The organism is Streptomyces sp. NPDC055287, from assembly GCF_053646035.1.
In genome coordinates this window covers 101,555-159,225 of record NZ_JBSHNE010000003.1, presented here as the reverse complement: position 1 = coordinate 159,225, position 57,671 = coordinate 101,555, and the positions used below count along the sequence as shown (strand labels likewise).

Genomic DNA, 57,671 nt, shown 5'->3' with positions numbered 1-57,671 from the left:
CATGTAGAGGGCCAACTGGAGATCGTCCCCGAACGGGTCCGCGCAAGCGGCCTCGTCGAGCAGCGGGCCGGCGGGCGGAGGAGTCCCGAGCAGTATCTCCCGCACGGCGCGCGACAGGGGACCGCGAGAGGGGGGCAGCTCGGCGGCAGCCGTCATGTGTCCTCGTCCTCGAAATCATGGACCCGTTCCAGCGGGTGTACGGCGGGCCCCTGGAGCACCTCGCCGCCGATCCCGAACCGGGAGCCGTGGCACGGGCACTCCCAGGTGCGTTCGCCGTCGTTGAACCGCACCAGACAGCCCAGGTGTGTACACCGGGCCGACAGCGCGTGCAGCTCACCCGCGTCGTCACGGTGCACCGCCACGTGACGGGCGCCGCTGCGCACCACCGCACCCGAGCCGGGCGCGATGGCAGAGGCGGGCCCGCTACCCGTGACGAAGGGCAGCCGGTCGCCCACGAAGTGCCCGGCCGCCGCGGCCTGGAACCGCATCAGCGCCGGGGCCTCCTTCAGCGGCTGGAGGCGTACCGGGTCGTACAGGTCGGTCCAGGGGAGTTTCTGCCCGGTGATCCGCGCGGCGAGCAGTTTGCCGGCCATCACACCGCTCGCCATGCCCCAGCCGTTGAAGCCGGCCGCCACGAAGGCGTGGTGCGCGCGCGGATGCAGCGCGCCCACGAAGGGCACGCCGTCCGTCGGTTCGTTGTCCTGGGCGGCCCACCGGTGCGTGAGCCGTACGTCCGGGAAGCGCTGCGTGGTCCACTGTTCCAGCCGTTCGTACCGTTCCTCGACACGGCCCGCTCCAGGGGTGAACTTCTCACCCGTCACGATGAGCAGCCGCTCGCCCTCGCCGTGCGGAGCGGTCCGCACCGAACGCGTCGATCCCGCGGGCGTCAGATACATCCCCCCGGGGTCCTGCGCGGCCGGGATCACCCCGGCCACCACCAGCTCGCGGTGCGGCTTCAGGCGGGGGAAGAGCAGTGACCTGTCGAAGACCGGGTAGTGCGTGGCGACCACGACATCGCGGGCCGAGACGGTGCGGCCGTCCTCGGTCGTGAGCCGGCACGGTTCGCCCTCGCGCAGCCCGACGACCCTGGTGCCCTCGAAGATCTGCCCGCCGCGCCGCTCCAGATCGGCGGCCAGCGCGTACAGGTACTTGCGCGGATGGAACTGCGCCTGTTCCTCCACGCGCACCGCGCCCGCGACGGGGAACGGCAGACCGGTCTCCTTCACGAACGACGCGGGCAGGCCGGCGGCGCGCGCGGCCTCCGCCTCCGTCTCGACCGTGAGGGCCTGCGCGTGCGTCTCGGCGTAGGTGAAGGCCGGGGTGCGCTCCAGATCGCAATCGATCCCGAGTTCCTCGCAGACGGCCACCACATGTCCGATGGCGTCCTGCTGTGAACGCGCGTACAGCGCGGCGCCCTGTTTGCCGCGCGTGCCGCGGAGCCGCTGGTAGATGATCCCGTGCAGCGCCGAAAGCTTGGCCGTCGTGTTGCCGGTGACCCCAGCGGCGATACGGTCCGCCTCCAGCAGAGCCACACTCTTTCCGGCCCGGGCCAGCTCCCAGGCGGTGCAGATCCCCGCGATGCCTCCGCCGATCACCGCCACGTCCACGTCGAGGCCGTCGGGCGGCGGGGGGTGGGCCGCTGCGTCGCCGTACTCCATCCAGTACGAATGGGGGCGGGCGGGGTCATCCCTCATTTGTAGCTCCTTACGGCAGGGGCCGTTATGACCAGGGCTCTTCGAGGTACCCCCGTCCCATGCGCCTACTCAGACCACCTGGTGTCTACGCCCCACTGGAAGACACCGAACTCCTCGCACGGGTGACCCGGGAGGAGCCGCGGATGCCCGGTGCCGACGTACTCGACGTCGGCACCGGTACGGGTGCGCTCGCCCTGGTGGCCGCCCAGTGCGGCGCGGCCAGTGTCACCGCGACCGACCTGTCGCGCAGAGCCGTCCTCGCGGCCCGGCTCAATGCCCGGCTGCGAGGACATCCGATCCGGGTTCACCGCGGCGACCTGCTGAGCTCGTTCGCGGGGCGGAGCTTCGACCTGATCCTCTCCAACCCACCGTACGTCGCTTCGCCCGGCGGCGTACCGTCGAAGGGAGCCGACCTGGCCTGGTGGGCTGGCGCGGACGGCCGGGCGGTGCTGGACCGGCTGTGTGTACAGGCGCCGCCCCTGCTGAGGAGCGGCGGCGTACTCCTGCTCGTGCAGTCGGCGCTGTCCGGTGTGGACGCGACCGTGGAGGCCCTGACCGCCCAGGGGCTGCGCGCCGGGCCCGTGGCCCGCGAGGCGGTGCCGTACGGGCCGGTGATGCGGCGGCACGCCGCGTGGCTGCAGGCGCGGGGTCTGGTGGACCCGGGCGAGGAGAAGGAGGAACTGGTGGTGATCCGTGCCTGGCGCAGCTGAGAGTTCCCGTGGACAAGGCGGCCGTACGGCACGGCGGGTCGTCGTGGACCCGCACGGCCCGGTGCTCGTGGAGGGGCCGGTCGAGATCACGCTGGCGGACGGCACGACCGCCCGCTCCGACCGGTTCATGGTGGCCGTCTGCACCTGCCGGCGCAGCCGTCGCTACCCGTGGTGCGACACGAGCCACCGCCGCAGAACGGCTGCCGGGTCCTCGTCCGGGCCCCCGGCGGATTCCAGCGAACGGGCCGTCAATTCCGCGGCGGGAGGGACGATGACGACCGCACGCCAGATCATGTCCAAGGGCACGGAGTGCGTGGGTGATCAGGAAACCCTGGCGGACGCCGCGAGGACGATGACGCGGCTCGGTGTCGGCGCCCTGCCCGTCTGCGGTACGGACGACAAGCTCATGGGCATGCTGACCTACCGCGACATCGTGGTGCGTGCAATCGGCGCGGGCAAGGACCCGAACGTGACGAAGGCGGCCGAACTCGCCCAGGGCGAGCCGGTGTTCGTGCAGGCTGACGACAGTGTCGAGCAGGTGCTCCGCACAATGACGCGGCACCAGGTGCGCAGGCTCCCCGTGCTCGACGGCCACCGGCTGGTCGGCATGGTCGCCCAGGCCGATGTCGCCAAGGCACTTCCCTCACCACAGGTCGGTGAGCTCCTGGAGGCGCTGTCCACCGACTGACCATGGGCGACATTCTGATGGGCACCTGTTCCGGGTGGGCGCGCTTCCCGCAGCCCTGCGGCCGACGGGCGCCCCTGTCGCCCGGGTCTTCCACACCTGCTGTGCGGAGGCAGCCGGGACGATGTCCGAACTGCCGGCGGACCAGCGGAACGACAGCGATCGGGTGCGGGAAGCCCTTCCAGATTTTTGAAACGCGTTCTAGTGTGTGCGCCGCCGTAGGGAACGCGAGACTCTGGAGGGGCCGTGCACCTCGAATACACGCCTGAGCAGACGCGGTTGCGCGCCGACCTGCGTGCGTACTTCGCCGAGCTCGTACCCGACAACGCCTACGCCCGGTACGCCGAACCGGCGGCGCAGAAGCGTTTCTACCGCGCCACCGTCCGCCGCCTCGGCGCGGACGGCTGGCTGGGTGTCGGATGGCCCGCGGAGTACGGCGGGCGAGGGCTCTCGCCGATGGAGCAGTTCATCTTCTTCGACGAGGCCGCACAGGCCGGCGTGCCGTTGCCGCTGATGGCCCTGAACACCGTGGGCCCGACCATCATGCAATTCGGTACGGACGAACAGAAGGCGTACTTCCTCCCCGGGATCCTCTCCGGCGAGACCGACTTCGCGATCGGGTACAGCGAGCCCGACGCGGGCACCGACCTCGCCGCGCTGAAGACCCGCGCCGTGCGCGAGGGCGACGAGTATGTCGTCAACGGGCAGAAGATCTGGACCACCAACGGCGACACCGCGGACTGGGTCTGGCTCGCCGTCCGCACCGACCCGGACGCGTCGCCCCACAAGGGCATCACCATGCTGCTCGTGCCGACGAGCGATCCCGGTTACTCCTGCACCCTCATCAACACTCTCGCCTCGCACGACACCACCGCCAGCTACTACGAGAACATCCGCGTCCCCCTCTCCCGCCGCGTCGGCGAAGAGAACAAGGGCTGGCGGCTCATCACCAACCAGCTCAACCACGAACGGGTCACCCTCGCCGCCCACGGGACCATGGCCATCCGCGCGCTGCACAACGTCCAGCGCTGGGCAGCCGGTACCAAGCTCGCCGACGGGCGCCGCGTCATCGACCTAGGCTGGGTCCGCGGACGCCTCGCGAAGACCCACACCAGGCTCGACGCGATGAAGCTCCTCAACTGGCAGATGGTGTCCGCTCTCCAGAACGCCACGCTCACCCCCCACGACGCCTCCGCGGTGAAGGTCTACGGCTCCGAGGCACGCCGCGACGCCTACGCCTGGCTGATGGAGGTCGTCGGCGCGGCAGGCCCGCTGAAGGAGGGATCGGCGGGCGCCGTCCTGCACGGAGAACTGGAACGCGGGTACCGCAGCGCCGTCATCTTCACCTTCGGCGGCGGGAACAACGAGATCCAGCGCGAGATCATCTCCTGGATCGGCCTCGGGATGCCGCGCGTACGCCGTTGAGGCCGACCGTCGCAGGAGTTGCCCGCGTGCGGTGACGCCGGCGTCGGCGCGTGCGCCGGGCTCAGTCGGTCAGGGACGCGAGGGTGGCCTGCAGATCTGTGGCGCGAGGCTGGTTGTGGGGGAGCTTGGCCAGGACGCGGGCCATGCCGCAGGTGTCGGTGAGGGCGGAGAAAACCAGCCCCCCGGCGACGCCCGCGGACAGCCAGCGTGCGGCCGGCCGGCGCTGTCCGGTGAGCAGTCCGGCCAGCACCAGGGCTCCCGCGGCGAAGCGGACCTGACGTTCCATGGCCCAGGTCGCGCCGGCGTCGTCGGGTCGGTGGATGTCGTGGCCGAGCTGCCTCCAGGCGGTGGTACCGCCGGTGAGGGTGGCCGCCGCGATGCTGTGCTCGGCGAGTGCCGCACAGGCCTGTGCGGAGCGGGCGCCGGAGGCGCACACCACGAGGAGATCGCCGCGGGCGGCCGCCTTCTTCAGCGCGGGCAGGGCGGCGGCGAGGTGGTCGAGGGGGATGTTGTGGGCGCCGGGCAGGTGGCCGGAGGCGTACTCGCCGGGCGTGCGCACGTCGATGACGGTCAGCTCGTGCAGCCTGGCGCGGGCCCGGTCGGGGGCGATGGCAGTGGTGCTCACTGGATATTCCTCTTCATTTCGGGATGCGTCCCTCGGGGTAGGATACCCACAGGGGTATATCGAAGGAGTGGCTGTGGAACTGGCGATGGCGGCCGAGGAACTGAAGACAGTGGTCAACCGGCTGCGCCGGGCGCAGGGCCAGATCGCCGGAGTGATCAAGATGATCGAGGAGGGCCGGGACTGCGAGGACGTGGTCACGCAGCTCGCCGCGGCCTCCCGCGCACTGGACAAGGCGGGTTTCGCGATCATCGCCACCGGTCTCCAGCACTGTCTGACCGATGCGGACATGGCCGCCAGTGGCGATCGTGAGCAGATGCGGGCTCGCCTGGAGAAACTCTTCCTGTCGCTGGCTTAGACCGGAACCCGCCAGGTTGGGGGCGGGGTCACGTCATCGTATCGATGAGCATGAACGCGGCCACGCCCAGCAGCATCGCCGCGAAGGCGCGTTGCAGGAGGGCCCCTGAGACGTTGGCGGCCAGGCGCTTTCCGTCCCAGGCGCCCAGGATCGCGGCCCCTGTGAAAGGTGCGATCACCGCCCAGTCCAGGCCCCCGGCGGTGGCGCCGCGCGTGGCCAGGGAGGCGAGCGAGTTGGCCGAGATGACCAGAAGGCTGGTACCGACCGCGGCCTGCATCTCGAAGGCCAGAACGGTGACCAGGGCCGGTACGGCGAGAAAGCCACCGCCCACACCCAGCAGCCCGGTCAGTGCGCCCAGCCCCGCACCGGTCCCGGCCGCTTTGGCCGACCGCAGGGCAGCAGCGCCTCCGCCGACCGCCTCGCGGGCGGGGCGCAGCATCCTGACGGCGGCCAGCCCGGCGACGGCGGCGAACGCGATGGTCAGCACCGGCTGGGGCAGCCGGGAGGCCGCGGCCCCGGCCGCAGCCGCGGGCAGGAGCCCGGCGGCCGCGAGCAGAGCGCCCGCTTTCCAGCGCACATGGCCGCTGCGGGCGTGACCGTACAGGGCGGTGAGCGAGGTGGCGGTGATGATCAGGAGGCTTGCGGTGGTGGCGGCCGCCGGTGTGAAGCCGAGCAGGTAGATCAGGGCAGGGACCGCCAGGACGCTGCCGCCACCGCCCAGCGCGCCCAGTGCCAGACCGACCACGGCCCCCGCTGCGAGGGCGAGGATCAACAGGCTCACGCTATGACACCGGTGGCCCCCGCCATGAGGCTGATCGGCTGCCGGTGGAGTGCGCCCGGCGCGTGCCCAGCCCTGCATTCGGGGCCTTCGCGGACGTCGAGCATGACGGGCCGGCCGTCGGCGGTGCTCTGGTGGGCCTGGTACTGGGCCTGGGCAGGGGTGCGGCGGCCGGCGCGGCGGCGTCGGAAGAACATGGGTGATCACTCCGTGTCAGGGCGGGTGCGGTCGGGCGTCAGTCCGTGTCGGGCAGGGCGAGGGGCAGCCCGGCTTCGGTCGCGGCGTCGAAGCCGTCGTCGACGGCGACCACGGCGCGGTCGGCCGCGTCGAGGAGCGAGGCGGCGATCGCCGCGCGCATGCCGCCCGCGCAGTGCACCCAGACCTCGCCTGGCGGTACCTCGTCGAGACGGCCGTGCAGCTCGTGGATGGGGACGTGCACCGAGCCGTCGATGTATCCGCCGGAGCGCTCGGAGTCACGGCGCACGTCAAGTACCACGATGTCCCGACCGTCTTGGCGGACGGTGCTCAGCTCGGCGAACGTGGCGCGCCGGAAGGACCGCAGTTCCTGCTCGCGGGCCACCCAGTCGAGCGGGTCTCCGGTGGCCGCGGCGGCCGGGCGGTCGATGCCGACCCGGACCAGTTCCCGCTGCGCGTCGGCGATCTGCTCAGGCGTGTCGCCCAGGAGGGTGACGGGCTTGCCCCACGGGATCAGCCACGCCAGGTAGGTGGCCGGTTTCCCCCCACCCTCGAAGTTGAACGACCCTGCGACGTGCCCCTGGGCGAACGCGACGCGGTTGCGCAGGTCCACGACCCATTCCCCGGCCGCCAGGCGCTGAGCGATCTGAGCGGCGTCTGCCTGACGCGGCGGGGTGAGATCCACGGGGGCGGGCCCGGCGGCATTGGCCGGGCCCATGTGCGCGTAGTAGGCCGGTACGTCGTCCAGACCGGCCAGCATCTCGGCGACGAACGTGTCCACGTCGCGGGTCAGCGCCTCGTTGTTCTCCCGTTCGGCGCCGATCGTGGTGGCCTCCCCTTCGGCCTGGGACGAGGAGCAGAAGCTGCCGAAGCCGTGCGTGGGCAGCACGGCCACGTCGTCGTCGAGCTCGGTGGCCAGGCGGTGGGCGGAGGCGTGCTGGGCGCGGGCCAGTTGCCCGGTCAGCCGCGGTTCCACCAGGTCGGGCCGTCCCACCGTGCCGATCAGCAATGACCCGCCGGTGAAGGCCACCACTCCGCGGCCGTCCTCCTCCAGGACGTAGGAGGTGTGGTGAGGCGTGTGACCGGGAGTGGCCAGCGCGTGCAGTGTCAGGCTCTCGTCGACCGCGACGCTGTCCCCGTCCGCGACCGGCGTGCGGGCGAAGGACACGGAAGCGCCGGCCGGGACCAGGTAGCGGGCCCCGCTGACACGGGCCAGTTCCAGCCCGCCGGTGATGTAGTCGTTGTGGAGGTGGGTCTCCACCACGTACGCGATCCGCACCCCCCGCCGGGCCGCGGCCGCGACCACCTGATCGATGTCCCGCGGCGGATCGACCGCGACTGCGGTACTCGGCCCGCCGGCCAGGTAGCTGCGGTTGCCCAGGCCTTCGAATTTCAAGGTGTCGACGAAGAACACGGCTACGGCTCCTTCCAGAAAATGTACCCCCGGGGGTATCTGTCCCTCACTCTAACAGGAATACCCTGGGGGGTATTCGGAGCTGGTTCGGGCCGGTCACGGAGACTGCCGCCACGGCTGCGGGTACCCGGCCGTCCACGAATCGACCGTCAACGGGGACCCATGGGGCTGCGTGTCCTCCACCGGGCGCACCAGGGGGCTCGGCAGGATGTGCGGAGGCATGCCCGTGTGCGGGAGAACCGACGGCTTCTCCGACACCGCTTCTCCCGGCGTCGCTCGGACACTGGCCCGGCCGGGGGACACCAGTTGCGTACCGAACAGGAGACCCGAGATGACGTTATGTCCGAACGCCGTCGGGTTCGGTTCCGTCCACCGGGCATGGTGGCCGTGAGCAGCGGCCGGACCGCAGCCTGGCGCGGGGTGCGCGGGGTCGTCCTCGACACCGACGGTGTGATCACCGACTCGGCGCGGGTTCATGCAGCGGCTTGGAAGGTGGCCTTCCAAGCCTGTCTGCGGGACCACGTTTCCGCGGAACCCCGGCTCGGACGGCCGTTCGACATCCGCGACGACTACCTTCGTTACGTGGACGGCAAGTCGCGCCTGGACGGCGCTGCCTCGTTCCTCGCGTCCCGCGGTCTGACGCTGCCACCCGGCCGGCCCGACGACCCGGCCGGTACCGGCACGGTCGCAGCCGTGGCCGCGTACAAGGAGCGGATCTTCACGGAGCGGCTGCGCACGGGCGGCATCGATGCCTATCCCGGAACCGTGCGTTTCCTGCGGGCGCTGCGTGAGCGGGGTGTGCCCCTCGCCGCCGCTTCGGCGTCCCGGCACGCGTCAGAGCTGCTCGCTCGCGCGGGAGTCCTGCCGCTCTTCGACGCTCTGGTGGACGGCTCCGAGGCCGCCCGGCTCCACCTCCCGGGCAAGCCCGACCCGGCGCTCTTCCTGGAGGCGGCCCGTCGGCTCGGCGTACCCGCCGGGCAGGCCGCGGTCGTCGAGGACGCCCTGGCCGGGGTGGAAGCGGGCAGGCGCGGCGGATTCCGCCTGGTGGTGGGAGTGGACCGTACGGCGGGCCCGGACACCGGTGCCGCGCTGCTGCGGCACGGCGCGGACATCGTGGTCCGGGACCTGTCCGAACTGGTCACCGAGGACGTCAAGGAGTGACGATGCCCGAGTGGAACTGGGAGTACGCGGGGTACGAACCGGCCAAGGAGCGGCTGCGGGAAGCGCTGTGCACGCTCGGCAACGGCTATTTCGCGACCCGCGGGGCGGCCCCCGAGTGCGCGGCCGACCCCCTGCACCACCCGGGCACGTACGCGGCCGGTTGCTACAACCGCCTCGTCTCCACCGTGGCCGGGCGGCCGGTCGAGAACGAGGACATGGTCAACCTGCCCAACTGGCTGCCACTTCGGTTCCGCACGGCAGCCGGCCGGGGAGAGGAGGCCGCTCAGTGGTTCACGCCGGACAGTGGGGCACTCGTCGAGCACGGCCAGACTCTGGACCTGCGTACGGGCACGCTGGAGCGCAGGATGCGGTACGTGGCTCAGGACGGCCGCGCGCTGGACGTACGGCAACTGCGTCTCGTCTCCATGGCCGACCCGCATCTTGCCGCGCTGCGCACCGAGTTCACCGCCGACGGCTGGTCCGGTGACATCGAGGTGGAAGCCTGCCTGGACGGATCGGTGACCAACAACGGTGTGGCGCGCTACCGGCAGCTGAACGGAAGCCATCTCGTCCACGTCGACGTCGGGGACGCCGCCCCGGGCACGGTATGGCTGCGCTGCCGGACCAGCACGTCGGACATCCGCATCGGGCTGGCAGCCCGTACGACCGCGGAAGAGGCCACGGAACGCGTACACACCGCTCACGAGCCGCTGCGCGCCGTCCAGACCTTCCGCCTGAGCCTGTCGACGGGGCGTACCGCCGTCGTCGACAAGACCGTGGCCCTGCACACTTCCCGTGATCCGGCCATCAGCGATCCACTGCACGCCGCTGTCGACCGGGTCGGCCGGGCGCCGGGCTTCGAGGCGCTTCTCACCTCACACGCCGCCGCCTGGCGGCAATTGTGGCGCAGAGCCGACCTGGACGTGCCCGGAGAGGCGGGACGCATCCTGCGGCTGCACCTCTTCCATGTACTGCAGACCCTGTCACCCCACACCGCGGATCTCGACGTGGGCGTTCCGGCCCGTGGTCTGCACGGAGAGGCCTACCGCGGACACGTCTTCTGGGACGAGCTGTTCGTCCTGCCCTATCTGAACCTGCACTTTCCCGAAGTCTCCCGTGCCCTGCTCCTCTACCGCTACCGGAGGCTGGAACCGGCCCGCAATGCCGCCCGCGACGCCGGACGGTCCGGGGCCTGTTATCCCTGGCAAAGCGGCAGCGACGGCCGGGAGGAGACCCAGCTGCTGCACCTCAACCCGCGTTCCGGGCGCTGGATTCCCGACCATTCCCGGCTTCAGCACCACGTGGGCTCCGCCGTCGCCTACAACATCTGGCAGTACTGCGAGGCGAGCGGTGACGCCGAGTTCCTGGAGACCAAGGGCGCCGAGATGCTGACGCAGATCGCCCGCTTCTGGGCGGACTCGGCCACGTACGACGAAGCGTTGGGACGCTACCGGATCCGCGGTGTGGTCGGGCCTGACGAGTACCACGAGGCGTACCCGGGATCGGCTGTGCCGGGCCTGAACGACAACGCGTACACGAATGTCACCGCGGCCTGGGTCGTCGCCCGCGCAGCCGACGTGGTCCGGGCGCTTCCCGCACCGCGCCGACTGGAACTGTGTGAACGGACCGGTATCGGCGACGGTGAAATCGCCCGCTGGGAGGATGTCTCCCGCAGGATGTACGTGCCTTTCCACGGCGGCGTTGTCAGCCAGTTCGACGGATACGGCGACCTCGCGGAGCTCGACTGGGAGGCCTACCGCGCCCGTTACGGCGACATCCGCCGCCTCGACCGCATCCTGGAGGCCGAAGGAGACTCGGTCAACGGATACCAGGCGTCAAAGCAGGCCGACGTCCTGATGCTCGGCTACCTCTTCTCACCCGCCGAACTGAGCGATCTGTTCCGAAGACTCGGTTACGAACTGGACGACGCGACGTGGAGCCGAACAGTCGACTACTACTTGCGGCGCACCAGCCACGGCTCGACGCTGAGCGGGCTCGTCCACGCGTGGGTGCTGTCGCGCGTACGGCGCGAGGACGCGTGGACGTACTTCCGGGAAGCGCTGGAGGGTGACATCGCCGACCTGCAGGGCGGTACCACCGAAGAAGGTGTGCACCTCGGCGCGATGGCCGGCACGCTCGACCTGGTCCAGCGCGGGCTGACCGGCCTGGAAACCCGGGACGGAGCCCTGTGGCTCGACCCGGTGCCCTCGCCGAAGCTGTCCGAGTACGGGTTCTCCATCCGCTACCACGGACACTGGGGTGTACGCCTTCGCACGCGGACCACGAAGCTCGAGATCGGTGTGCCCGCCTCTGACCGGACACCCATCGACGTCCGACTCCGGGACCTGGAGATGTCCGTGCAACCCGGCGCATCCGTCGAGCTGACCCTGCCGGACCAGTGAGAGAACCCGTGTGGCCGTGCGAGGGCCACTCCCTCGTGGCACGGCGTGTGGCCCCGGAACGGCCTGCCCTCGCTTCACAGCCCTTCCATGGCAGCGCACAGCCGTTTCATGGCACCGCACCGGTCCCGCGACGGACCGATACGCTGGTCTCGGGCCGCTAGCCGACCTGAGGAGGGAGCCGGTGGGCGTGGACGAGCCGTTGTCGCGGATGCCGCAGCTGCGTCTGGATGAGCTGCTGGAGGAACTGCAGGCGCGGATCAACGCGGCCAGAGGCACCCGGGACCGCGTGCACAGCCTGCTGGAGGCCGTCGTCTCCGTGGGCCGGGAACTGGACCTCGCACAGGTGCTGCGCCGGATCGTGGAAGCGGCCGCCCTGCTGGTGGACGCGCAGTACGGGGCGCTGGGCGTGATCGGTCCCGACGGACGCAGCCTCTCCCAGTTCCTGACCGTGGGCATGACGCAGGAGCAGATCGCCAGGATCGGTCATCTTCCCGCCGGGCACGGACTGCTCGGTGAACTCATCCGCAACCCCGAGCCGCTGCTGCTCACCAATCTCGGCGCGCATGCCGCTTCGTACGGATTTCCCGCTCACCATCCTCCGATGCGTACCTTCCTCGGGGTGCCGATCCGTGTGCGTGACGAGGTTTTCGGCAACCTCTACCTGACCGACAAGCAGGGCGGGCAGGACTTCGACGCCGAGGACGAAGCCGTGATCTCCACCCTGTCGGTGGCCGCAGGCGTTGCCATCGACAATGCTCGGCTGTACGAGGACTCCCAGCGCCAGCAACGATGGCTCGGGGCCAATGCGGAGATCACCAAAAGCCTGCTGTCCGGCAGCCCCCGGGTGGCCGTGCTGGCACTGATCGCGCGGCGGGCCCGGGAGATCACCGGGGCCCGGCTCGCGGAAGTGTCCGTACCCGTCACGGACACGGACGACCTGGTCGTGGAGCTGGCCGTCGGAGCTGACAGTGATGTGCGCCGGGGCCTGGTCGTGCCGGTCGAAGGGACGCTTTCGGGAGCGGCGTACCGGGCCGGCACACCCGTGACGACCGGAGCACTGGAGAAGGACCCCCGGTACACAGCCGGGCCGAGGAGATACGAAGGGCTGGGGCCGGCCGTGGCGGTTCCGCTCGGTACGGCGGCTGGGGAGGCCCGCGGTGTGCTGCTTCTCGCACGCTCTGCGGAAGAGCCCGTTTTCACGGACGCCGAACTCCAGCCGCTGCTCGGCTTCGCGGGGCAGGCCGCTCTCGCGCTGGAGCTGGCCGAACGACGGCGCGACGCCGAACAGCTGACCCTGCTGGCGGACCGGGACCGTATCGCCCGTGACCTGCACGACCTGGCCATCCAGCGGCTGTTCGCCACGGGAATGACGCTGCAGAGCGCGGCTCGTTTCATCGAGCACCCGGGAGCGGCCGAGCGCGTCACGCGGGCTGTCGGCGACCTGGACGAAACCATCAAGATCATCAGGTCGACGATCTTCGGCCTGCGCACGCACGGCGACGAGACGGGCCCCAGTCTGCGGGCACGCGCGGCCCGGGCCGTCGGCGAAGCCGCGATCCCCTTGGGGCACCCGCCGCGCCTGAGCATGGAGGGACTGCTGGACACGGACGTGCCACCACATGTGGCGGACCATGTCATGGCGGCGCTCCAGGAGGCTCTCAGCAACGCGGCCCGGCACGCGCACGCGACCCGCGTGGAGGTGACGCTGCAGGCAGCCGGGAAAGAGGTGGTCCTCACGGTGGCGGACAACGGTGTCGGCATTCCACGCGACGGTCGGCGCAGCGGGCTGAAGAATCTGGCCGAGCGCGCGCAGAGCTTGGACGGGACGTTGGAGATCCAGACACGGCCGGAGGGCGGCAGCCGGCTCGTCTGGCGAGCTCCTCTCGCTCATCAGACGTAGCGACGAGCACCTGGTGGGCCCGGCGCGCGCACCACGCCTCAGCCCCGGGGTCGGGATCGGGAGGCTGACGGGGCCGACCGTCCCTCGTTCGGGTACCGACCGGCCCAGGCGCCCGAGCTCCCGCCGCGCCACGCTTGTGTGTGAGGCAGCGCATCGGAAGAAGGACGACGCCATGAAGGCTCTTGTATTCCAAGGCCCAGGAAAGACGTCCTGGCAGGAGGTTCCGGACCCAGACATCAAGGACGCCGCCGACGCGGTCGTCCGCGTCGACGCCGTAACCATTTGCGGCACCGACCTGCACATCATCAAAGGCGATGTGCCGGAGGTCGAGCCGGGCACGGTGCTGGGGCACGAGGCTGTGGGCGAGGTCGTGGAGACCGGCAGTGAGGTCCGCACAGTACGCCCGGGCGACCGGGTCCTCGTCTCCTGCATCGCGGCGTGCGGACGCTGCCGCTTCTGCCGCGAGAACCGCTACGGGCAGTGCCGCGGAGGCGGCGGGTGGGTTTTGGGCCACCTCATCGACGGTACGCAAGCCGAATTCGTACGCGTGCCTTTCGCGGACCTCTCAGTGCACCCACTGCCCGGCTCCGTCGACAGTGACGACGCGGTCCTGCTGGCCGACATCTTCCCCACCGCCTACGAGGTGGGCGTCCTCAACGGACGGGTGGGCCCCGGTGACACGGTCGTGGTGGTCGGCGCCGGGCCGATTGGTCTGGCCACCGTCGTGGCAGCCCAGCTGTACACGCCCGGGAAGATCGTCGCTGTCGATCTCTCCGAGTCCCGGCTGGCTGCCGCACGCGCCGTCGGTGCCGACGCCACTGTCGGAGCGGGCGAAGAACCGGAAGAGCTGGTCAAGGACCTCACCGACGGACTCGGCGCCGATGTCGTGGTCGAAGCGGTCGGCTTGCCCGAGGCATTCGAGGTGTGCACCCGCATGGTGCGCCCCGGGGGCCACGTCGCCAACATCGGCGTCCACGGCAAACCCGCCTCCCTCCACCTCGAGGACCTGTGGATCAAGGACGTGACCATCACGACCGGGCTTGTCGACACGCACTCGACGCCGCTGCTGCTGCGCATGATGGCGGCGGGGCGGCTGCCCTCCTCCGAGTTGGTCACGCACCACTTCGAGATGGGGCAGATGCAAGAGGCATACGAGGTGTTCTCCCGAGCCGCGGAGACCGGCGCGCTCAAGGTGGCGCTGGGTGCTCCCCGGCACGACGCGGTCACACTGCCCGCGTAGGGGGCGCCCCGATTCGCTCACCGAGGTGGCCGTGGGAACCGGGCTCGAGCCTCGTCATCGTCGGACACCGCGACGCCGCCGGCACGCGTCTGGGTCCGGTGACGCGTTCCCCGATTCACCATGCGGCGTGCCCCGTGGCAGTCGTGCCCCACACCCCGTAGTGCGTGCAGCGCTCCCAGGTCCCCGACCCGCCGCAGGTTTCCCGTCCGACAGGGGATGTGGTGCTCGGGCTGGATCTTGCCCACCCGAACGGCGACCTGCTGGAGTTCGCGTTCGTATGCGCCGATCGGTACGGCTCTGATCTGCGGGTACTCCACACCTGGCCGCTGCCACCTGCCTTCGGACCGGACCTCGCCGGTGTGCTGACGGAGCAGCTGACGGACTTCGAGAACGAGCGGAGCAACGCGCTGGACACTCTGCTCGCGCCGTGGACCCAGAAATACCCGGCTGTGCCGGTGAGCCAACAGGTCCGCCAGGGGCGTCCGGCAGTGGACCTGGCGGAGTCTTCGCGCGACGCCGGACTGATGTTCGTGGGACGCAGGAGCCGCTCGGCGCGGCTCGGGGCGCACATCGGTGCCGTGACGCACGCCGTGGTGCACCACTCGCTGGCGCCCGTTGCGTCGTGCCGCACGACTGACTGCCGGATTGACGGATTGCCGGCGAACGCGGTCGAGGACGAGGTCGTCGCCAGGGCGCGAGCAGTCACGGATCACGCGAGTACTCACGGATCATGAGAATGCGTCAGAACGGGTTCGCGCCGCGGCGACCTCGGACAACGCGGATCTCAGACCACGTCGAGTACATCGCTCACCGGCCTGCGGGGGGTCGCCGGAGCAGCGGGGCCGTACCCGAGGCGCAGCAGCATCTGGGCGTGCCCCATGGCGGAGAGCGGGTCGCGCACAGCCCACCGCAGCTCGGGCCATTCCAGTGCGTGGGAGCTGAGGGACGTGGCGATTCCGTCCAGGGTCGCTCGAAGAAGGACACGCTCCAGTGCCTGGCCGGCGTGCAGCCAGTCCGCCCGGCCGTCCCGCTGGGTGCCCAGGGCGGCCAGGCAGGGCGCCTTCTCGAACGTCGCCGTCTCGCGGCCGTCGATGGGCTCCCCGCCCGCGAAGTCGCGGACGACGGCCCGGCCTTCGTGCGGGCGGGGCCCCAAGGCGTAGTTCGGGATTCCGTCAGCCGATGTGTCCCCGGCATCGGTCCGGGTCCAGCGGGCGATCTCCTCCTGCACGTCCGGGGCCGCCGCCTCCTCGGTCTCGGCGTCCTGAAGCAGGTCGAGGACGGCCTCCACCTGCCACGGGCTCAAGTAGGCCAGGCGGGCGCCCTCGGCCACAGCGGCGCCCTTGAGCCCGTCGAGCAGCGCCTGGGGGACGGCCTCGTCGGTGAACGGATTCCTGTTCGTGCGCCGCCTGGGAATCGCCGTGTACATTCCGGCCAGGTCTTCTTCTCCGTCGGGCAGGCGGGTGAAGACGACGTCGGCGAGCAACTCGGGATCGGCCGCGTCGGGCAGCAGGGAGACACGTGCATGCCGGCCGTCGTGGGCGGCGGCAACGCGAAGATTGAACAAGGCGGCGCCACAGCCGAGGTGCAGCCCACGCTTGTGCGGGTCTGCCGCAGGCAGGACACGAGCGGGGTTCATGCGCAGGCGCAGGACGCCTGTGCTCCGTACATAGTGGAACCGCCACGGCTGGGCATTGTGCATGGACGGGGCGGCAGTGGCATCCGTGACGAACTTTGCCACGGCGGCCGCATCCGGCGTCTGAGCGGGCACGGGAACCTCCCTACAGGTGCGGGTGCCAGGCGGCAGTCGGTCATGTCGCGAACGCCCGAGAGCTGACCGGTGCGCGAGGAGTGCCTCCAGCTTCCCCGGACGGTCGGATACGGGGGAGGGGCCGAGGGACCCCGATCGGGCCCGAACGGCCCTGGTACGCGGTGAGGCGCCGACGTCACGCGCCAGGCGGGTGGTTCGGCTCGGTCGCGCCCATGTCCAGACGGAACGGTGGGTAGTCGTCCGTCATGAGGCTCGCGTACGCGGACACTCGCAGTACCCAGCGGTTGAGCCCCATGATCAGGTCGTACAGGTCTCGCGGGTACTTCTCGGTGAACGTGAGGATCACGGCGGCGATGACAGTCAGCACGAAGATCAGCCCGCCTGACCACCATCCGCTGTGGAAGCCCCCCATGAAGAAGCCGATCACGATGTAGTGCGGGATGGCGAAGAGCCACCACTTGACCAGGACAAGTCCTCGCGACAGCCGCTGGGGGTAGACGATGTCCAGCCGGGCGGGGTATTCGGACACCTCGCCCAGGCTGAAGGGCGGGTAGCGGTCCGTGCCCAGGGCGGCGTAGGAGTAGTACGACACTCGCCATGTCCGGCGCAGCACACCAAGATTGAAGTCGAACAGCGCCCGGGGGTAGCGCTCGGTGAACAGGATGGCGAAGAAGGCGACCACGCTCACCAGGAAGAACGCTATCCACAGGAAGAACAGCAGGATGTAGTGAGGGATCACGAGGATCCACTTCACGAGCCACAGCCACGGCGACAGGGGCGAATCCAGCGTCGCCTCGACTCGGACGGGACGATAGACGGCGGGAGGCGTCGTCATAAGAGTCAGCTCCTTCGCGCAAGCAGGGAATGCACCCTGCGGTCGAGCGTGCCTTGTGTCACTCGCTGCCTCAGACATGGCTGGACGCAGCGAGCAAGCGGCGCGACGCCTCGGAGACAGTTGCTGTCTGGTGGCGCCCATCGTCGAGCGGGTGATGTCGGAGGCATGGCGCTCGCCGCTGTCTCACCGGCTGTCCGCAGTGGCCGCTTCCCGTGATTCCAGGATGGGACCCGGCCCACGAGATCCGACAGGGCCGAGTGGCCCGGCACAGGGACCTTCGCCCCCTGCCACGCGTCGGTCAGATCGAGACGAATGTCCACGACTCCCTCCACCGCGCGGACGGCCCGGGCCAGCAGCGGCACCAGCGCCCGGTCGTCCAGGTGGCCGCCCAGGACGACCACTCCGTCCGTGACCGAGACCTCGACCTGTGCTGTGGTCGGCACATCGGGGAGAACGGTGTGGCGAATCTCGGCTGCGATGCCCTCGCCCGACCGAAGGAACACTTTCAGTAGGTCGCTGCGGCTGACGACGCTCTTCAGCAGGCCGACACCGTCCACCACGGGCAGCCGCTTGACGCGCCGCCGTGCCATGGTCCTTGCCGCTTCGGCGATGGTGGCGTCAGCGTGCACGGTGACCGCAGGGCTCGACATGAGCTCTTCCGCGAAGACCGCACCCGCTTTGGCCTCGTCGCTGGGTGGCCGCTCGGCGGCGGTCGGGCTGTCGAGCCGGTACTCCTGCCTTGGGCAGCAGGTCGGCCTCCGAGACCACACCGATGACCCGGCCGTCGCCCTCGAGTACAGGCAGGGGGCACGACCTGCCACCGCTCCATCAGCTCAACGAGGTCCTTGTACGACGCGCGGCGGCCTACGGCCACCGCAGTGTGTGTCATGACGTCACTGACGGTGTGACGCGAGGCAGACATGTGCGGAGTCCCTTCGTCGTCAGCGGATGGGCCCTGTCATGTCAGGCGTCGCGATGGCTCCGTCCCGGGCCGACGTGCTGCCACTCACGCTGCCACTCACGCTCCCACTCGGCCAGCTCGCCCGAGCCCTTCACCGGAACAGCCGATCAGGGCCATCCGGCCCTGGCCGTATGACCTGCGCGAGGGCACCATGCGTAGGGTGCGCCCCAGTGGACGATCCCGCGACCACGGAGATTGCGATGACGGACAGCAGCAACGGACCCCTCGATAAAGCGCAGGTCAGGGTCTTTCTGCTCGACGACCACGAAGTAGTGCGACGAGGCGTGCACGACCTGCTGGACTCCGAACCGGACCTGACCGTGGTCGGCGAAGCAGCCACCGCCGAGCAGGCGCTGGCGCGCGTGCCGGCACTACGCCCCCACGTCGCGGTGCTGGACGTGCGGCTCCCGGACGGGGACGGCGTGAGCGTGTGCCGAGAGTTGCGGTCGCGTATGCCCGGTCTCGCCTGCCTCATGCTCACCTCCTTCGACGACGAAGAAGCGCTGCTCGACGCGATCCTGGCCGGAGCGTCCGGCTACGTCCTCAAGCAGATCAGCGGCACCGACCTGGTCCACGCCGTACGCACGGTGGCCTCGGGCCAGTCCCTGCTGGATCCCGGTGCCACGGCTCGTGTGATGGCCCGGCTCCGGGGAGACAACGCTCCCAAGGACGACCGACCGCAGGAACTGCCGGGGCTGACGGAACGTGAGCGGGAGATCCTGGCCCTGGTGGGAGAGGGCTTGACCAACCGCGAGATCGGCAAGCAGCTGTTCCTCGCGGAGAAGACCGTCAAGAACAACATCTCGCGGCTGCTCGCCAAGCTGGGTGTGGAGCGCCGGGTACAGGCCGCGGTCATCGCCACCCAGGCGCTGTCGGCGCAGGGACACCAGAACGCGACGTCCTCCGCGTCGAATCAGGGCCGCTCCACGAACTGAGCGTCCGCAGCCGGTGGGTCCTCAGGAGAGCGGCACAGCCGCGACGGGGCAGGAATCCGACGAGCGCACCATGACCGCGCGAACCAAGCACCTGAACCGGGGCGCTAGCCTGGCCGTACCGGCCCGGCGGGAGGTGGGGACATGCGGGACGCCGACCCCGGGCTGTTCGGGCCCGAATCGGTCACCTGGCAGATGCACGGCGACCCGATGATGTGGATCGCGGGGGTACGCGCGCTCTACCTCCAGGCACTGCACCCGCGCGCGGTTCGCGGCGTTCTGCAGAACAGCGATTTTCGACGCGACGCGTGGGGGCGGCTGCTGCGTACCGCCTCGTTCGTCGGAACGATCACCTACGGCACCACGGATGCCGCCGAACGGGCCGGCGCCCGGGTCCGCAGGATTCACAGCCTGCTGGGAGCCACCGACCCGGCCACCGGCGAGCGCTACGGCGTCGGCGAGCCGGAACTGCTGCTGTGGGTGCACTGCGCCGAGGTCGGCTCGTACCTGGACGTCGCGCGCCGCTCCGGCTTCTGCCTCAGCGACGCCCAGGCCGACCAGTACCTCGTCGAACAGCGCGAAGCCGCCCGTCTGGTCGGCCTCGACCCGGCCAGGGTCCCCGGGACCATGGCTGAACTCGCCGGCTACTTCCGGCAGGTCTCGCCGGAACTCGCCGCCGGGCCCGAAGCCCGCGAAGTCGACGATTTCCTCCGCGAACCCCCGGTGCATCCGCTCCTCGTACCGGCGCGCGCACTGCTGTGGCGGCGCGTGGCCTCCCTCGCGTACGCCTCACTGCCTCCCTACGCCCATGAGCTGTACGGCCGCCCCGCCCCCGCCCCGGAAACGATCACCCGCAGGCTCGCCGCAACCGGAACGGCCCTGCGCTGCATCCCCTCCCGTGTGCGATGGCAACTGCCGCCCGGTCACATTCTGAACGCGATGGCGCGGCTCGGCGCCGATGCGCGCCCCGCACCGTACAAACTCCGCAGCCAGGCGGCCATACTGGACGGGCCGGGGAGGGCGCAGCGGAGTGACGGGGGCGACAGCACGAGATGGCGGACACCAGGCTGATCCAAGGCCGGTACCGGCTGCTCGATCAGATCGGGCGCGGGGGCATGGGCGAGGTGTGGCGTGCCCACGATGAGTCGCTGGGGCGCAAGGTCGCCGTCAAATGCCTCAAGCCGGTGGGGCCCCAGCACGACCCGAACTTCACCGGAGTGCTGCGGGAACGCTTCCGCAGGGAGGCGCGCGTCGCGGCCGCCCTGCAGCACCGCGGCGTCACCGTCGTCCATGACTTCGGCGAACACGACGGCGTGCTCTATCTCGTCATGGAACTGCTCGACGGGCGCAACCTGAGCCAGCTCCTGGAGGACAACAAGGCGCACCCCCTGGACGTCGCCGATGTGGCCGACATCGCCGAGCAGGTGGCCTGGGCCCTCGCCTACACGCACGAACAGGGCATCGTCCACCGCGACCTGAAGCCCGCCAACATCATGCGGCTCTCCGACGGCACAGTGAAGATCTGCGACTTCGGCATCGCGCGCCTCGGCCACGACATCGGCTTCACGTCCCGGCTCACCGGCACCGGGATCGCCATGGGCACCCCGCATTACATGTCGCCCGAGCAGATCAGCGGCGTCGAGGTCGATCACCGCAGCGACCTCTACTCGCTGGGCTGTGTGCTGTACGAGATCGCCACCGGCGTTCCGCCGTTCGACCTCGACGACGCGTGGGCCGTCCTCGTCGGTCACCGGGACACACAGCCGGAGCCACTGCGCACGCACCGCCCGGAGCTTCCCGAGTTCTTCGACCGCGTCGTCCTCGACCTGCTCGCCAAGACGCCCGAGGAGCGGCCGGCCGACGCCAGGGAACTGGCGCACCGCCTGACCGCCGGACGCGCCTCGGGCCCCTTCGCCGCACCGGGGCCGCGCCGGCCGGCCGGCCGGCCCGAACAGCCGCCGTCCCGCGCCCCCCGCCTGCCCTCCTGGACGCGTGGCATGACGACCGGCCACAAGGCGAGCGGCACGTGGGCGCTCCCGCACACCCCGACCGACCACTCCGCCGGGCTGATGGGGGAGTGGACCACCGGCGTCGACCTGCGGGCCGCCGCCGCGGTGCCGGCAGCGCGCCGGCCGGAGCGGCCCACACCGCCGCCCGAGGTGCTGGCCGTACTGAACAGCAGGCACAACGCCGGTCTCAGCCTCGGCCGCCTCGGCCGCTGGAACGAAGCGGGCGAGGTGCACCGCGCGGTCGCGGCCGAGCGCGAACACGCCCTCGGCCCGGACCACCCCGACACGCTCGCCAGCCACTACGAGGTCGGCTTCACGCTCAGCAGGACCGGACGCGCCGCCGACGCCCTGCGCGAGTTCGGCCTCGTGGCCGAGGGCCGCGAGCGCACCATGGGCCCCGACCACCCCGAGACCCTCGCCGCGCGCCAGGAGACGGCCTACGTACTGGGCCAGCTCGGCCGGCACTTCGAGGCGCACCAGGTGTACGCCGCCGTGCTCGCCTCCCGGGAACGCACCATGGGCGCCGAGCACCCGGACACGCTGCGCTGCCGGCACAACCTGGCGTTCAACCTGAGCAGACTGGGGCGCCTGGAGGACTCCTACCGTATGGCGCACGAAGTCGCCACGGCCCGCGCCCGGGTGCTCGGCGCGACGCACCCGGACACGCTGGTCACGCGCTACGAAGTCGCGTACGCGCTCGGGCAGCTCGGGCGCTGGGCGGAAGCCCTCCAGACGTACCGGGAGGTCGCCCAGGCCCGCGCGCAGGCACTCGGCGCCGACCACCCCGACACCCTCGCCGCCCGCTACGAGGTGGGTATCAGCCTGGGCAGGCTGGGCCGCAGTGCGGAAGCCCTGGAGCTCTACCGGGCTCTCGTCGACGACCGCACCCGAGTGCAGGGCCCCGCCGATCCGGAGACGCTGCGCGCGCGGCACGGTCTCGGCGTCAACCTCGGCCGCCTCGCCCGCTGGGAGGAGGCGCTGGCGGAGGCCCGCGACGTGTGCGCGATCCGCGAACGCGTCCTGGGCGCCGACCACCCCGACACGCTCGTCAGCCGCCGTGAGGTGGCCGTCGGCCTCGGCTGGCTGGGCCGATGGTCCGACGCGCTCGCCGTCTACCGGCAGGTCGCCGAGGCCCGCGAACGCGTTCTCGGCGCCGATCACCCCGACGCCCTCGCCAGCCGCAACGACGAGGCCCACTGCCTGGAGCAGCTGGGGCGCGGCGCGGAAGCCGTCGAGCTGTACCGCCGGGTGGCCGCCCTGCGGCAGCAACGCGGAGTCCAGAGCCCCTGATTCCGGGTACGTACAGGTACGCACAGCCGAAGAGACCAGGTACGCACGGACGCAGAGACAGGAGTGCCCACGACATGCCCGTAAAGGACAGCTATGACGCCGTGATCGTCGGTGGCGGACACAACGGCCTGGTCGCCGCCGCCTACCTGGCCGGGGCGGGACGCTCCGTGCTCGTGCTGGAGCGCCTGGACCGTACCGGCGGGGCGGCGGTGTCCACCCGCCCCTTCGCCGGCGTGGACGCCCGGCTCTCCCGCTACTCCTACCTGGTGTCACTGCTGCCCCAGCGGATCGTCCGCGACCTGGGGCTGGACTTCGCCGTACGCAAGCGCACCGTCTCCTCGTACACGCCGGTCGGGCGCGGCGGCCTGCTGGTCGGCGGAAGCGCGGACAGGACCCGGGAATCGTTCGCCCGGCTCACGGGCGGCGATGCGGAGTTCACGTCCTGGCAGTCCTTCTACGCTGTCATGCGACGCGTCGCCGAGCGCGTCTTCCCGACCCTCACCGAGCCGCTGCCCACGCGGGACGCCCTGCGCGCCCGTATCGGTGACGAGGCGGCCTGGCGGATGCTCTTCGAGGAGCCGCTCGGTGTCGCGATCGAGGAGCACTTCACCGACGATCTCGTACGGGGCGTGGTCCTCACCGACGCGCTCATCGGCACGTTCGCCGATGCCCACGACCCCACGCTGCTCCAGAACCGCTGCTTCCTCTACCACGTGATCGGCGGCGGTACGGGCGACTGGGACGTTCCCGTGGGCGGCATGGGAGCGCTCACCGACGCGCTCGCGGACGCGGCCCGGGCGGCGGGCGCCGAGATCCTCACCGGCCAAGAGGCGACCCGGATCGACACCGACGGCCGCCGGGCCGAAGTGACGTTCAGGAGCGACACGGGTGAGGCCACTGTCGCCGCCCGGCACGTTCTCGTGAACGCGTCCCCGGCAGCGCTCGCGACGCTCCTGGGGGAGGAGCCCGCGACTTCCGCCGCCCCTTCCGGCTCCGCCGAAGGGGCGCAGCTCAAAGTCAACATGTTGCTGCGCAGACTGCCGCGTCTGCGCGACCGTTCCGTGGAACCGGAAGAGGCGTTCGCGGGAACGTTCCATGTCGCGGAAGGGTACGGCCAATTGGCAGCCGCGTACGAGGAAGCCGCTTCGGGACGGCTGCCCAGCGCCCCGCCTTCGGAGATCTACTGCCACTCCCTGACGGACCCCTCGATCCTCGGCCCGGAACTGGCCGCGGCGGGCTGTCAGACCCTGACCCTCTTCGGTCTGCACACGCCGGCCCGGCTCTTCGCCCACGACAACGAAGCGGCCCGCGCGGAGCTCCTCGCGTCCACCCTCGCCCAGCTCGACGCGTATCTCGACGAGCCTCTCACCGACTGCCTCGCGCTCGACGAGAACGGCCGCCCCTGCATCGAGGCGAAGACCCCGCTCGACCTCGAAAGTGAACTGCGGCTGCCCGGCGGCAACATCTTCCACCGCCCCCTCTCCTTCCCGTACGCCGACGAGTCCGCCGGGACCGGCCGGTGGGGCGTCGAGACGGCGCACGCGAACGTCCTGCTGTGCGGGGCGGGCGCCGTCCGGGGCGGGGGAGTGAGCGGTATCCCGGGCCACAACGCGGCGATGGCCGTTCTGGGGCGCTGAGCGGCAAACACAGCCGTCGCGCCGCAGTCCGCGCCGCAGTCCGGTTCCAGTCCCCCAGCCCGGTCCCAGTCCCGTTCAGCCCGGACTCAGTCCTCGGACGCCGTCCAGCCCGTCGCCTCGATGCGGGCGGCGTCCGAGAACCTGGCCTCGTCGAAGAGAGTGCGGCGGCCGTCGTCGACCCGCAGCCCGTCGACGTACGCGCCCCGGCCGACGTACAGCGCGTCGGTCCGGTACCGCCAGCGCAGTCGCACCTCCTTGCCGCACCATGCCGTGAGGTCCGCGCTCAGCCGGTGCCGGACGCGCCCGGACCAGCCGGTGACCGCGCCCGCCGGGTGCGGCTGCGGCTCGTGCCCCTTGCGTACGGTCGTGAACGGCACCGCCTCCCAGGTGGCGCCCGCGTCCACCGAGGCCTCCAGGAAGAGGCGGTCGGAAACCGGTTCGGTGTCCCACCACAGCGAGCAGCGCAGCCGAGGACGCTCCGACGCGAGGGGGAGGGGGAGGGCGGGCAGCGTGAGCGTGGCCGTGGTGGCGGAGGTCATGCCGGAGAACCAGGCGGTGCGGCCGTGGGCCGGGCGGACCGCCACGGCGCGGGCCAGGTTGTTGGCGGCGGCCACGCGCGGTGCGCTGCCGGAGCGCCAGCTGCGCACCGGGTGGACCGAGTTGCCCAGTACGACGAGGAAGGAGTCGGTGGACGGGTCGAGGACCAGGCTGGTGCCGGTGAACCCGGTGTGGCCCGCCGTCTGCGGAGTCGCCATCGCGCCCATGTACCAGTGCTGGTAGAGCTCGAAGCCCAGGCCGTGCTCGTCGCCGGGGAAGGCGGTGTTGAAGTCCGTGAACATCAGCTCCACGGACTCGGGCCGCAGAATCCGCACCTTCCCGTACGCGCCGCCGTTGAGCAGCGTACGGCCGAGGATCGCGAGATCCCAGGCGGTGGAGAACACTCCGGCGTGACCGGCGACGCCGCCGAGGCTGTACGCGTTCTCGTCGTGCACCTCACCCCACACCAGCCCCCGGTCGAGTCCGGACCAGGGCAGCCTGGCGTCCTCGGTGGCGGCGGTCTTCGGTCTCCAGGAGGCCGGCGGGTTGAAGCGGGTGCGGTGCATCCCGAGCGGAGCAGTGATCTCGTCGTGGAGCAGTGTGTCCAGAGTGCGACCGGTGATCTCTTCGAGCACCAGTTGCAGCGAGATCAGATTGAGGTCCGAGTAGAGGTACTTCGTGCCGGGCGTGCTCGCCGGCGCCTCGTTCCACAGGAGCCGCAGTTTCCCCTCCCGCGTCGGCTCCTTGTAGAGCGGAATCCAGGCTCGGAATCCCGACGTGTGCGTGAGCAGCTGGTGCACCGTCATGTCCTGCTTGCCCGCGCCCCCGAACTCCGGGAGATACGTGGCGACCTTCTCCTCGAGCTCCAGTGTTCCGCGCTCGATCTGCTGCACGGCGAGCATGGAGGTGAAGAGCTTCGAGACCGACGCCAGATCGAAGACGGTGTCCTCGGCCATCGCGATCCGCTGGTCCGCCGGGAACTCCACCGCCGTGTCGGTCTTCTCGTCGTACGCCGAGTAGCGCACCGCGGAGCCGATCGCCTGATGCAGCGCCACCGTGCCGCCCCGCCCGGCGAGCAGGACCGCGCCCGCGTACCAGGGGTGCTTGGGGGACGGGCCGAGGTAGCGCTCCGCGTCCGTGACCAGCTGCTTCAGGGGGCCGGGGAGGAGCCCGGCGCGCTCGGGCGAGCCGCGGCGCAGCGTCGGCCGTCCGCCGGAGCCGCCTGCCGCCGCCGACGTCGCCGGGTCCGCCGCTGTCCGGCCCGCCGCCGCGCCGGCCCTCCCGGCGGCCAGCGGCGCGAGCACCATGGCGCCGCCCAGCGCCATGATGCCGCCGCCCAGCCTGCGCCTGCTGATTCCTCTGTCCTCATCCGCCGCACCGTCGGCCACGAGCCACCCCTTGTGAAAGTAACTTCCGACACACGTTCAACAAATGAAACTTTCTTGCAGGCGGCAAGTGCTGTCAACCGCCCCACAGCGCGCAACAAATCTGACGCAGCATCAGAAAATCCCTTCCCTCGTCCGCCCCGCTGCGGCATCCTGCCGCTCATGGAGACGGAGCTGAGCAAGAGACTGGGTGTAGAGCACGCCATCTTCGGCTTCACCCCCTTCCCGGCGGTGGCCGCCGCCATCACCCGGGCGGGCGGATTCGGCGTGCTCGGCGCGGTCCGCTACACGGCGCCCGACGAACTCGCGCGCGACCTCGACTGGATGGCGGAACACACCGACGGAAGGCCGTACGGCCTCGACGTCGTCATGCCCGCGAAAAAGGTCGAGGGCGTGACCGAGGCCGACGTCGAGGCGATGATCCCCCCGGGGCACCGCCGGTACGTCGAGGAGACCCTCGCCAAACACGGCGTACCGGAACTCGCCCCCGGTGAAGCATCGGGCTGGCGCATCACCGGCTGGATGGAGGAGGTCGCCCGCAATCAGCTCGACGTCGCCTTCGACTACCCCATCAAGCTGCTCGCCAACGCCCTGGGCTCCCCGCCCGCCGACGTCATCGACCGCGCCCACGACCACGGTGTCCTGGTCGCCGCGCTCGCCGGCAGCGCCCGACACGCCGAGCGTCACGCCGCGGCGGGCATCGACATCGTCGTCGCACAGGGCTACGAAGCGGGCGGACACACGGGCGAGATCGCCTCCATGGTCCTCGTTCCCGAAGTGGTCGACGCCGTCCATCCGCTACCCGTACTGGCGGCCGGCGGCATCGGCAGCGGCGAACAGGCAGCCGCCGCCTTCGCCCTCGGCGCGCAGGGCGCCTGGCTCGGTTCCATCTGGCTCACCACCGAGGAGGCGGACCTCCACTCGCGCGCTCTCACCGCCAAGCTCCTCGCCGCGGGCTCCGGCGACACCGTCCGCTCCCGCGCCCTGACCGGCAAGCCCGCCCGCCAGCTGCGCACCGAATGGACCGACGCCTGGGACGATCCGAACGGCCCGGGGACGCTCCCCATGCCGCTCCAGGGACTGCTCGTGGCCGAGGCCGTCTCCCGTATCCAGAAGTACGAGGTCGGGCCCCTGCTCGGCACACCCGTCGGCCAGATCGTCGGCCGTATGACATCCGAACGCAGCGTCCAGGCCGTCGTCGACGAGCTCACCCGCGGTTTCGAACGCGCCGTGGACCGCATCAACCGCATCGCCGGAAGGAGCAGCCGCTCATGACCGCGACTCAGCCGCCCAACGGCTTCTGGGCCCAGGCGACGGCGGACCCTGACCGTACGGTTCTCACCGCCCCGGACGGCGAGCCGTGGACGGCGGGACGGCTGCACGCCGCCGTCAACCAGCTCGTCCACGGCCTGCGCGCGGCGGGCCTGCGGCAGGGCGACGCGTTCGCCGTCGTCCTCCCCAACGGCGTCGAGTTCCTCACCGCCTACCTCGCCGCCTCCCAGGCCGGCTTCTACCTGGTCCCGGTCAACCACCACCTGGTCGGCCCGGAGATCGCCTGGATCGTCGCCGACTCCGGCGCGAAGGTCGTCGTCGCGCACGAGCGCTTCGCCGACGCCGCCACCGCCGCTGCCGACGAAGCGAAGCTTCCCGGGAACCGCCGTTACGCCGTCGGGGACGTTCCCGGGTTCCGCCCGTACGGCGAACTCCTCGCGGGACAGCCCGAGTCCGCGCCCGCCGGACGCACCCTCGGCTGGGTCATGAACTACACCTCCGGGACGACGGGACGCCCGCGCGGCATCCGCCGCCCGCTGTCCGGCAAGCTCCCCGAGGAGTCCTACCTCGGCGGCTTCCTCGCCATCTTCGGCATCCGCCCCTTCGACGACAACGTCCACCTCGTCTGCTCACCGCTCTACCACACCGCCGTACTCCAGTTCGCGGGCGCGGCCCTGCACATCGGCCATCCGCTCGTCCTCATGGACAAGTGGACGCCCGAGGAGATGCTGCGGCTGATCGACCGGAACGCGTGCACGCACACCCACATGGTCCCCACCCAGTTCCACCGGCTGCTCGCACTCCCCGAAGTCGTACGGGCGTCGTACGACGTGTCCTCGATGCGCCACGCCATCCACGGCGCCGCGCCCTGCCCCGACCACGTCAAGCGGGCGATGATCGACTGGTGGGGCCACTGCGTGGAGGAGTACTACGCGGCCAGCGAGGGCGGCGGCGCCTTCGCGACCGCCGAGGACTGGCTGAAGAAGCCCGGCACCGTCGGCAAGGCCTGGCCCATCAGCGAACTCGCCGTCTTCGACGACGAGGGCAGCCGCCTGCCGCCCGGCGAACTCGGCACCGTCTACATGAAGATGAGCACCGGGGGCTTCAGCTACCACAAGGACGAGAGCAAGACGCGGAAGAACCGCATCGGGGACTTCTTCACCGTCGGCGACCTCGGCGTACTGGACGAGGACGGCTATCTCTTCCTCCGCGACCGCAAGATCGACATGATCATCTCCGGTGGCGTCAACATCTACCCCGCCGAGATCGAGGCGACGCTCCTCGCCCACCCGGCCGTCGCGGACGCTGCCGCCTTCGGCATCCCGCACGCGGACTGGGGCGAGGAGGTCAAGGCCGTCGTCGAACCCGCCGAGGGGTACACGGCGGACGACGTGCTGGCCGCCGGCATCCTCGCGCACTGCGAGCGGCGGCTCGCCGCCTTCAAGCGGCCGAGGACCGTCGACTTCATCGCGACGATGCCCCGCGACCCGAACGGCAAGCTCTACAAACGCCGACTGCGCGAGCCGTACTGGGAGGGACACGCGCGCCCACTCTGAGCGCCGTGGTTCGGTGCCCCGGCGGAACAGGACAGGCAGCCGAGCCGGCGCCCGCGTACCGCCGGAGAACCCCACCCGCGAACGGGCCCCCACCCCACCGGTGAGGGCCCTTCGGGCAACGCCGTACCGTCAGCGCTCGCGCACCCGCTCCACCCGCAGTTCCGGTGACCTGAGGATGTCCTTCTCGCAGAACCGGGACGTCACCCAGCGCTCGCCCGAGTACAGCTCGGTCTGGTCGCTGTAGTACGGCGACGACGGGTTCGACGACTGCGCGTACGTCAGCAGCGTGCGAGCGACCGGGCAGCGGCCGCCGTCCCAGCCCACCGCCTGGATGTGGCTGGAGCCGGTCGTCACCTCCGTGTAGCCGCCGCCGGCGGCGTTCCACACCGGCTCGATCTTGTTCCAGATGCCGAGCGACTCCGTACCGCCGTGGAGCGGGACGCGCTTGCCGTTGCGTACGACGAACTGGTGCTTGCCCAGCGGAGCGTCGAGCGCGATGCCCGCCGCCTGCAGCTCCGACACCGCGCCGGTGAGAGCGGTCGCGAAGCCCGGGGCGGCCGTGTTGAGCGTATGGGGCGTACGTACCGGATCCGCCGGGGAGAACGGCACCTTCCACAGTTCCGTCGTCGGCACGGTCGCCACCAGCTTGCGCCAGAACCGGTCGAAGAGCAGCGCACCCGCGCTGTCCGTGTTCACCGTCCTGTCCCAGCGGCCCAGCACGTCGCACGCTTCCTCGAGGTCCGGCCGGTCCGCCGCGAGCGTGGCGCACGCCTTCGCCGTCTCCGCTGCCGCCAGGTCACCCGCGGGCGCGCGGTTCGCGAACTGCTGTCGCTGCAGATCGCCGACGGTCAGCCGGCCCTTCTTCGCCATGGCCGACACATCCTCGACCGCGCCGCGCGTCCGCAGGGAACGGGGCGTCGCGACCGTGCCGAAGACCCGCTCGTACCCGGTCAGCGGCCGGTCGGCATTGGTCAGCCAGGCGCTGTCGTTGGAATTCTCGGCGTACGGCGCGTCCTTGAGCACCGGCATCCTCGACGGGCCGAAGATCCCCGGCTGTACCGCGTCCTTGTCCGAACCGAGCGCACAGCCGGTGCGCGACCCGTCCAGTACGGCGACCCCCGACGCCGGGTACGTCACCTTCCCGAGCGGCGTCGAACAGCGCTGCGCGAGGTCGTCGGTGATCCGCGGCAGGACCTGCGACTGGCTGAAGAACGAGTGCCCGGCGGAGTCCGCCGCGACGGTGTTCACCCAGGGCAGCCCCTGGACGCGGCGCAGCGTGTCCAGGATGCCGCGGGTGGAACGGGACTTGGCGAAGCCGAGCGCGGTGTCCGAGCCCCGCAGGTTGGCCGCGTTCGGGTCGTTGAGGGCGTACGCCGTCGTCGCCGACCAGGGGAGCGGGAGCGAGGCGCCGAACCCGGTGACGACCGGGCCGTAGCGGGTCCACCACTGGGTCCGGGTGACCGGCGCCCCGCCCTTGACGGGCACGGACACCGTCCGCTTCGTCATGCGCTCCGGCTTGCCGTCCACGAGATACGCCGTAGGGTCGGCCGGGTCCAGCGTCAGCTGATAGAGGTTGAACGTGACGCCGGTCGCGACCGTGTGGCTCCAGGCCACCTTGTCGTTGAAGCCGATGTTGACGACGGTCGTGCCCAGCAGCGAGGCGCCGGAGACGTTCAGTTCACCCGGGATGGTCTGCTGCGACTGCCAGAAGCGCCGCCCGCCCTGCCACGGATAGTGCGGATTGCCCAGCAGCAGGCCGCGCCCGTTCGCGGTGCTCCTGCCGTTGAAGGCCACGGCGTTGGACCCCATGTCGGCGTTCTCCGACGCGAACATCTCGCGTGCCGCGGCGGCCGCCCGCTCCGGATCGACCGCGCCCATACCCATACCCATACCCATACCCATACCCGTCCCCGCGCCCCCGCGCGACGCGGTGACCGGTGGTGCGGCGGCGGTGATGCCGTCGATGCCCCGCCCCTGGCCGCCCAGGACGGAGACCGCGAAGCCGCGCCTGGCGACATCCAGCGGTGTCACCGGGCGCACCCAGTCGGCTCCCGCGCAGGCCGGGTCGGTGACGCGGTTCTGCTTGAGCCACGCGTTGTACCCGGCGGCCCAGCCGCGCATCGACTCCTTGATCTGCCGACTGGGGCCGGCGGGTGCGGGGGTGGCGAGCAGCTTCTCGACCGTGCCCGCCTCACGTACCCCCGCGAAGTACAGGTCGCTGGAGAGGTTCCTGGTGGCCGAAGACAGCGAACTGTCGGGCGCCGCGTCCGCGCCGAAGTGGCGCGAGCGCTCGCCGCGCACGGTCAGGAAGCCGTCGGCGAGTGTGCACACCTGATCGGCGGCCTGGGCCCAGCCGGTGCCGAAGCCGAGGTTGGCGTAGTCGTTGGCCACGATGTGCGGAACGCCGTGCTCCGTGTAGCGGATGACGGCGGACAGCCTCCCGGACGACGGGTGCCGTTCGCGGTCACCGGTGCCGCCGGCCGCCCCGGCGGGGGTCGGCGGCAGTGCGGCCGCCGCCGTGACCAGGGCTACGGAGGTCAGGGCGAGCTGTCTCAGACGGGTGCGGAGGTGCAACGTGCCTCCCAAAGGGGGACGGTGGTGCACGGGTGTTGGCAGAGTGATTGGTCCATGCACGCAGCCGGGCGCGCTCATGTCAACATTCCGTTCGGTATCCAGTCGCATCCGGCACCTCCGAGGCCGCGTCGAGGCCGCGGTTCGGGCCCGTTCGGCCCCTTGACCCCCGGTCGCACCCCGCCCCAGGATCGCGCCATGACGACAGACGTACGCAGCAGCACAGTCGACGGGGTCGTGCGCCGCAGCGCGCGCCGGACCCCGCACCGCACCGCTCTGCGGTACGCGGACCGGTCCTGGACCTACGCCGAGCTGGACACCGCTGTTTCCACCGCTGCCGCCGAACTCGTCGGGCACGGCCTGGAGGGCGGCGACCGGGTGGCGACGTACGGCCACAACTCGGACGCGTACCTCATCGCCTTCCTCGCCTGTGCGCGGGCGGGACTCGTCCATGTACCGGTCAATCAGCACCTCACCGGTGACGACCTGGCGTACATCCTCGAAGACTCGGGCAGCGCGCTGGTCCTCGCCGATCCCGCCCTGGCGGACCGGCTGCCGGAAGGTGCCGCCGTACGGCCGCTGCGTGACGCAGAGGGCTCACTGCTCGACGCGCTGAGCACACCTCGGCCGTTCGACCCGGACCGGGACGCCCGGGACGTCGTGCAGTTCCTGTACACCTCCGGCACCACCGCGCTCCCCAAGGGGGCGATGATGACGCACCGCGCCCTCGTCCACGAGTACGTCAGTGCCATCACCGCACTCGACCTCAAAGAGGGCGACCGGCCGGTTCACTCGCTGCCGCTCTACCACTCCGCCCAGATGCACGTGTTCCTGATGCCGTATCTGGCGGTCGGCGCGGAGAACGTCATCATCGACGGACCCGACGCGGGGAAGATCTTCGACCTCGTGGAAGCGGGGCAGGCGGACAGCCTCTTCGCACCGCCCACGGTCTGGATCGGCCTCTCCCAGCACCCCGGCTTCGCCACCCGCGACCTGAGCGGACTGCGCAAGGCGTACTACGGCGCGTCCATCATGCCCGTACCGGTACTGGAGCGACTGCGCGAGCGGCTGCCCGCTCTCGCCTTCTACAACTGCTTCGGGCAGAGCGAGATCGGCCCGCTGGCGACGGTCCTCGGGCCGGACGAGCACGACGGGCGGATGGAATCGTGCGGCAGGCCGGTGCTCTTCGTCGAGGCGAAGGTCGTCGACGAACACGGCGCCGAGGTCCCGGACGGCACGGCCGGCGAAGTCGTCTACCGCTCACCCCAGTTGTGCGAGGGGTACTGGCACAAGGCGGCCGAGACCAAGGAGGCGTTCCGCGACGGATGGTTCCGCTCCGGGGATCTCGCGACGCGCGACAGCGAGGGGTACTTCACGATCGTCGACCGCGTGAAGGACGTCATCAACTCCGGTGGCGTACTGGTCGCCTCGCGGCAGGTCGAGGACGCGCTGTACACCCACCCGGGCGTCGCCGAGACGGCGGTCGTCGGCCTCCCCGACGAGCGGTGGATCGAGGCCGTCACCGCCGTTGTCGTGCCGCGCGGCGAGGTCACCGAGGCCGAACTGGTCGCGTACGCACGCGAGAAGCTCGCCCACTTCAAGGCACCCAAACGGGTGCTGTTCGTGGACGAGCTGCCGCGCAACGCCAGCGGGAAGATCCTCAAGCGTGAGCTGCGGGACCGCTTCGGTCCGCTCACTTCGCCCGCAGATCCTCGATCCGCCTGAGCTTGCCCACCGACCGTTCCAGCGTCCCGGGGTCGACGATCTCGACTCCGGCCGAGACACCGACGCCTTCCTTCACGGCGGCCGCGACCGACACCGCCGCGGCCGCCCGCTGCTCCCCCGTGGCTTCCGGCCGCGCCTCGGCCCGTACGGTCAGCCGGTCCATCCGGCCCTCGCGGGTCAGCCGCAACTGGAAGTGCGGGGCGACCCCGGGCGTACGCAGCACGATCTCCTCGATCTGGGTGGGGAAGAGGTTCACGCCACGCACGATGACCATGTCGTCGCTGCGTCCGGTGACCTTCTCCATCCGCCGGAAAGCGGGGCGAGCCGTTCCCGGGAGCAGCCGTGTGAGGTCGCGGGTGCGGTAGCGGACGACCGGCATGGCTTCCTTGGTGAGCGAGGTGAAGACCAGCTCGCCGTGTTCGCCGTCCGGCAGTACTTCGCCCGTGACGGGATCGACGATCTCCGGATAGAAGTGGTCCTCCCAGATGTGCGGGCCGTCCTTGGTCTCGACGCACTCCTGGGCCACCCCGGGACCGATGACCTCCGACAGCCCGTATATGTCGACGGCGTCGATCGCGAACCCGTTCCTCGATCTCGCGCCGCATCTCCTCGGTCCACGGCTCCGCGCCGAAGATGCCGACCTTGAGGGAGGTCGTACGGGGGTCCACGCCCTGGCGTTCGAACTCGTCGAGCAACGTCAGCATGTAGGAGGGCGTCACCATGACGACCTCGGGACGGAAGTCCTGGATCAGCTGCACCTGGCGCGCGGTCATGCCGCCCGACGCCGGAATGACGGTGCAGCCCAGGCGCTCGGCCCCGTAGTGCGCGCCGAGGCCGCCGGTGAACAGGCCGTATCCGTACGCCACATGCACCTTGTGGCCGGGGCGGCCGCCGGCCGCGCGGATGGAGCGGGCGACCATGTCGGCCCACATGTCCAGGTCCCGCTCGGTGTAGCCGACGACCGTCGGACGGCCCGTCGTACCGCTGGAGGCGTGGATGCGGCGGACGTCGGACTGCGGGACGGCGAACATGCCGAAGGGGTAGTGGTCGCGCAGATCGGTCTTGACGGTGAAGGGGAAGCGGGCGAGATCGGCGAGTGACCGGCAGTCCTCGGGGCGCAGTCCGGCCTTGTCGAAGGACTGCCGGTAGAACGGGACGTTCTCGTACGCGTGCCGCAGAGTCGTCCGCAGCCGGTCGAGTTGCAGCGCCGCGAGCTCCTCGCGGCCGAGCTCCTCCGCCGCGTCCAGCAGAACCGTCATAAGTGACTCTCCCGTACCGAACGGACAACCGATCATTCGGTTGATCTTCTCGGGGCCAGTAATCCAGGAGCCCGGTCGGGCGTCAAGGGAAAAGCATTGCATTGGACGGCCGGCAGTTGTGATGATCTTGCGTATGGGGACATTCAGCGCGTACGACGGGACCACGCTCGCCTATCACCTCGTGGGTGAGGGCGAGCCCCTGATCTGCCTGCCCGGCGGCGCCATGCGTGCCTCCGCCTACCTCGGTGACCTGGGAGGGCTCTCCGCGCACCGGCAGTTGGTCCTCCTCGATCTGCGTGGCACCGGCGACTCCGCGGTCCCGGCCGACCCGGCGACGTACCGCTGCGAGCGGCTCGTCGCCGACGTCGAGGCACTGCGGGAACATCTGGGCCTGGAACGCGTGGACCTCCTGGCGCACTCGGCGGGGGCCAATCTGGGCATGCTGTACGCCGCCGCCCACCCCGCCCGCGTCCGCCGCCTGGCGCTCGTCACGCCGACCGCGTGGGCGGCGGGGGTGCCGGTGACGCCCGAGGACCGGTTGGCGGCGGCGCGGCTGAGGAGGGGCGAGCCGTGGTTCGAGGAGGCGTACGCCGCACTCGACGCGCAGCTGCGGGGCGTCGCCACATCCGGTTCGGCCTACCCGTTCTTCTACGGGCGGTGGGACGCGGCCGCCCGGGCGCACGCCGCGCAGAGCCCGCGGCAGCTGAACCAGGCGGCGGCGCAGGTGTTCGCCACGGAGAGCACCTTCGACCCGCCGGCGACGCGCGCGGCGCTGGCGCAGTTCGACGCGCCCGTTCTCGTGCTCGCCGGGGAACGCGACGGCGTGCCCACTCCGGAGCGCGCCGCCGAGATCGTCGCGCTCTTCCCGGGCGCCCAGACGGCGGTACAGCCCGGCGGCGGGCACTTTCCGTGGCTCGACGACCCCGGCTGGTTCGCCCGTACGGTCGGCGCCTTCTTCGACGCCGGGCTGCGGAGCGTGCGGGCCAACGGCATCCGGATCGCCTACCGCACCTGGGGCGACCCCGTGGCGCCGCCCGTCGTACTGCTGCACGGCAGGTCCGGGAACAGCGCCGACTGGACGCACATCGCCGAACGGCTCGCCGCCACCCGCCGGGTGTACGCCCCGGATCTGCGCGGTCACGGGATGAGCGACTGGCCGGGCAGTTACACGTACCCGCAGATGTGCGACGACGCACGGGCGTTCCTCGACGCGCTCGGCCTGGACCGTGCCGACATCGTCGGGCACTCCATGGGTGGCGCGGTCGCCCTGCTGGTGGCCCAGAGGTACCCGGAGCGGGTCGGCCGGCTCGTCCTCGAGGACCCGCCCCCGCCGTTCCCCGCCGAGCCGCGGCGCCCGGTTCCGCGGCGTACGGACGAGGAACTCGACTTCGACCGGGGGGTCGTACCCGCGACGGACGCGCAGTGCAACGACCCGGATCCCGCCTGGTCGAAGGGGCTCGCTCGTATCACTTCCCCCACCCTTCTGGTGGCCGGGGGACCCACCAGTCACGTGCCGCAGGACGGGCTCGCGCGCATGGCGGAACTCATCCCCAGCTGCCGCCTGGTGACGATCGGGGCGGGTCACCTGATCCACCAGGAGGCGCCCGAGGAATTCCTCGCCGAACTCAGGGTCGCCGACTGTTACTGACGCACTGTCTGGCACTGTGGCGTACCGGCTGGTAATAATCAGGCCGCCGGCTGTCGCTGACGGCGATCGACTACCCCGACCGACTGCCGCCCAGGAGGCCCAGATGATTGCCACCGACGCCACCGATGCCACCGACCGTTCCGCGCGTCTGCTCGTGGGTCTCCTCGCCGCAGCGGGCGCCGTCCACATGGTGGCGCCCAGGCCCTTCGACGCCACGATTCCGGACGCGCTTCCGGGAAGCCCCCGCGCGTGGACCCACGCGAGCGGCGTCGCCGAGCTGCTCCTGGCGGCGGGCCTCGCGGTGCCCCGCACACGCCGGATGAGCGCGGTCGCCGCCGCGTGCTTCTTCACGGGCGTCTTCCCGGCCAACGTGAAGATGGCGTACGACTGGCGTCACAAGCCCGCCGCGCTCAGGTCCCTCGCCTACGCGCGCCTCCCGCTCCAGGTCCCGCTCGTCCTGTGGGCGGCCAAGGTCGGGCGGGACGCCGCCCGCTGACGCACGCCGCTGCGCGGGCTCACCGGCCCGCCCGGGGCTCACCGGCGGCGCGTGCGCGTGGTCTTGCGCCAGCCGAAGGGGCCCGGCAGGTCCATCGAGGTGGTGCGGCGGCCCGTGCTGCTGGTGGTGCGGCGGGGGCCGTTGCGGCCACCGGTGGTGATGGACCAGGAGTGACGGTTGATGTTCAACCGCACCCCGGGGAGGATCCGGAAGCTCTTGCGGAATGTGATCGGCATGTCGACGCCCTTCTGGGGATGGGATCCATTGCTGTACGGGTTTCCCGTCCGGCCCGCACCATGCGCCCTCGACCGCGCCGCTGCCCCGATCCGCCGGTAAATGTCGCTGGTGAGACGGTGATTGGCTTGCCTAGTATCCGACCGTGAACAAGCCGACGGACGACCCCGCTCTCCCCCGTATAGTCCTGCTGGCGGAGCGAGTGGCGGCGGACCGCCCGGCCGACGAGCGCGATGTGGCCGAACTCGCTGAGCTGTTGCCCCGCTTCACCCCGAAGTCACCGGAGGCTGCGCTCGTCCTGGCCCGGCTGTACGAGCGTCTCGGACCGCGACTGGGCGGATGGCGGCCGCCGTCGTGGCGCGGGGGCGGATTGCCGGCGACCGTACGGATGGCCCTGCTGCGCGCCGGACTCCTCGTCGAGCCGGAGCTCTTGAAGGAGGAACCGCCGGGCGAACTCCTGTACCAGGCGGTACGGGGGACGAGTGTCACGCGTGCGCACCGCCCCGCGCGTCTCGTGGCGGAACTCGCGGACAGCGTTGACCCGGTGCTCCAGGCCGAGGCGCTGCGGCTGGCCCGCGAGGGGCTGCGTGCAGGACTGCTCGGGCCCGCGCTCGTCCGCGAGCACCTGGTAGCGCTGCTCGGCGCGGGCAGCTCCGATGTCGTGGCCGCCGTACTGGGCGAACTCGCCCAGCCGTGGGCCGCGCTGCGCCCCTTGCCGCCGCGGCGCCTGTTCTCCCTCCTCGCCGCGGACGCGGTGGCCACCCACCCCGAGGTGGCCGACGCGGCGCTCGCGGCCGCGGCCCGCCACGGGCACGGCGACGTACTGCGGCAGACCGCCGAAGACCCGGAGCTGCCGCCGCTTCTTCGCCGGCGGGCGCTGGAACTCCTCGGCGACGTGGCGGAACGCGGCGACATCGGCGAACTGACGACGCTCGCCTCCCGCGACCCCTTGCTTCTGGGCGGGCCGGCCGTGACCTGCCTGCGCGGTCTCCACCGGCGCGGACATTTCGCGGACGGGCGGGCCGTCACGTCCGTCGTCGCCCTGGCGCTCGCCGACCACACGATCGCACCCGACGAGATCGCCACGGTCCTGTTCACCTGCCGCCAGGAGACGTTCCGGATTCTGGTGGAGACCGCCCCGGACGACCCGACCTGGCCCCGGCGGCTCGCCCTGCTCGTCGCCCTGGCCGCGCAGGGGCCGGGCGACCTGCCGATCGGGCAGGAGATCACACGGATGCTTGTCCTGTCTCCCGCGCCCGGACCGTTCCTCGACGCCATCCGCCGGCTCCGCCACGCGGACGCCGAAGCGGCCGTGCTCGCCCTCCTGCCCGCGGCGCCCTCGGCTGCCCTGGACGCATTGGAGGCCATGGGAGGCCACCGGACAGCGGCGGCGCTGGCCGAAGGGCTCGGCCTGGCACCGGACACGACGCCGGACTCGGCCCTGAGCGCGATCGCGCCCCACCTCCGAGCGGTGCGCGGCCGGGCCCTTGAACTGCTGTGGCACCTGAGCCACGAGACACACCAGAGGCAGCGCATCCTGGCCCGTCTCGACCCGGCCGATCTGCCGCCCCGTATCGCCACCGACCTGGGCGCCCCCGACGCGCGCGAACTGGCCGTCCTCAGCTCTCACCTGGACCCGGACCAGCCGGTGGAGGCGCTGTGCAGGCTCGCGGCCCACGGCGGCGCCGGAACGCTGCCGATCATCGCCGATCTGCTGCTCGCCGTCGTACGCGATCTGGCCGCGTCCCGGCAGTCGGACCGGGCTCACCGGAGCCCGGACGGCGGGCCGCCCGCCGGTGAGCCCACCGTGCCGCAGGAAGTGATGGACGCCTTGTCCGCACTCGGCCGCCGCCTCCACGCGCGCGGAAAGATCAGACCGGCCTGCCTGCTCGACACGCCGCACACGCTGGAGGCCGGACCCGCACTCGTCGCGGACACGGCACTGGGGCTTCTCGACCGGCCGGGGCTGACCGGCGACGAGCAGTCGATTCTGCTCGAACTGCTGCTCAGAGCCCCCAGCGCGCGCACCCGCCCCAGCGTCCACCGGTTGCTGCGTTCCCGTGACGGGCGAGTGCGGGGGCGCGTCATCGCGTTGCTCGCCCAGGACGCCACCGGAGAAGGCGCGCAGGCGCTGTCGGCAAGCCTGATCACGCTGACCGCGGCCCAGGACATCCAGACCGTACGGCAGGCGCTCCTGGCCCTCGGGCACGCGCGGGCCACTTGGGCGTCCGCCGCGATCGCGGCCTGTCTCGGCCACCCGAACATGAACGTCAAGAAGACCGCAGCCGAGGCCCTGGTCCCGGCCGGCGCCCCCGCCGCCGTGCCGACCCTGCTCCTGTGGCTCGGGCGCCACGACAACCCCGGGCTGCGCGCCGCACTCGTCGAGGCCCTGCGCGCGACCCTCGGCGACGCCTACGCCGCGACGCTCCTCGCCGCCGCCGAACGCGCCGGTGACGCGCGCACGCGCGAACTGCTCCTTGCCGGACTCGACGGCGTACTTCCGGCGCGCTCGGTACTGGCCCTGGACGCCCAGTCGTCACCGGCCGCGCCCGCGTTGCTGACCCTGGTGGCGGCCGGGCGGGTGGGTCTGGCCGCCGGGACGGTCGCGGACCTGGCGGCGCCGCTGGCCCGGCACGGCCTCAGCGCGGGCACGGCGCGGGAGCCGGACCCGGAAGTACGGGAAACGGAGCGCGACATCACTGCGCTGCTGACCGAGGGCTGGGATCCCTCGGTCGCGCTGCGCGTCGCGGAACGGCACGAGCCGCCGCCCGCCGACCGGCTGGGGGAACTGCGGCCGATGCTTGCGGACTGGCTCCGTCTGGCGGCCTCCGCGCCCACACCCACGGTACGAAGTCGCGTGCTGCGGCTCACGCTTCGGCTGTGCCCGGCACCGTGGGCGGCCGGTGAACGGGCGACCTTCGCCCGGTTCGCGCGCGTGCTGCTCGACGGGCTCACCGATGCCCCGGGCGGGAACGGCGAGGGCCTTGTCGCGTTGCTCGAAGAGGTCGCCCCGGCCCTGGCCGCCGTCGCGAAACTGTCGATGGCGGACGCGGTGCGCGCCCTGCCCGCCGGGGCCGCGGAAGGCCGGTCCACGCTGCCGCTGCTGCGCAACTGCGGCGCCGTACTCGTCCGCGCCGATCTCGACCGTGCGCTGGCCGCCGTACGGACCGGCGCCGATCCTTGGCGGGCCGAGAAGGCCGTACTGCGCGACGCCTTCGCCGTCCCGCCGCCATCCGCACCCGCCGAGGCCAGGGCCGACGCAAGGGCCGTGGGCGGCACAGCGGCCGGGGCGCGGGCGGTATGGCAGGCCGCGCTGCGGGACGCGGTGCGGACGACCGGCGCCCTGGAGGCGTTCCGCCTGCGCGCGGGGGACGGCGCTCCGGGGTCCCGGGAGCGGCTGAGCGCCCTGGTCGACGCCTATGGGCCCGCGGGCCCCGAGGTCCGCGTCGCACTCCTCGACTGGATGACGTCCCTTCAGCCCCTGGACGCACCGCCCTGGACCCTCAATGAGACAGCCGAGGCTCCGGCCCCGGCTCTGCGACGCGTACGCGTCGACGACCTGGACCAACCCCGTTCGGCGGCACAGCGAGAGCGACTGCTGGGCATGCTGGAAGCCGCCGCTCCCGAGCGCCGGGACGCCGCCGCCCTGGCGCTCACGCAGTGGCCCGAGCCCGAGGTCGCCCGCCACGTGCTGCGCGCCTTCCTCCAGGGCCGCGCCGCCCTGCCCCTCGGGGCCGTGCCGGCCGGAGCGCTGAACACCATGAGCGAGGCGGAACTGCGGTCCGGTGAGATCCTGCCGGCCCGAGTGATCCTCGCGGCCCAGCGGCTCGACGACCCCAGGGACCGGCACCGGCTCCTCCCCCTCCTGCTGGAGTGGTGGGAGCACGGCCCGCCCGCCGTCCGCCCGGACGCCGCACAAGCCCTGCGCGGGATCCCGGCGGACACGCTGGCCGCGACCCTCGCCGACCGCCTCGACGCCGGCGGCTGGGGGCTCCTCGACCTCCTCGCGGGGCGGCCGTTGCTGCGTACGCCCGCCCTGACTCGGACCCGACGGCGACTGCGCGCCGAAGGGCGCGACGACCTCGCCGACCGACTCCGTCTCGTCGACGGGCCTCTGCGCGGCCCGGACGCGGAACTGCACGACGCCACCGTCCTCGCCGGACTGCGCGAGCGCGCCCGGGCGGCGCGGGACGACGCTCCCGGACCCCCGTCCCGGACCGAGCTGCTGGACCTCGCCAGGACGGGCACCCCCGAGCAGATACGCCGCGCGCTCACCCGTCTGGCCGCGGAGCACCGGAGTCCGGACCCGGACGACGACCCGGGACTGCGGTCCCTGATCGGCGCGTTGCTGAAGCACCCCAGGCCCAAGGTCCGCCTCCACGCCCACCGGACCTCGCGGGCCATGCTCGACCGGCCGACGTACCTCCGGCACACGGCGGTCCTGCTGGACGACCCCCAGCCCGACGTGGCGCGCCTGGCGGTCCGCACGCTCTGCCACGCGGGCTGGGAACCCGCTGTCCCCGCCGTGGTCGGGTTGCTGGACCACGCACATCCGGTCGTCCGTGAGGCGGCGCGCGAGGGTCTGGCCCTGATGCCCGGACCGGCTGCCCCCGCCCTCCGGTACGCCGCCGACCACGCCCGCCCGGACAAGCGCCCCCTCTACGAGGAAGTCCTGCGCCGGATCCGCGCGTCCGCCGACGGCGACTAGCGGACCCACCGGGGAAGAAGGGGAGCGGCCGGCTCACTCCTCCGCCCGCACCGGCCCGGTCGCGAGGACGGTGGCGATCGTGTCCGACTCGGTGGCCGGCTTGTCCTCCCGGTAGCGCACCACGCGCGCGAAACGCAGCGCCACACCCTCCGGGTAACGCGTGGACCGCTGAAGACCGTCGTACGCGATCTCGACGACGAGTTCCGGGCGTACGGTCACCACGTGGCCGTTGTCGCCGGTCGCCAGCTCCCGAAGCCGTTGTGTCTGCCAATCCAGCATCACATCGGTGAGGCCCTTGAACGTCTTGCCGAGCATGGCGAACGCACCGTCGGGCCGCCGGGCGCCGAGGTGCAGATTGGAGAGTTTGCCGGTCCGCCGCCCGTGGCCCCACTCGGCGGCCAGCACCACCAGATCGAGCGTGTGCACGGGCTTCACCTTGAGCCACGACGTTCCGCGCCGCCCGGCCTGGTACGGCGCGTCCAGGGCCTTGAGCACCACCCCTTCGTGTCCGCGCTCCAGCGTTCGCGCCAGAAACTCCTCCGCCTCCGGAGCGTCGTCGCCACCGCTCACCACCGTCCGGCGAACGCGCATCGGCTCGGGTACGAGCCGCGACAGCCGCTCGTACCTCTCCCGGTACGGCAGATCCAGGAGAATCTCGTCGTCGAGCGCCAGTACGTCGAAGAACACGGGGGACAGCGGCAGCGCCTCGCGCGCCGCCGTCACGTCGAGGCGGGAGCCCACGCGGCCTGCGATGTCCTGGAAGGGGAGCGGCCTGCCCTCCGCGTCGAACGCGATGACCTCGCCGTCCAGAATGAACCGGTCGCCCGCCAACTCGGCCGCGACGGAGCTGAGTTCCGGCACGCGGTCCGAGATGTCGTCCAAGGTGCGCGTGAAGACCCGTACCCGGGCGCCGTTGCGGTGCACCTGCACCCGGATGCCGTCCAGCTTCTCCTCCACCGCGCACGCCCCGAGCTTGCCGACCGCCGCGCCGACGCTCTGCCCCGGATGCGCCAGCATCGGCGGCACGGCGCGGCCCACCTGGAGACTGAACTCCCCGAGCGCCGCGGGCCCGGTGCCCAGCAGCGCCTGGCCGACCGCGACCAGCGATCCGCCCAGCATCACCGCCCGCCGCACATCGGCCGCCGGCACCTCCGCCGCCGCGGCCAGCCCCTCCGCCGCCAGTGCGTCCAACGCACCCTGCCGCACCTCACCGGTGAGCAGCCCGAACAAAAACTTCTGCTCCTCTTCCGTCGCCGCCCCCATCAGCTCCCGCACCAGCCGCAGCCGCTGCGCCTGCGCGCCGGCCCCCGCCACCCCCGCGAACGCGTTCAGCGCCGCGTCCACGTCACGCACCGTCAGCGTGGGCTCCGCGGCCGGGGCGACGGGCTCCCGCAGCAGGCTCCAGCCGGTCCCGATGCGCCCCTGGGGCAGGCGGCCCGCCAGGTACGGGATCACGATCGGTACGTCGTCGGGTCCGGCGCTCCGGAAGAGTTCCGCCAGCAGCGCGGTCTTGCGCGAACGCGCGGACGTCGAGGCGATCTCCCGCGAGACCCGGGCGAGTGTGGCCAGCAGCATGCCCCCATCCTGCAACGGCGTCCGCCGCCCCGCAGTCCCTAGAGTCGGGCTGTGGCCCTCTTCCGTATCGAAAGCCGAACCCCGCTGTCCGCCGACGAGGCATGGCGGCGGCTGACCACGTGGCAGCACCACGCCGCCCAGGTACCGCTCACCCGCATCACCGTCCCCACCCCACCGCCGACGGGCGCAGGGACGCTGGTGGTGGCCCGTACAGGCGTGGGGCGCCTGGGCTTCGATGATCCGATGGAGGTGGTGGCGTGGGATCCGCCGGAGGGGAGCGGCGCCGGGCACTGCCGGCTGGAGAAGCGGGGCGCGGTGGTGCTCGGGTGGGCGGAGATCGACGTACGGCCGGCTCCCGGCGGGGCCGTGGCCGTGTGGACCGAGGACCTGCGGCTGCGGGGGCTGCCGGGCGTGTGCGACGGGGTGGTCGGGCGGGCGGGCCGTCTGGTGTTCGGCCGGGCGGTGAGGGGTCTGCTCGGTTCACCGGCCGGGCGGTGACGAGACTGCTCCGGGTCGCCGCCCGGGCGGTGAGCGGCTATCCGGTTCACCGACCGACCGATGACGGGCCTGCCTGCTCGGTTCCTCGCCTGCCCGTGCAGGCGAGGTTCGGTTCCTCCTCCGGTCGCGGGCGGTTTGCCGGCCCGCCTGCGCGCTACCCCACCGGGACCCGGGGCGAACGGCCGTGCGATCGGGTGACTCTTGCTGTCCGGCGACATGCCGGAGCGCCCGGGAGGTTAGTCGTGCGGGCATGAGCCTTCAGCCCTTTCATGTGTACCGTGCCGCCGGCCCGCGAGCCCGGCTCGTCCGTATGGCCGCCCTCTGCGCGGTGACCGCCGCCGCGCTCGTCAGCGGCTGCGGGAACAGCGGCGAAGACACGCCGCCCCGCGCGGCCGCCGGGCAGCCGGACGTGCGGCAGACCACCTCGCCGAGCCCCACGGGCTCCGCCCGGCTCACCGAGGACCAGGCCGCCCGCAAGGCCCTGATCCCCTCAGCCAAGGTGACGGCCGACAAGGCGGCCGCCACGGCCGTGGACGAGGTGTCGGGCAGCACCTTGCTCTCGATCGAGCTGAAGCGTCGCCTGCCCCGTGGTGCCGACGCCAGTGCGAGCCCCAGCCCCAGCCCCAGCCCCAGCCCTGGTTCCCTTGTCCCGGTATGGGTCGCGGACGTCGCCGAGAAGGACGGTACGGAGCACACCGTCCGCATCGACGCCGAGTCCGGGGACGTGATCCGGTCCCGGACCGACGCGGGGCAGGACGCCGACGACAAGGCCGAACGGGCCGAGTGGCTCACGAAGGTCAAGCAGACTCCGGAGCAGGTGGCCAAGGCCGCCACCGACCGGAAGAAGGGCACGGTCACGTCCATGGAACTGGACGACGCCGACAGCGGTGACGTCATCTGGTCCGTAGAGGTCGTGAATACCGACGACTGGACCAAGACGACGTTCGACATCGACGCGACGACGGGGAAGATCCTGAGCGAGGACGTCGACCGCGACTGACGCGTCACCGTCACCGTCACGCCGCTGTCGGGCGCTGGAAGCGCCCGGCGGCGGACCGGCCCCGCGCGCTGTCAGCTCTGACGCATCTCGCGCCACCGCCGGCCTGCCACCCGGGCCTTGGTGTTCATGCGGTCCCGGACCCAGCCCCACAACAGCACGACGGGCGCCCGTACCCCGTCCGAGCCTCCGCACGACAGCCGGTCCCGTGTCCCGCCTCGCCGCCGCTGCCCCTAGCGGCCGGAGCCTGCCGCGACCGAACGGGCCCACCGGTAGTCCGCCTTGCCACTCGGCGAGCGCTGTATCTCGGGGGCGATCACCAGCTGCCGGGGAACCTTGTAGCCGGCGAGCCGGGTCCGGCAGTGCGCCTGGATGGCGTCGAGCCCCGGCGCGTCCGCGCCTCCGCGCACCTGCACCACGGCCGCCACCCGATTGCCCCACTTGTCGTCCGGTACGCCGGCCACCAGCGCGTCGTACACATCCGGATGGGACTTGAGCGCCTGCTCGACCTCCTCCGGGTACACCTTCTCGCCGCCCGTGTTGATGCACTGCGAGCCCCGGCCGAGCACGGTGACGATGCCTTCGTCGTCCACCGTCGCCATGTCACCCAGCAGCACCCACCGCTCGCCACGCGCCTCGAAGAACGTCTCGGCAGTCTTCGCCGGGTCGTTGTAGTAGCCCAGCGGGACATGTCCGCGCTGCGCGATGCGGCCCACCTCGCCCGGCACGACCGGTTCGTTCGTCGCCGGATCGACCACCGCCGTACGGGAGTTGACCCGCAGCCTGAACCCCCTGCCGGGGCCCGAGTCGTCCGTCGCCGTGCCGTTGAAGCCCGACTCCGAGGACCCGAAGTTGTTCAGCAGCATCACGTTCGGCACGAGCGCCAGGAACTGGTCGCGCACCGTCTCCGACAGGATCGCGCCCGACGAGGAGACGCTGAACAGTGAGGAGCAGTCGGTGCCCTTCATCGACCCGTTCAGCTCGTCGACGAGCGGGCGCAGCATCGCGTCCCCGACCAGCGACACGCTCGTGACCTTCTCCTTCTCGATCGTGCTGAGCACTTCCCGGGGCACGAACTTGCGGTGGAGCACGACACGCTGGCCGAAGAAGAACCCGATGAACGCGGTGAGCGTCGACGTTCCGTGCATCAGCGGGGGAGTGGGGAAGAAGGTGATCCCGTCGCCGCCGGCCGCCACCCGCTCGGCGAGCTCCTCGGGGGATTTCACCGGTTCACCGGTCGGCGCGCCGCCGCCGAGCCCGGAGAAGAACAAGTCCTCCTGGCGCCACATCACGCCCTTCGGCATGCCGGTGGTGCCCCCGGTGTAGATGATGAACTGGTCGTCCCCGGAACGCGGCCCGAACCCCCGCACCTCCGCCCCCGACGCCTCGGCCTCCGCGAACGGCACCGGCGGGATCGCAGGCTCCGGCGCGCCACTGGGCGCCGTACCCACCCGTACGAGATGCCGGAGTTTCTCCGTCCGCGGCAGGGCGGCCGCGACCCGCTCGGTGAACTCGGCGTCGAAGACGAGCGCCACCAGATCCGCGTCGCGGTAGAGGTAGACCAACTCCTCTTCCACGTAACGATAGTTGACGTTGACCGGCACCACGCGCGCCTTGAGGCAGCCCAGTACGGTCTGGAGGTACTCGATGCCGTTGTAGAGATGCAGCCCCAGGTGCTCGCCCGGCTGCACGCCCGCGTCGGCGAGGTGGTGGGCCACACGGTTGGCCGCCGCGTCCAGCTCGGCGTACGTGAGCCTGCGCTCCGTGCCCGTGCCGGGATGGTCGACGTACACGAGCGCCTCACGGTCCGGGACCGCGTCGACGACGGACTCGAACAGGTCGGCAAGGTTGTACTCCACCGTTCCTCCTGACCCGGGCTGCGGAATTGCTCGACGGCCACACGGTCATCAGAGCAAAGCCCGCCACAACTGGGAAGAGGCTGAGCCGAAGAAAACTGACTGGGTGTCAGAAAACTATTGAACTGGGACCCACCCTCCTGCAACCTGTTCTCGTTCCTGAGACGGGAGGCAGTCAATGGGTGGTACGGAACACCTCACCGCGCAGCGCGAAGGTGCCACGCTGGTGCTCACCTTGAACAGGCCCGAGGCGAAGAACGCGCTGTCGCTGCCGATGCTGGTAGGGCTGTACGACGGCTGGCTCGCCGCCGACGCGGACGACGGGGTCCGCTCCGTCGTGCTGACCGGCGCGGGCGGTGACTTCTGCGCCGGAATGGACCTCAAGGCCCTCGCGGGCGACCAGGGGATGGGCGGCGACCAGTACCGCGACCGTATGAAGGCCGACCCCGACCTCCACTGGAAGGCGATGCTCCGCCACCATCGTCCCCGCAAACCGGTCGTCGCCGCCGTCGAGGGGTACTGCGTGGCGGGCGGTACGGAGATCCTCCAGGGCACCGACATCCGTGTCGCGGGGGAGAGCGCTACCTTCGGCCTCTTCGAGGTGCGGCGGGGCCTGTTCCCCATCGGCGGCTCGACCGTACGCCTGCCGCGCCAGATCCCGCGCACGCACGCCCTGGAGATGCTGCTCACCGGCCGCCCGTACCCGGCGCGGGAGGCCGAACGCATCGGACTCGTCGGCCATGTCGTACCTGACGGCACCGCCCTCGACAAGGCCCTCGCCATCGCCGAGCAGATCAACGCCTGCGGCCCGCTCGCCGTCGAGGCGGTCAAGGCGTCGGTGTACGAGACGGCGGAAATGACCGAGTCGGACGGCCTCGCGGCCGAACTGAAGCGTGGCTGGCCCGTTTTCGACACGGCCGACGCCAAGGAGGGCGCCCGCGCCTTCGCCGAGAAGCGCGATCCCGTCTATCGGCGCGTCTGAGGAGACGCCTGAGGAGACGCGGAGGAGACGCCGAGGAGACATGAGAAGACGCCGAGAAGGCGCCCGAGAACAACCCCCTGAGAACGACGCCCGAGAAGGAGCCGTACGTGCCCGAAGTCCTCAGTGCCCCGCTCGTTGTCGAGTTCCCGTTCACCCGATCCCTCGGCCCCGTACAGAGCGCGTTCCTCACCGGGCTTCGCGAGCGCACGGTCCTCGGCGTGCAGACCGTGGGCGGCGGGGTGCTCGTGCCGCCGGTCGAGTACGACCCGGTCACCGCCGAAGAGATCCGCGACCTCGTCGAGGTCGCCCCGGCCGGCACCGTCACCACCTGGGCCTGGAATCCGGCCCCGCGCCGCGACCAGCCCCTGCCCACCCCGTTCGCCTGGGTCCTGGTGCAGCTCGACGGCGCCGACACCGCCCTCCTGCACGTACTGGACGCGCCGGGCCCCGACGTCGTACGCACCGGCATGCGCGTGCGCATCCGCTGGGCCGCCGAACGCAGGGGTGCGATCACCGACATCGCCTGCTTCGAACCGTACGAGAACGAGAGCGGGAAGAGGGACGGGGACGTGGACGGCAGTCCGGTGGTCCCGCACGACGGCCGCTTCGCCGACCCCGTCACCGGCATCACCGCCCCCGCCCGCCTCGACTACACGTACAGCCCCGGCCGCGCCCCCACCGACTACATCAACGCGCTCGCCGAGCGGCGCACCGTCGGCGAGCGCTGCCCCTCGTGCCGCAAGGTGTACGTCCCGCCCCGCGGGGCCTGCCCCACCTGCGGCATCGCGACGGCCGAGCGGGTCGAAGTCGGCCCCCGAGGCACCGTCACCACCTTCTGCATCGTCAACATCAAGGCGCGCAATCTCGACATCGAAGTCCCGTACGTCTACGCCCACATCGCACTCGACGGCGCCGACCTCGCCCTGCACGGCCGGATCGGCGGCATCCCGTACGACCGGGTGCGGATGGGCCTGCGCGTCGAGCCGGTGTGGACCGAGGGCGGCCGCTACCCCGACCACTACCGCCCCACCGGCGAACCGGACGCCGACTACGACGCGTACAAGGAGCTGATCTGATGCCGCAGACGCGCGAGATCGCCGTCGTCGCCTTCGCGCAGACCGCTCACCGGCGGCGCACCGACGAGCTCTCCGAAGTCGAGATGCTGATGCCGGTACTGCACGACGTGCTCGGGCAGACAGGGCTGAAGACCAGCGACATCGACTTCACCTGCTCCGGTTCGAGCGACTACCTCGCGGGCCGTGCCTTCTCCTTCACCATGGCCCTCGACGGCGTTGGCGCCTGGCCCCCGATCTCCGAGTCCCACGTGGAGACGGACGGCGCCTGGGCGCTGTACGAGGCCTGGGTCGAGCTCCTGACCGGTGAGGCCGATACCGCACTCGTCTACGCGTACGGCAAGTCCTCGCCCGGCGAGCTCCGCGACGTTCTCACCCGCCAGCTCGACCCGTACTACGTCGCGCCCCTCTGGCCGGACTCCGTGTCGCTCGCCGCACTCCAGGCCCGGGCGCTGATCGACGCGGGGCACACGGACGAACCCGCCCTCGCGGCGGTCGCGGCCCGCAGCCGTGCCGCCGCCGAGGCCAATCCGCACGCCCAGCTGAGCGGGCCCGTCCCGGCCGGCGACTACCTCGTACATCCGCTGCGTACGGGCGACTGCCCACCCATCGGCGACGGCGCGGCGGCGGTGATCCTGGCGGCTGGCGACACCGCGCGCCGGCTGTGCGAGCGGCCCGCCTGGATCCGTGGCATGGACCACCGCATCGAGGCCCACAGTCTCGGCGTACGTGATCTGACCGACTCCCCGTCGGCCCGGCTGGCAGCGGAGCGGGCCGGCGCCTTCGCCCGGCCGGTCGACACCGCCGAACTGCACGCGCCGTTCACCGCACAGGAGGTCGTCCTGCGCAAGGCGCTGCGGCTGGGTGACGACGTGAACGTCAATCCGTCCGGCGGAGCACTCGCCGCCAACCCCGTCATGGCGACCGGGCTCATCAGGATCGGCGAGGCGGCGGCCCGGATCCACCGCGGCGCGTCGGACCGGGCGCTCGCCCACGCCACCTCGGGGCCCTGTCTGCAACAGAACCTCGTCGCCGTCCTGGAGGGGGAGTCATGAGCAAGGAACCGGTAGCGGTCGTGGGCATCGGCCAGACCAAGCACGTCGCCGCCCGCCGGGACGTCTCCATCGCCGGACTCGTCCGTGAGGCAGCCCAACGAGCGCTTGCGGACGCCCAGTTGACATGGTCGGACGTGGACGCCGTCGTCATCGGCAAGGCCCCCGACTTCTTCGAGGGCGTGATGATGCCGGAGCTCTACCTCGCCGACGCCCTCGGCGCCGTCGGCAAGCCCATGCTCCGCGTCCACACGGCGGGCTCCGTCGGCGGGTCCACCGCCCTGGTCGCCGCGAACCTGATCGCCGCCCGCGTCCACGGCACGGTCCTCACCCTCGCCTTCGAGAAGCAGTCCGAGTCCAACGCGATGTGGGGTCTGTCCCTGCCCGTCCCGTTCCAGCAGCCCCTGCTCGCCGGGGCCGGCGGCTTCTTCGCGCCGCACATCCGGGCGTACATGCGCCGCAGCGGCGCACCTGACACCGTGGGCTCCGTCGTCGCGTACAAGGACCGCCGCAACGCGCTCAAGAACCCGTACGCCCACCTCCACGAGCCCGACATCACCCTGGAGAAGGTCCAGGCCTCACCCATGCTCTGGGACCCCGTCCGCTACTCGGAGACCTGCCCCTCCTCCGACGGGGCCTGCGCGATGATCCTCACCGGGCGCGACGGCGCCGCCCGCGCACCGCACCCGCCCGCCTGGGTGCACGGCGGCGCGATGCGCAGCGAGCCGACCCTCTTCGCCGGCAAGGACTTCGTCTCCCCGCAGGCGGGCAAGGACTGCGCCGCCGACGTCTACCGGCAGGCGGGGATCACCGACCCGCGCCGGGAGATCGACGCCGTCGAGATGTACGTGCCGTTCTCCTGGTACGAGCCGATGTGGCTGGAGAACCTGGGCTTCGCCGCCGAGGGGGAGGGCTGGAAGCTCACCGAGTCCGGCGTCACCGAGCTCGACGGCGACCTGCCCGTGAACCCGTCCGGCGGGGTCCTGTCCACCAACCCCATCGGAGCCTCCGGCATGATCCGCTTCGCCGAGGCCGCCCTCCAGGTGCGTGGACAGGCCGGAGAACACCAGGTCGACGGCGCGCGCAGGGCGCTGGGCCACGCCTACGGAGGCGGCGCGCAGTTCTTCTCCATGTGGCTGGTCGGCGCCGAACCGCCCCCCGGCTGAGAGGTCCGGCATACCGGACGGGCGGCGGGACGGACACGACGTTCCCGCCGCGCCCTGTCCGTGGCCGGGCACGATCGCTAGGCTGGCCGGCGGACGACGAACCGGGAGGAGCAGGGACGTGGCCGAGAGCATCACCGCGCAGCGGCTTGCGAGCCGGGACAGGCCGGAACTGGACCTGAGCAAAGCGGACTGGCAGTCGGGCAGTCGGGGGGCGGGCGACGTTCAGATCGCGTTCGTCGAGGGCTTCATCGCGATGCGGAACGCCACCGCCCCCGGCAGCCCGTCACTGATCTTCGACCCGGCTGAGTGGCGCGCCTTCGTCCTGAACGCGCGCAACGGCGCCTTCGACCTGACCTGAGCCCCTCGCTTCCCTGCGGGCCCGGCGGTCCGAGACCAGGTAGGGCAAGGCGGGAGCCATCATCAACAGTGGCACCCACAAAGGCAGTTCGAACAGCGGCTGGTCACCGGTCAGCCAGGCCGTGAGAGCGGCGGCGGGGAGCCCGAGCAGCAGCTGGACGAGCAGCAGCATTCTGAACCCGAGGCTCCCGCGCCGCATCTCCCAGGTGACCACGAACACCGAAAGGACGGTGTACAGGACGAGGCGGTCAAGCGTGACCGGCCGTTCGTACGACCAGTTCAGCAGGTGGGAGAGCAGCAGGATCGGGCCGAAGACGAACGGAATCAGTGCCGCCATGCGCAGAGATCGCTGACGCAGAGGCTTGCGGGCCTGTGCCCAGGCGGCGGCGAAGGACTTCACGTCCTCACCGACGACGTCCTCCACGCCGCGCCCGGCCGCCTCCGCGTCCTCCAGGTGCGCGGAGAGCTCGTCGAGCATCTCCCTCAGGGAGGCGTCGTCGATGCCGCGGTATTGCCAGTTGCTCTCGCATATGGCCAGTACGCGCTCACGCGTCATGGTGTGTGTTCCCCCGTCGATTCGTCGTTGATTGATCCCGCGCTGCCCAAGGCCCGTCCGACCGCTTCGGTGAAGCGCTGCCAGGTGGCGTGGCCGCCGGTCAGTTCGGCCCGCCCCTCATCGGTCAGCCGGTAGTACTTGCGCGGCGCGCCGCCGGTCGCCGAAGGGGCGCGGAAGGTATCCACGAGGCCCGCGCGCTCCATCCGGGCCAGCAGCGGATAGATGCTGCCCTCACTGACGAGCTCGAGACCGGTCGCGGCGAGTGCCTCGACGAACTCATAGCCGTAACGCGGCCGCTCGGCGATCAGCGCGAGCAGGCACAGGTCGAGCACGCCGCGCAGCAGCTGACTGCGCCGCTGGTCACCTGCGGCGCCGGGCGGCTTCTCTGTCATGCGGTACAAGATAGTGAGCAGTGTCTTGCGCCGCAAGACACTGTCGCGCCCCGTCACCGGAAGACCGCCCGGGCCACGTACCATGGCGGCATGTCCTTCCTCCGCCGCCGCCCCTCCGCCACGCCCGCGGGCCCGGAATTCGATGTCCTGGCCATGGACCCGGGTGACTGGCCGGGCAACCTCGGAGCGGGCCTGCTGCCCGCGCCCGACGGCAGCTGCCAGGGCGTGTTCCTGCGCTACGACCTGTTCGGCGGCCGCGGCCCCGCGATGATCATCGGGAACCTGCCGGAGGGCTCGCCCGCCAGGGACCTCGAGGAGGGCCAGGTGCCGTTCGAGGTGGCGCAGCTGCTCCTGGCGCTGGAGAACGACGAGACCGTCACCGTGACCGGCAGCGAGGACATGCCGGTCATGCAGGGCGACAACCTGCTGATCGTGCGCCGTATCAAACTCTCCGAAACCCGCATCTCCTGCGTACAGTTCGACCGCAGCGACAATGTGCTCGTGACGATCGCCAGCTGGGACCGGCCGATCACCGACGACCTCTACGCGCTGCTGAAGCCCCTGCCCGCGGAGCTGTTCCAGCAGGGCTGAGTCCCTGTGAGGCAAGGAGTGGTTGTGGGAGATGTGTCAGTCGGCGCACCGGAGACGAAGTACCCGAGAGGGAAGAAGCGGCGCCCGTTCTGGATGGAGCTCCCGCTCCTCGTCCTGATCGCACTGCTGCTGGCGCTGCTGATAAAGACCTTCCTGCTGCAGGCGTTCTCCATCCCCTCGGACTCCATGCAGAACACCCTCCAGAAGGGCGACCGGGTCCTCGTCGACAAGTTGACCCCGTGGTTCGGCTCCGAGCCGGAGCGCGGTGAGGTCGTCGTCTTCCACGACCCGGGCGAGTGGCTGAAGAACGAGCCGACCCCCAGCACCAGCGCCGTCCAGGAGGCGCTCAGCTTCATCGGGCTGATGCCGTCCGCCAAGGACAAGGACCTGATCAAGCGGGTCGTCGGCGTCGGCGGCGACACGGTGGAATGCAAGGGCAAGGGCCCGCTGAAGGTCAACGGCAAGGCACTCGACGAGCCGTACGTCTTCCCCGGGAACACGGCGTGCAGTACGGACGACGGCGGACAGTTCAAGATCACGGTGCCCACCGGCCACCTCTGGGTGATGGGCGACCACCGCCAGGCCTCCGGCGACTCCCGCTACCACCAGGACGAGCCCGGCGCCGGCATGGTGCCGGTGGACGAGGTCGTGGGGCGTGCGGTCGTGGTCGCCTGGCCGGTCGGCCGGATGGACAACCTGCCGGTGCCCGCCACCTTCGGCCAGGCGGGCATCGCCCCGCGACGCTGACGCAGGCACCGGTACCGACGGTGCCGCCGCCTCCGCCGCCGGTGCGGCGCCGCCGTGCGCGGCGGCCGGTCCACCGGCGGCGGCCGACGCGAGCTACCTGTGCGCGGCGGCCGGCCGGCCCAGCAGGGTGACGACCCGGGCGGCCGAAGTGCCCAGCCCCGTGGGGCCGCTCAGGTGCCAGGGGGCGCCGCCGCCCCCGCCCCGCAGGTCCTCGTCGTGGTAACGGACGCATTCGCGGTGCCAGTTGAGAATCCCGGCCATCCAGTCCTGGAGCTCGCGCACATAGCCGTCGAGGATCTCACGGGCGTCGGTATCCAGCCCGAAGTCGTCGTAGAGGATGGGCAGTTCGACCCTGATGACGTGCTGGAACTGCCGCATCCGCCCCTTCATCAGCTCGTGCACCATGTCGACCCCGGTCGGATAGTCGACGCCGAAGAAGTTCTGCACGACCAGGACGGCATTGTGCACCTCGCCCTCGTACTCGATCTCCTTCTGGTACGAGAAGAGATCGTTGATCAGCGTGGCGTAGTCGACGGCGGAGTTCTCCAGCGAGCGGATCGGGCCGCTCCGGTAGATCTCGTCGGGCACCCGGTCCCCGTGCGACAGCCGGCACAGCCGCATCGTCATGTCCGCGCCGAAGGTGAACCGCCGCATCTCGATGTAGTCCACCGGGTCGGGCACGCGGTGCAGCGCCTGATTGGCAAGCTCCCACTCCCAGCTCGCGATCATGTCGTCCACCGTCTTGCGGAACGTACGCCGCGAAGCGTCGTCCATCGGCCCCGCGGTCCGCTGCCACAGGTCGGCGAGCCCGCGCTCCATCGCGTCGGCCGGCTCCGGCGTCGGTTCCCCGTCCAGCGGCATGAACAGCCGCAGCCGCTCGTTGGCCGCGTGCGCCCCGGCCAGGTCGCGGGTGCGCCCGTAGATCACGGGGTACAGGTCGTCGCCGTACGTGCCCCAGGTCAGCCAGTTCGACGACAGGTCCAGCTCGTGCGGCGTCGCGTCCGGATGCAGCCCCGCCGAGCAGAGCGGCAGATCGATGTTCCGCGCCCGCCGCTCGTCCCAGACGTGCGAGGTGGGCCGGCCCGGCTGTGGCTCCAGCATCCCCATCCGCCGCGCCCACGCGATGTTCCTCTCCCGCGCGCCCGGCAGGTGCGGACTGAGCTGGAGTCCGTACGGGAAGTCCAGGTCGGGCACGATGGACGGGCCGACGTGCTGGTACGGCACATGGCTGTGCTTGCGCAGGCGCGCCGCCTCGGCCCTGGCGGTGAAGCGGATCGTCGCCGCCGCCATGCCCCAGCCGCTCTCGGCGGGCCCGGCCGCCGCCCCGCCCCCGTTCATGTACCGGCTCGAGCGCATGTGCCACTCGTGGCCGCCCGACTGCCAGTCCTGCAGACCCTTCGCGTACGCCAGTACGGCGGCGGTCTCGGCGGGGCTCAGGCCCTTCTCGGCGCAGAGCGGTCCGACCTCGGTGAGTGAGGTGTTCTCGAACTGCTGGAGCCGCGAGGTCAGCAGATCGTTCACGGCCTCGGCGGCCTCCTGCGTCGTACAGCCCAGGAAGTGTTCGAGGACCAGGACGCCATTGCTGTTCTCGCGCTCGTCCTCGACCTCCCGCTGGTACGAGAAGAGGTCGTTGCGCAGGTGTACGGCGTCCGAGAACGCGTCGCGCAGCACGCCGAGCGGCCGCGAATGGGCCACCGACGCCGGAACCTCGGCGTTCGCGGCAAACTCGACGATCCCCGCCGACCAGGGGGCGCCGCCGACCTTGCGGCGCATCTCGATGTACTCGACGGGGTTGGCGATCCGCCCCTCGTCCATGTTGGAGAGTTCCCACAGGGATTCGTTGAGCAGGTTCCTGGTCGACTCGGCGAATCGTTCCCGCCAGGCGCCCGTCATGCTCGGCACGGTCCGGGCCCACAGGTCCGCGAGCCCCGCCTCGACCGGATTCTCCGCCTCCGGCATCCCGTCCGACAGATCCATCGGCATGAACGCCGGCAGCCGGTCCAGGTGGCGCTTCCCGCCCTTCCGGTCCAGGGTCCGCTTGAACGTCTCCAGGAAGTGGTCGTCGAAGAAGAAGACCCACACATACCAGTCCGTGACCAGTGCCAGCACGTCGGCCGGGCAGTCGGGATGGGTGTACGCGCAGGGCAGTGCGTAGTCATGCGCCTCGAGGTCGCGCTCCTCCCAGATGCCGGAGCCTTCCAGCATCTCCATCCGCCGCGCCCACTCCCGCGTGTGCCGACGTGCCTCGTCGACGTGAGGATTGAGCCGCGCCGGATACGGAACGTAGAAGTCCGGGAGTGTGAAGGGCTGCTGTGCCATGTACGGGTCCGGCCTCTCAGGGACGTCCGCGCGTCCACCGTCGCGCGGACCGGTCAATTCCGCCCAGCCCTACCCGTAGCCCGTACGGCCCACGCCCCCCGCCCATTAGTCACACAAAAAGGGCGCCATCGCCGGTCGTGGCCGATGGCGCCCCGTCGTCCCCCCGTGCCCTGCTACGACGCGAGGACGCGCACGTCAGAGGCCTTCACATAGGCCACCCGGTGCCCGAACTGGATCTCGTAGTACGCCTCTTTGCCGCGGATCACCCGGTGCCCCGAGGTATCGAACGTCGGAGCGAAGAAGTACTCGCCCGGGGCGCGGTCGCCCACGACGTAGCGTTGTCCGGCAAACAGCTTGTACGGCAGCGGTGAGACCGCCTGTACCGGGACGGAGGTCCCGGCGTACGCCGCCGCCTCCGGGTAGGCCCGCCCGTACACCGGCACCTCGGCGACGCCCTCCTTCGGCGTCAGCAGCAGACCGCGCGCGTTCACGGCGGTCGGCTGCCCGGCCGGATTGTGGAACCAGGCCTTCTGGCCGAGGTACCAGATCGCGGTCCAGTCGCCCCTGCGCTCGGCGACGGCGTACTGCTGCCCCGTCGAGGCGCGGGCTCCGGTGTCGTTGACACCGCTCGTCGAGTCCTGGCCCCCCGGGCGCAGACCGATGTCCTTCACCAGCGGAGCGCCCTCGGCCGGCGCGGTGTGCAGACGGACAGCTCCCGAACCGTGCGGGGCGCAGGGCTGGCCGGCCTTCACGCAGTCCGTGTAGAGCGGCTGGTGCTTCGCGTACTCGGGCCGGACGGTCACCACACCGCTGTTCGGGCCGGCCGATGGGGTGAAGGGCCTGCCGAGCAGCTGGAAGTAGTGCGCCCAGTCCCAGTACGGACCCGGATCGGTGTGCATCCCGCGGATGGTGGCAGTGGTCGTTCCCGGGACGTTGTCGTGGCCCAGGATGTGCTGCCGGTCCAGCGGGATACCGAACCGCTTCGCCAGGTACTTCACCAGCCGCGCCGACGTGCGGTACATCGCCTCGGTGTACCAGGCGTCCGGCGACGTCAGGAAGCCCTCGTGCTCCAGCCCCACGGACTTGGAGTTGATGTACCAGTTGCCCGCGTGCCAGGCGACGTCCTTGAGCGGTACGTGTTGCGCGATGTGACCGTCCGAGGAACGCAGCGAGTACTGCCAGGACACGTACTCCGGGTTCTGGACCAGCTTGAGCGTCGTGTCCCAGGTCGCCTCGGTGTCGTGGACGACGATGTAGTCGATCCCCTGGCCGGCGGGCCGCTCGGCCTTGTCGTGGTTGCCGTAGTCGCCGTCCCCGAACTCCTGGTACGGCGCGGGGATCCACTCGCACGCCACCGTCCTCGGACACTCGCTGAGCCCGGTGCCTGCGGTCCGCAGTCCGAGGTCCGCTACGTGCGTACGGTCGGGCTCGAGACCGGGGGCGCCGGGCAGGGCGACCTGCTGGCCACTGTCCGTCGTACGCCGCCGGCCCGACCGGATCACGTCGTACACGTCATCGGCGTACGTCGTCGCGGTCGCCGTGTCGTCGGCCCCGGAGAAGCGGGCGACCGCGCCGTACCAGTCGGCCGGGTCGGTGCTGAGCGGCTGCCCGAGCTGCTTCTGCGCCGCGGCCAGGAGCGCGGCGCCGCCCCGGATGTTCGCGGCAGGGCGCTGCCTCAGCTCCGTGTCCGGCAGCCCGGTGAGGGCGGCGGCCCGCTCCAAGGTCTTGAGGCGCGCGGGGAGTTCGGACGCCTTCGGCAGCCCGGTCTCGCCACCGGTGCGCGCGGCGCGCGCGTCGTCACCGCGCGGGTCCTCTCCTGAGTCCGTGTGGTGCGGAGCCTGTTCGAGCGCGGCCTCCGCGTCGGTGAGGTGCATCGGGCCGTAGCCGCCGGTCACACTCGGCGCGCCGCCGTGCGCGTCCCAGCGGGACTGCAGATACGACACACCCAGCAGCACACTCCGCGGCACCCGGTACTCCGCGGCGGCCGCCGCGAACTCACGCTGCAACGCACCGGACGCGGGCTGCTCGGCCGTCGCGGAAGGGCCTGCCGACAGCAGCGGCAGCACCAGCGCGGCGCACGCCACGAAGCCCCCCGCCTGCCAG

45 protein-coding genes and 2 pseudogenes (2 of these 47 running past the window's edge) are annotated in these 57,671 nt (G+C 71.4%); 28 read left to right on the top strand and 19 right to left on the bottom strand.

Going from position 1 to position 57,671, the window contains the following annotated elements; all coding sequences use genetic code 11:
• Nucleotides 1-156, bottom strand: the beginning of a protein-coding gene (locus tag ACWIHY_RS06900; protein ID WP_454374566.1) for an iron-containing redox enzyme family protein. Its footprint begins 861 nt before the window's first position; only the first 156 of its 1,017 coding nucleotides appear in the window; it begins with the start codon at nt 154-156; its stop codon lies beyond the left edge, outside the window.
• Complete coding sequence (locus tag ACWIHY_RS06895; protein ID WP_454374565.1) at nt 153-1,694, bottom strand: FAD-dependent oxidoreductase; 1,542 nt, start codon at nt 1,692-1,694, stop codon at nt 153-155. The genes ACWIHY_RS06900 and ACWIHY_RS06895 overlap by 4 nt, the downstream gene beginning before the upstream one ends.
• Nucleotides 1,695-1,753: 59 nt before the next feature.
• Here ACWIHY_RS06895 and ACWIHY_RS06890 point away from each other — a divergent pair, with 59 nt between their 5' ends.
• The 3 genes from ACWIHY_RS06890 (at nt 1,754) to ACWIHY_RS06880 (ending at nt 4,514) form a co-directional block, all read left to right on the top strand.
• Nucleotides 1,754-2,404 carry a HemK2/MTQ2 family protein methyltransferase gene (locus ACWIHY_RS06890; protein ID WP_454374564.1) on the top strand — a complete coding sequence of 217 codons (651 nt, stop codon included), beginning with the start codon at nt 1,754-1,756 and terminating at the stop codon, nt 2,402-2,404.
• A complete protein-coding gene (locus tag ACWIHY_RS06885) occupies nt 2,388-3,092 on the top strand; it encodes a CBS domain-containing protein (protein ID WP_454374563.1) in 705 nt (234 codons plus the stop codon). The genes ACWIHY_RS06890 and ACWIHY_RS06885 overlap by 17 nt, the downstream gene beginning before the upstream one ends.
• 243 nt (nt 3,093-3,335) lie before the next feature.
• Nucleotides 3,336-4,514: an acyl-CoA dehydrogenase family protein gene (locus tag ACWIHY_RS06880; protein ID WP_454374562.1), complete on the top strand. Its 1,179-nt coding sequence runs from the start codon at nt 3,336-3,338 to the stop codon at nt 4,512-4,514.
• 61 nt (nt 4,515-4,575) lie between these two features.
• Here the strand turns inward: ACWIHY_RS06880 and ACWIHY_RS06875 are convergent, their stop codons facing one another.
• The gene (locus ACWIHY_RS06875) at nt 4,576-5,139 is read right to left on the bottom strand and encodes a rhodanese-like domain-containing protein (protein ID WP_454374561.1); all 564 of its coding nucleotides are present in this window, start codon (nt 5,137-5,139) and stop codon (nt 4,576-4,578) included.
• A gap of 73 nt (nt 5,140-5,212) precedes the next feature.
• Between ACWIHY_RS06875 and ACWIHY_RS06870 the strand changes: the two genes are divergently transcribed.
• Nucleotides 5,213-5,494, top strand: coding sequence for a metal-sensitive transcriptional regulator (locus tag ACWIHY_RS06870; RefSeq protein WP_018845516.1), 282 nt, complete (start codon nt 5,213-5,215; stop codon nt 5,492-5,494).
• Nucleotides 5,495-5,522: 28 nt separating this feature from the next.
• Here ACWIHY_RS06870 and ACWIHY_RS06865 read toward each other — a convergent pair whose 3' ends face one another.
• The 3 genes from ACWIHY_RS06865 to ACWIHY_RS06855 are packed head-to-tail and all read right to left on the bottom strand — an operon-like array spanning nt 5,523 to nt 7,881.
• Complete coding sequence (locus ACWIHY_RS06865) at nt 5,523-6,275, bottom strand: sulfite exporter TauE/SafE family protein (RefSeq protein WP_454374560.1); 753 nt, start codon at nt 6,273-6,275, stop codon at nt 5,523-5,525.
• Nucleotides 6,272-6,469 (bottom strand): hypothetical protein, encoded by a 198-nt coding sequence (locus tag ACWIHY_RS06860; protein WP_454374559.1) that lies wholly within the window; start codon nt 6,467-6,469, stop codon nt 6,272-6,274. The genes ACWIHY_RS06865 and ACWIHY_RS06860 overlap by 4 nt, the downstream gene beginning before the upstream one ends.
• A 38-nt stretch (nt 6,470-6,507) precedes the next feature.
• Complete coding sequence (locus tag ACWIHY_RS06855; protein WP_454374558.1) at nt 6,508-7,881, bottom strand: MBL fold metallo-hydrolase; 1,374 nt, start codon at nt 7,879-7,881, stop codon at nt 6,508-6,510.
• Nucleotides 7,882-8,259: 378 nt separating this feature from the next.
• On the opposite strand from ACWIHY_RS06855, the gene ACWIHY_RS06850 reads away from it, so the two are divergent.
• From ACWIHY_RS06850 to ACWIHY_RS06830, 5 genes are all read left to right on the top strand, one after another.
• Nucleotides 8,260-9,042, top strand: a complete 783-nt coding sequence (locus ACWIHY_RS06850; RefSeq protein WP_454374557.1) for an HAD family hydrolase — start codon at nt 8,260-8,262, stop codon at nt 9,040-9,042.
• Between the two features lie 2 nt (nt 9,043-9,044).
• Complete coding sequence (locus ACWIHY_RS06845; RefSeq protein WP_454374556.1) at nt 9,045-11,444, top strand: glycoside hydrolase family 65 protein; 2,400 nt, start codon at nt 9,045-9,047, stop codon at nt 11,442-11,444.
• A gap of 181 nt (nt 11,445-11,625) precedes the next feature.
• Nucleotides 11,626-13,344, top strand: a complete 1,719-nt coding sequence (locus ACWIHY_RS06840) for a GAF domain-containing protein (RefSeq protein WP_454374555.1) — start codon at nt 11,626-11,628, stop codon at nt 13,342-13,344.
• A gap of 172 nt (nt 13,345-13,516) precedes the next feature.
• On the top strand, nt 13,517-14,584 hold the full coding sequence (locus ACWIHY_RS06835) for an alcohol dehydrogenase catalytic domain-containing protein (protein WP_454374554.1): 1,068 nt from the start codon (nt 13,517-13,519) through the stop codon (nt 14,582-14,584).
• Nucleotides 14,585-14,748: 164 nt separating this feature from the next.
• A complete protein-coding gene (locus tag ACWIHY_RS06830; RefSeq protein ID WP_454374553.1) occupies nt 14,749-15,318 on the top strand; it encodes a universal stress protein in 570 nt (189 codons plus the stop codon).
• 50 nt (nt 15,319-15,368) lie between these two features.
• On the opposite strand, the gene ACWIHY_RS06825 is transcribed toward ACWIHY_RS06830, so the two are convergent.
• The 3 genes and pseudogenes from ACWIHY_RS06825 to ACWIHY_RS06815 all read right to left on the bottom strand — a co-directional run.
• A complete protein-coding gene (locus ACWIHY_RS06825) occupies nt 15,369-16,352 on the bottom strand; it encodes an Acg family FMN-binding oxidoreductase (protein WP_454374552.1) in 984 nt (327 codons plus the stop codon).
• 175 nt (nt 16,353-16,527) lie between these two features.
• The gene (locus ACWIHY_RS06820) at nt 16,528-17,187 is read right to left on the bottom strand and encodes a DUF4389 domain-containing protein (protein ID WP_454374551.1); all 660 of its coding nucleotides are present in this window, start codon (nt 17,185-17,187) and stop codon (nt 16,528-16,530) included.
• A 296-nt stretch (nt 17,188-17,483) separates the two neighbouring features.
• Nucleotides 17,484-18,109 (bottom strand): annotated as a pseudogene (locus ACWIHY_RS06815) (CBS domain-containing protein); the annotation flags it as partial.
• A gap of 239 nt (nt 18,110-18,348) precedes the next feature.
• Between ACWIHY_RS06815 and ACWIHY_RS06810 the strand changes: the two are divergent.
• The 4 genes from ACWIHY_RS06810 to ACWIHY_RS06795 all read left to right on the top strand — a co-directional run bounded on the left by ACWIHY_RS06810 (nt 18,349) and on the right by ACWIHY_RS06795 (nt 24,016).
• Nucleotides 18,349-19,083, top strand: coding sequence for a response regulator (locus ACWIHY_RS06810; protein WP_454374550.1), 735 nt, complete (start codon nt 18,349-18,351; stop codon nt 19,081-19,083).
• A gap of 141 nt (nt 19,084-19,224) precedes the next feature.
• The gene (locus ACWIHY_RS06805; RefSeq protein WP_454374549.1) at nt 19,225-20,151 is read left to right on the top strand and encodes an oxygenase MpaB family protein; all 927 of its coding nucleotides are present in this window, start codon (nt 19,225-19,227) and stop codon (nt 20,149-20,151) included.
• On the top strand, nt 20,133-22,379 hold the full coding sequence (locus tag ACWIHY_RS06800) for a tetratricopeptide repeat protein (RefSeq protein WP_454374548.1): 2,247 nt from the start codon (nt 20,133-20,135) through the stop codon (nt 22,377-22,379). The genes ACWIHY_RS06805 and ACWIHY_RS06800 overlap by 19 nt, the downstream gene beginning before the upstream one ends.
• Before the next feature lie 74 nt (nt 22,380-22,453).
• Nucleotides 22,454-24,016: a phytoene desaturase family protein gene (locus ACWIHY_RS06795; RefSeq protein WP_454374547.1), complete on the top strand. Its 1,563-nt coding sequence runs from the start codon at nt 22,454-22,456 to the stop codon at nt 24,014-24,016.
• A gap of 86 nt (nt 24,017-24,102) precedes the next feature.
• Here ACWIHY_RS06795 and ACWIHY_RS06790 read toward each other — a convergent pair whose 3' ends face one another.
• Nucleotides 24,103-25,878 (bottom strand): serine hydrolase, encoded by a 1,776-nt coding sequence (locus tag ACWIHY_RS06790; RefSeq protein ID WP_454374773.1) that lies wholly within the window; start codon nt 25,876-25,878, stop codon nt 24,103-24,105.
• Nucleotides 25,879-26,100: 222 nt separating this feature from the next.
• On the opposite strand from ACWIHY_RS06790, the gene ACWIHY_RS06785 reads away from it, so the two are divergent.
• Both ACWIHY_RS06785 and ACWIHY_RS06780 read left to right on the top strand, forming a co-directional pair.
• Entirely contained in the window at nt 26,101-27,213 is a 1,113-nt protein-coding gene (locus ACWIHY_RS06785) for an NAD(P)H-dependent flavin oxidoreductase (RefSeq protein WP_454374546.1), read from the top strand.
• A complete protein-coding gene (locus ACWIHY_RS06780; protein ID WP_454374545.1) occupies nt 27,210-28,766 on the top strand; it encodes an acyl-CoA synthetase in 1,557 nt (518 codons plus the stop codon). The genes ACWIHY_RS06785 and ACWIHY_RS06780 overlap by 4 nt, the downstream gene beginning before the upstream one ends.
• A gap of 129 nt (nt 28,767-28,895) precedes the next feature.
• On the opposite strand, the gene ACWIHY_RS06775 is transcribed toward ACWIHY_RS06780, so the two are convergent.
• On the bottom strand, nt 28,896-31,340 hold the full coding sequence (locus tag ACWIHY_RS06775; RefSeq protein WP_454374544.1) for a penicillin acylase family protein: 2,445 nt from the start codon (nt 31,338-31,340) through the stop codon (nt 28,896-28,898).
• A gap of 195 nt (nt 31,341-31,535) precedes the next feature.
• Between ACWIHY_RS06775 and ACWIHY_RS06770 the strand changes: the two genes are divergently transcribed.
• Entirely contained in the window at nt 31,536-33,062 is a 1,527-nt protein-coding gene (locus ACWIHY_RS06770; RefSeq protein ID WP_454374543.1) for an acyl-CoA synthetase, read from the top strand.
• On the opposite strand, the pseudogene paaK reads toward ACWIHY_RS06770, so the two are convergent.
• A pseudogene (paaK, locus tag ACWIHY_RS06765) lies at nt 33,031-34,321 on the bottom strand (phenylacetate--CoA ligase PaaK). The gene ACWIHY_RS06770 and the pseudogene paaK overlap by 32 nt on opposite strands.
• A 133-nt stretch (nt 34,322-34,454) precedes the next feature.
• Here paaK and ACWIHY_RS06760 point away from each other — a divergent pair.
• Both ACWIHY_RS06760 and ACWIHY_RS06755 read left to right on the top strand, forming a co-directional pair.
• Nucleotides 34,455-35,969 (top strand): alpha/beta fold hydrolase, encoded by a 1,515-nt coding sequence (locus tag ACWIHY_RS06760; protein WP_454374542.1) that lies wholly within the window; start codon nt 34,455-34,457, stop codon nt 35,967-35,969.
• 103 nt (nt 35,970-36,072) lie between these two features.
• Nucleotides 36,073-36,465: a DoxX family protein gene (locus tag ACWIHY_RS06755; protein WP_454374541.1), complete on the top strand. Its 393-nt coding sequence runs from the start codon at nt 36,073-36,075 to the stop codon at nt 36,463-36,465.
• Nucleotides 36,466-36,503: 38 nt separating this feature from the next.
• Here ACWIHY_RS06755 and ACWIHY_RS06750 read toward each other — a convergent pair whose 3' ends face one another.
• Nucleotides 36,504-36,701 carry a DUF4236 domain-containing protein gene (locus ACWIHY_RS06750; RefSeq protein ID WP_454374540.1) on the bottom strand — a complete coding sequence of 66 codons (198 nt, stop codon included), beginning with the start codon at nt 36,699-36,701 and terminating at the stop codon, nt 36,504-36,506.
• 200 nt (nt 36,702-36,901) lie between these two features.
• Here ACWIHY_RS06750 and ACWIHY_RS06745 point away from each other — a divergent pair, with 200 nt between their 5' ends.
• Nucleotides 36,902-41,407 carry a HEAT repeat domain-containing protein gene (locus ACWIHY_RS06745; protein WP_454374539.1) on the top strand — a complete coding sequence of 1,502 codons (4,506 nt, stop codon included), beginning with the start codon at nt 36,902-36,904 and terminating at the stop codon, nt 41,405-41,407.
• 33 nt (nt 41,408-41,440) lie between these two features.
• Here the strand turns inward: ACWIHY_RS06745 and ACWIHY_RS06740 are convergent, their stop codons facing one another.
• On the bottom strand, nt 41,441-42,982 hold the full coding sequence (locus tag ACWIHY_RS06740) for an ATP-dependent DNA ligase (protein WP_454374538.1): 1,542 nt from the start codon (nt 42,980-42,982) through the stop codon (nt 41,441-41,443).
• Nucleotides 42,983-43,033: 51 nt separating this feature from the next.
• Between ACWIHY_RS06740 and ACWIHY_RS06735 the strand changes: the two genes are divergently transcribed.
• Together ACWIHY_RS06735 and ACWIHY_RS06730 are read left to right on the top strand one after the other, a co-directional pair.
• A complete protein-coding gene (locus tag ACWIHY_RS06735) occupies nt 43,034-43,480 on the top strand; it encodes an SRPBCC family protein (RefSeq protein WP_454374537.1) in 447 nt (148 codons plus the stop codon).
• A gap of 250 nt (nt 43,481-43,730) precedes the next feature.
• Nucleotides 43,731-44,480 carry a PepSY domain-containing protein gene (locus ACWIHY_RS06730; protein ID WP_454374536.1) on the top strand — a complete coding sequence of 250 codons (750 nt, stop codon included), beginning with the start codon at nt 43,731-43,733 and terminating at the stop codon, nt 44,478-44,480.
• Between the two features lie 230 nt (nt 44,481-44,710).
• On the opposite strand, the gene ACWIHY_RS06725 is transcribed toward ACWIHY_RS06730, so the two are convergent.
• Nucleotides 44,711-46,336 carry an acyl-CoA synthetase gene (locus ACWIHY_RS06725; RefSeq protein ID WP_454374535.1) on the bottom strand — a complete coding sequence of 542 codons (1,626 nt, stop codon included), beginning with the start codon at nt 46,334-46,336 and terminating at the stop codon, nt 44,711-44,713.
• Nucleotides 46,337-46,511: 175 nt separating this feature from the next.
• Here ACWIHY_RS06725 and ACWIHY_RS06720 point away from each other — a divergent pair, with 175 nt between their 5' ends.
• The 5 genes from ACWIHY_RS06720 (at nt 46,512) to ACWIHY_RS06700 (ending at nt 50,964) form a co-directional block, all read left to right on the top strand.
• Entirely contained in the window at nt 46,512-47,315 is an 804-nt protein-coding gene (locus ACWIHY_RS06720) for a crotonase/enoyl-CoA hydratase family protein (RefSeq protein WP_454374534.1), read from the top strand.
• A 107-nt stretch (nt 47,316-47,422) separates the two neighbouring features.
• Nucleotides 47,423-48,391 (top strand): Zn-ribbon domain-containing OB-fold protein, encoded by a 969-nt coding sequence (locus tag ACWIHY_RS06715; RefSeq protein WP_454374533.1) that lies wholly within the window; start codon nt 47,423-47,425, stop codon nt 48,389-48,391.
• Nucleotides 48,391-49,443 carry a thiolase domain-containing protein gene (locus tag ACWIHY_RS06710; RefSeq protein ID WP_454374532.1) on the top strand — a complete coding sequence of 351 codons (1,053 nt, stop codon included), beginning with the start codon at nt 48,391-48,393 and terminating at the stop codon, nt 49,441-49,443. The genes ACWIHY_RS06715 and ACWIHY_RS06710 overlap by 1 nt, the downstream gene beginning before the upstream one ends.
• Nucleotides 49,440-50,606 carry a thiolase domain-containing protein gene (locus tag ACWIHY_RS06705; protein ID WP_454374531.1) on the top strand — a complete coding sequence of 389 codons (1,167 nt, stop codon included), beginning with the start codon at nt 49,440-49,442 and terminating at the stop codon, nt 50,604-50,606. Before ACWIHY_RS06710 ends, ACWIHY_RS06705 begins: the two co-directional genes overlap by 4 nt.
• 118 nt (nt 50,607-50,724) lie before the next feature.
• Complete coding sequence (locus ACWIHY_RS06700; RefSeq protein WP_454374530.1) at nt 50,725-50,964, top strand: DUF397 domain-containing protein; 240 nt, start codon at nt 50,725-50,727, stop codon at nt 50,962-50,964.
• Here the strand turns inward: ACWIHY_RS06700 and ACWIHY_RS06695 are convergent.
• Together ACWIHY_RS06695 and ACWIHY_RS06690 are read right to left on the bottom strand one after the other, a co-directional pair.
• The gene (locus tag ACWIHY_RS06695) at nt 50,890-51,519 is read right to left on the bottom strand and encodes a hypothetical protein (protein WP_454374529.1); all 630 of its coding nucleotides are present in this window, start codon (nt 51,517-51,519) and stop codon (nt 50,890-50,892) included. The genes ACWIHY_RS06700 and ACWIHY_RS06695 overlap by 75 nt on opposite strands.
• Entirely contained in the window at nt 51,516-51,911 is a 396-nt protein-coding gene (locus ACWIHY_RS06690) for a PadR family transcriptional regulator (protein WP_454374528.1), read from the bottom strand. The genes ACWIHY_RS06695 and ACWIHY_RS06690 overlap by 4 nt, the downstream gene beginning before the upstream one ends.
• A 90-nt stretch (nt 51,912-52,001) precedes the next feature.
• On the opposite strand from ACWIHY_RS06690, the gene ACWIHY_RS06685 reads away from it, so the two are divergent.
• Nucleotides 52,002-52,502 (top strand): hypothetical protein, encoded by a 501-nt coding sequence (locus ACWIHY_RS06685; RefSeq protein WP_454374527.1) that lies wholly within the window; start codon nt 52,002-52,004, stop codon nt 52,500-52,502.
• Between the two features lie 93 nt (nt 52,503-52,595).
• Nucleotides 52,596-53,249 carry a signal peptidase I gene (lepB, locus tag ACWIHY_RS06680; RefSeq protein WP_454374772.1) on the top strand — a complete coding sequence of 218 codons (654 nt, stop codon included), beginning with the start codon at nt 52,596-52,598 and terminating at the stop codon, nt 53,247-53,249.
• 93 nt (nt 53,250-53,342) lie between these two features.
• On the opposite strand, the gene ACWIHY_RS06675 is transcribed toward lepB, so the two are convergent.
• Complete coding sequence (locus ACWIHY_RS06675) at nt 53,343-55,568, bottom strand: terpene synthase family protein (RefSeq protein ID WP_454374526.1); 2,226 nt, start codon at nt 55,566-55,568, stop codon at nt 53,343-53,345.
• Between the two features lie 173 nt (nt 55,569-55,741).
• On the bottom strand, nt 55,742-57,671 hold the 3' portion of the coding sequence (locus ACWIHY_RS06670; RefSeq protein WP_454374525.1) for an N-acetylmuramoyl-L-alanine amidase. Its footprint extends 47 nt past the window's final position; 1,930 of the gene's 1,977 nt are visible here — the last part of the coding sequence; the start codon falls outside the window, past its right edge; its stop codon occupies nt 55,742-55,744.

Bases quoted from the DNA above. Each gene is read 5' to 3' on its own strand.
- ACWIHY_RS06730 (WP_454374536.1), top strand. From the start codon at position 43,731: ATGAGCCTTCAGCCCTTTCATGTGTACCGTGCCGCCGGCCCGCGAGCC.
- ACWIHY_RS06755 (WP_454374541.1), top strand. From the start codon at position 36,073: ATGATTGCCACCGACGCCACCGATGCCACCGACCGTTCCGCGCGTCTG.
- ACWIHY_RS06845 (WP_454374556.1), top strand. From the start codon at position 9,045: ATGCCCGAGTGGAACTGGGAGTACGCGGGGTACGAACCGGCCAAGGAG.
- ACWIHY_RS06790 (WP_454374773.1), bottom strand. From the start codon at position 25,878: ATGGCGCTGGGCGGCGCCATGGTGCTCGCGCCGCTGGCCGCCGGGAGG.
- ACWIHY_RS06800 (WP_454374548.1), top strand. From the start codon at position 20,133: ATGGCGGACACCAGGCTGATCCAAGGCCGGTACCGGCTGCTCGATCAG.
- ACWIHY_RS06720 (WP_454374534.1), top strand. From the start codon at position 46,512: ATGGGTGGTACGGAACACCTCACCGCGCAGCGCGAAGGTGCCACGCTG.
- ACWIHY_RS06750 (WP_454374540.1), bottom strand. From the start codon at position 36,701: ATGCCGATCACATTCCGCAAGAGCTTCCGGATCCTCCCCGGGGTGCGG.
- lepB (WP_454374772.1), top strand. From the start codon at position 52,596: ATGGAGCTCCCGCTCCTCGTCCTGATCGCACTGCTGCTGGCGCTGCTG.
- ACWIHY_RS06795 (WP_454374547.1), top strand. From the start codon at position 22,454: ATGCCCGTAAAGGACAGCTATGACGCCGTGATCGTCGGTGGCGGACAC.
- ACWIHY_RS06690 (WP_454374528.1), bottom strand. From the start codon at position 51,911: ATGACAGAGAAGCCGCCCGGCGCCGCAGGTGACCAGCGGCGCAGTCAG.
- ACWIHY_RS06805 (WP_454374549.1), top strand. From the start codon at position 19,225: ATGCGGGACGCCGACCCCGGGCTGTTCGGGCCCGAATCGGTCACCTGG.
- ACWIHY_RS06695 (WP_454374529.1), bottom strand. From the start codon at position 51,519: ATGACGCGTGAGCGCGTACTGGCCATATGCGAGAGCAACTGGCAATAC.
- ACWIHY_RS06835 (WP_454374554.1), top strand. From the start codon at position 13,517: ATGAAGGCTCTTGTATTCCAAGGCCCAGGAAAGACGTCCTGGCAGGAG.
- ACWIHY_RS06820 (WP_454374551.1), bottom strand. From the start codon at position 17,187: ATGACGACGCCTCCCGCCGTCTATCGTCCCGTCCGAGTCGAGGCGACG.
- ACWIHY_RS06710 (WP_454374532.1), top strand. From the start codon at position 48,391: ATGCCGCAGACGCGCGAGATCGCCGTCGTCGCCTTCGCGCAGACCGCT.
- ACWIHY_RS06850 (WP_454374557.1), top strand. From the start codon at position 8,260: ATGGTGGCCGTGAGCAGCGGCCGGACCGCAGCCTGGCGCGGGGTGCGC.
- ACWIHY_RS06895 (WP_454374565.1), bottom strand. From the start codon at position 1,694: ATGAGGGATGACCCCGCCCGCCCCCATTCGTACTGGATGGAGTACGGC.
- ACWIHY_RS06760 (WP_454374542.1), top strand. From the start codon at position 34,455: ATGGGGACATTCAGCGCGTACGACGGGACCACGCTCGCCTATCACCTC.
- ACWIHY_RS06785 (WP_454374546.1), top strand. From the start codon at position 26,101: ATGGAGACGGAGCTGAGCAAGAGACTGGGTGTAGAGCACGCCATCTTC.
- ACWIHY_RS06860 (WP_454374559.1), bottom strand. From the start codon at position 6,469: ATGTTCTTCCGACGCCGCCGCGCCGGCCGCCGCACCCCTGCCCAGGCC.
- ACWIHY_RS06890 (WP_454374564.1), top strand. From the start codon at position 1,754: ATGCGCCTACTCAGACCACCTGGTGTCTACGCCCCACTGGAAGACACC.
- ACWIHY_RS06685 (WP_454374527.1), top strand. From the start codon at position 52,002: ATGTCCTTCCTCCGCCGCCGCCCCTCCGCCACGCCCGCGGGCCCGGAA.
- ACWIHY_RS06780 (WP_454374545.1), top strand. From the start codon at position 27,210: ATGACCGCGACTCAGCCGCCCAACGGCTTCTGGGCCCAGGCGACGGCG.
- ACWIHY_RS06810 (WP_454374550.1), top strand. From the start codon at position 18,349: ATGACGGACAGCAGCAACGGACCCCTCGATAAAGCGCAGGTCAGGGTC.
- ACWIHY_RS06705 (WP_454374531.1), top strand. From the start codon at position 49,440: ATGAGCAAGGAACCGGTAGCGGTCGTGGGCATCGGCCAGACCAAGCAC.
- ACWIHY_RS06770 (WP_454374543.1), top strand. From the start codon at position 31,536: ATGACGACAGACGTACGCAGCAGCACAGTCGACGGGGTCGTGCGCCGC.
- ACWIHY_RS06740 (WP_454374538.1), bottom strand. From the start codon at position 42,982: ATGCTGCTGGCCACACTCGCCCGGGTCTCGCGGGAGATCGCCTCGACG.
- ACWIHY_RS06675 (WP_454374526.1), bottom strand. From the start codon at position 55,568: ATGGCACAGCAGCCCTTCACACTCCCGGACTTCTACGTTCCGTATCCG.